The sequence below is a fragment of the Enterobacter sp. HK169 genome (genome assembly GCF_001719105.1).
GTDB classification, from domain to species: domain Bacteria; phylum Pseudomonadota; class Gammaproteobacteria; order Enterobacterales; family Enterobacteriaceae; genus Enterobacter; species Enterobacter asburiae_B.
This window is the reverse complement of record NZ_CP017087.1, coordinates 1,597,604-1,653,815: the sequence shown is the minus strand read 5'-3', so window position 1 is coordinate 1,653,815 and position 56,212 is coordinate 1,597,604. Positions and strand designations below refer to the sequence as shown.

General features: G+C 54.3%; 52 protein-coding genes, 7 tRNA genes and 3 pseudogenes (2 of these 62 cut by a window edge). 36 read left to right on the top strand and 26 right to left on the bottom strand.

Annotated elements, in window-relative coordinates; translation table 11 throughout:
* On the top strand, nt 1–389 hold the 3' portion of the coding sequence (gene pdxK / locus EnteroDNA1_RS07865) for a pyridoxine/pyridoxal/pyridoxamine kinase (protein WP_023332955.1). The gene continues 448 nt to the left of window position 1, outside the view; 389 of the gene's 837 nt are visible here — the last part of the coding sequence; the start codon falls outside the window, past its left edge; it ends in the stop codon at nt 387–389.
* A gap of 44 nt (nt 390–433) precedes the next feature.
* On the opposite strand, the gene crr is transcribed toward pdxK, so the two are convergent.
* From crr to cysZ, 5 genes are all read right to left on the bottom strand, one after another.
* Complete coding sequence (gene crr / locus EnteroDNA1_RS07860; RefSeq protein ID WP_003861316.1) at nt 434–943, bottom strand: PTS glucose transporter subunit IIA; 510 nt, start codon at nt 941–943, stop codon at nt 434–436.
* A gap of 40 nt (nt 944–983) precedes the next feature.
* Complete coding sequence (gene ptsI / locus EnteroDNA1_RS07855) at nt 984–2,711, bottom strand: phosphoenolpyruvate-protein phosphotransferase PtsI (RefSeq protein WP_023332954.1); 1,728 nt, start codon at nt 2,709–2,711, stop codon at nt 984–986.
* A gap of 44 nt (nt 2,712–2,755) precedes the next feature.
* Complete coding sequence (gene ptsH / locus EnteroDNA1_RS07850) at nt 2,756–3,013, bottom strand: phosphocarrier protein Hpr (RefSeq protein ID WP_000487600.1); 258 nt, start codon at nt 3,011–3,013, stop codon at nt 2,756–2,758.
* A gap of 317 nt (nt 3,014–3,330) precedes the next feature.
* Complete coding sequence (gene cysK / locus EnteroDNA1_RS07845; RefSeq protein ID WP_014884739.1) at nt 3,331–4,302, bottom strand: cysteine synthase A; 972 nt, start codon at nt 4,300–4,302, stop codon at nt 3,331–3,333.
* A gap of 163 nt (nt 4,303–4,465) precedes the next feature.
* The gene (gene cysZ, locus EnteroDNA1_RS07840; protein ID WP_039263698.1) at nt 4,466–5,227 is read right to left on the bottom strand and encodes a sulfate transporter CysZ; all 762 of its coding nucleotides are present in this window, start codon (nt 5,225–5,227) and stop codon (nt 4,466–4,468) included.
* Between the two features lie 230 nt (nt 5,228–5,457).
* Here cysZ and zipA point away from each other — a divergent pair, with 230 nt between their 5' ends.
* The 3 genes and pseudogenes from zipA to EnteroDNA1_RS07825 all read left to right on the top strand — a co-directional run bounded on the left by zipA (nt 5,458) and on the right by EnteroDNA1_RS07825 (nt 8,743).
* Entirely contained in the window at nt 5,458–6,441 is a 984-nt protein-coding gene (gene zipA / locus EnteroDNA1_RS07835; protein ID WP_064673719.1) for a cell division protein ZipA, read from the top strand.
* 69 nt (nt 6,442–6,510) lie between these two features.
* Entirely contained in the window at nt 6,511–8,526 is a 2,016-nt protein-coding gene (gene ligA, locus EnteroDNA1_RS07830) for an NAD-dependent DNA ligase LigA (protein ID WP_064673718.1), read from the top strand.
* Between the two features lies 1 nt (nt 8,527).
* Nucleotides 8,528–8,743 (top strand): annotated as a pseudogene (locus tag EnteroDNA1_RS07825) (DUF3820 family protein).
* On the opposite strand, the gene EnteroDNA1_RS07820 reads toward EnteroDNA1_RS07825, so the two are convergent.
* The gene (locus tag EnteroDNA1_RS07820) at nt 8,740–9,735 is read right to left on the bottom strand and encodes a bile acid:sodium symporter family protein (RefSeq protein ID WP_033146147.1); all 996 of its coding nucleotides are present in this window, start codon (nt 9,733–9,735) and stop codon (nt 8,740–8,742) included. The pseudogene EnteroDNA1_RS07825 and the gene EnteroDNA1_RS07820 sit on opposite strands and share 4 nt — an antisense overlap.
* 89 nt (nt 9,736–9,824) lie before the next feature.
* On the opposite strand from EnteroDNA1_RS07820, the gene EnteroDNA1_RS07815 reads away from it, so the two are divergent.
* On the top strand, nt 9,825–10,760 hold the full coding sequence (locus EnteroDNA1_RS07815; RefSeq protein WP_064673779.1) for a LysR family transcriptional regulator: 936 nt from the start codon (nt 9,825–9,827) through the stop codon (nt 10,758–10,760).
* On the opposite strand, the gene EnteroDNA1_RS07810 is transcribed toward EnteroDNA1_RS07815, so the two are convergent.
* From EnteroDNA1_RS07810 to EnteroDNA1_RS07790, 5 genes are all read right to left on the bottom strand, one after another.
* Nucleotides 10,757–11,095, bottom strand: a complete 339-nt coding sequence (locus tag EnteroDNA1_RS07810; RefSeq protein WP_064673717.1) for a FlxA-like family protein — start codon at nt 11,093–11,095, stop codon at nt 10,757–10,759. The genes EnteroDNA1_RS07815 and EnteroDNA1_RS07810 overlap by 4 nt on opposite strands.
* Before the next feature lie 188 nt (nt 11,096–11,283).
* A tRNA-Lys gene (locus EnteroDNA1_RS07805) sits at nt 11,284–11,359 on the bottom strand.
* A 4-nt stretch (nt 11,360–11,363) separates the two neighbouring features.
* Nucleotides 11,364–11,439, bottom strand: a tRNA-Val gene (locus EnteroDNA1_RS07800).
* A 29-nt stretch (nt 11,440–11,468) separates the two neighbouring features.
* Nucleotides 11,469–11,544 (bottom strand) — tRNA-Val (locus EnteroDNA1_RS07795).
* A 41-nt stretch (nt 11,545–11,585) separates the two neighbouring features.
* Nucleotides 11,586–11,661 (bottom strand) — tRNA-Val (locus tag EnteroDNA1_RS07790).
* A gap of 258 nt (nt 11,662–11,919) precedes the next feature.
* On the opposite strand from EnteroDNA1_RS07790, the gene gltX reads away from it, so the two are divergent.
* Entirely contained in the window at nt 11,920–13,335 is a 1,416-nt protein-coding gene (gltX, locus tag EnteroDNA1_RS07785) for a glutamate--tRNA ligase (protein WP_033146145.1), read from the top strand.
* Nucleotides 13,336–13,387: 52 nt separating this feature from the next.
* Here the strand turns inward: gltX and EnteroDNA1_RS07780 are convergent, their stop codons facing one another.
* Complete coding sequence (locus EnteroDNA1_RS07780; protein ID WP_033146144.1) at nt 13,388–13,771, bottom strand: YfeC-like transcriptional regulator; 384 nt, start codon at nt 13,769–13,771, stop codon at nt 13,388–13,390.
* A gap of 1 nt (nt 13,772) precedes the next feature.
* Nucleotides 13,773–14,135: a YfeC-like transcriptional regulator gene (locus EnteroDNA1_RS07775; protein WP_033146143.1), complete on the bottom strand. Its 363-nt coding sequence runs from the start codon at nt 14,133–14,135 to the stop codon at nt 13,773–13,775.
* Nucleotides 14,136–14,352: 217 nt separating this feature from the next.
* Here EnteroDNA1_RS07775 and EnteroDNA1_RS07770 point away from each other — a divergent pair.
* From EnteroDNA1_RS07770 to EnteroDNA1_RS07760, 3 genes are all read left to right on the top strand, one after another.
* Nucleotides 14,353–14,428: transfer RNA gene (locus EnteroDNA1_RS07770), tRNA-Ala, on the top strand.
* A gap of 41 nt (nt 14,429–14,469) precedes the next feature.
* Nucleotides 14,470–14,545: transfer RNA gene (locus EnteroDNA1_RS07765), tRNA-Ala, on the top strand.
* A gap of 213 nt (nt 14,546–14,758) precedes the next feature.
* Nucleotides 14,759–16,951, top strand: a complete 2,193-nt coding sequence (locus EnteroDNA1_RS07760) for a sensor domain-containing phosphodiesterase (protein WP_064672928.1) — start codon at nt 14,759–14,761, stop codon at nt 16,949–16,951.
* 44 nt (nt 16,952–16,995) lie between these two features.
* On the opposite strand, the gene EnteroDNA1_RS07755 is transcribed toward EnteroDNA1_RS07760, so the two are convergent.
* On the bottom strand, nt 16,996–18,183 hold the full coding sequence (locus tag EnteroDNA1_RS07755) for a NupC/NupG family nucleoside CNT transporter (protein WP_008501591.1): 1,188 nt from the start codon (nt 18,181–18,183) through the stop codon (nt 16,996–16,998).
* Between the two features lie 348 nt (nt 18,184–18,531).
* Here EnteroDNA1_RS07755 and EnteroDNA1_RS07750 point away from each other — a divergent pair, with 348 nt between their 5' ends.
* On the top strand, nt 18,532–19,770 hold the full coding sequence (locus EnteroDNA1_RS07750; protein WP_033146141.1) for an Nramp family divalent metal transporter: 1,239 nt from the start codon (nt 18,532–18,534) through the stop codon (nt 19,768–19,770).
* A gap of 32 nt (nt 19,771–19,802) precedes the next feature.
* On the opposite strand, the gene EnteroDNA1_RS07745 is transcribed toward EnteroDNA1_RS07750, so the two are convergent.
* Entirely contained in the window at nt 19,803–20,156 is a 354-nt protein-coding gene (locus EnteroDNA1_RS07745; protein ID WP_023308717.1) for a DUF2502 domain-containing protein, read from the bottom strand.
* Between the two features lie 127 nt (nt 20,157–20,283).
* A complete protein-coding gene (gene mgrA, locus EnteroDNA1_RS07740) occupies nt 20,284–21,282 on the bottom strand; it encodes an L-glyceraldehyde 3-phosphate reductase (protein ID WP_069303144.1) in 999 nt (332 codons plus the stop codon).
* Nucleotides 21,283–21,466: 184 nt separating this feature from the next.
* Between mgrA and ipdC the strand changes: the two genes are divergently transcribed.
* Nucleotides 21,467–23,125, top strand: coding sequence for an indolepyruvate decarboxylase (ipdC, locus tag EnteroDNA1_RS07735; protein WP_069303143.1), 1,659 nt, complete (start codon nt 21,467–21,469; stop codon nt 23,123–23,125).
* On the opposite strand, the gene EnteroDNA1_RS07730 is transcribed toward ipdC, so the two are convergent.
* Nucleotides 23,126–24,361, bottom strand: coding sequence for an ion channel protein (locus tag EnteroDNA1_RS07730; protein WP_069303142.1), 1,236 nt, complete (start codon nt 24,359–24,361; stop codon nt 23,126–23,128).
* A gap of 205 nt (nt 24,362–24,566) precedes the next feature.
* Here EnteroDNA1_RS07730 and glk point away from each other — a divergent pair, with 205 nt between their 5' ends.
* On the top strand, nt 24,567–25,532 hold the full coding sequence (gene glk, locus EnteroDNA1_RS07725; RefSeq protein ID WP_069303141.1) for a glucokinase: 966 nt from the start codon (nt 24,567–24,569) through the stop codon (nt 25,530–25,532).
* A gap of 35 nt (nt 25,533–25,567) precedes the next feature.
* Here glk and EnteroDNA1_RS07720 read toward each other — a convergent pair whose 3' ends face one another.
* Together EnteroDNA1_RS07720 and EnteroDNA1_RS07715 are read right to left on the bottom strand one after the other, a co-directional pair.
* Nucleotides 25,568–26,299, bottom strand: a complete 732-nt coding sequence (locus tag EnteroDNA1_RS07720) for a LytR/AlgR family response regulator transcription factor (protein ID WP_033146137.1) — start codon at nt 26,297–26,299, stop codon at nt 25,568–25,570.
* Between the two features lie 3 nt (nt 26,300–26,302).
* Nucleotides 26,303–28,009, bottom strand: coding sequence for a sensor histidine kinase (locus tag EnteroDNA1_RS07715; protein WP_069303140.1), 1,707 nt, complete (start codon nt 28,007–28,009; stop codon nt 26,303–26,305).
* Nucleotides 28,010–28,125: 116 nt separating this feature from the next.
* Here EnteroDNA1_RS07715 and EnteroDNA1_RS22320 point away from each other — a divergent pair, with 116 nt between their 5' ends.
* On the top strand, nt 28,126–28,377 hold the full coding sequence (locus EnteroDNA1_RS22320; protein WP_134211253.1) for a hypothetical protein: 252 nt from the start codon (nt 28,126–28,128) through the stop codon (nt 28,375–28,377).
* Nucleotides 28,378–28,395: 18 nt separating this feature from the next.
* Nucleotides 28,396–29,634, top strand: a complete 1,239-nt coding sequence (gene alaC, locus EnteroDNA1_RS07710; protein ID WP_023308710.1) for an alanine transaminase — start codon at nt 28,396–28,398, stop codon at nt 29,632–29,634.
* A gap of 52 nt (nt 29,635–29,686) precedes the next feature.
* Here alaC and ypdK read toward each other — a convergent pair whose 3' ends face one another.
* Both ypdK and lpxP read right to left on the bottom strand, forming a co-directional pair.
* The gene (gene ypdK, locus EnteroDNA1_RS22315) at nt 29,687–29,758 is read right to left on the bottom strand and encodes a membrane protein YpdK (RefSeq protein ID WP_099458937.1); all 72 of its coding nucleotides are present in this window, start codon (nt 29,756–29,758) and stop codon (nt 29,687–29,689) included.
* Nucleotides 29,759–30,115: 357 nt separating this feature from the next.
* Nucleotides 30,116–31,036, bottom strand: coding sequence for a kdo(2)-lipid IV(A) palmitoleoyltransferase (gene lpxP, locus EnteroDNA1_RS07705; protein WP_024907634.1), 921 nt, complete (start codon nt 31,034–31,036; stop codon nt 30,116–30,118).
* Nucleotides 31,037–31,048: 12 nt separating this feature from the next.
* On the opposite strand from lpxP, the gene EnteroDNA1_RS22465 reads away from it, so the two are divergent.
* The 9 genes and pseudogenes from EnteroDNA1_RS22465 (at nt 31,049) to EnteroDNA1_RS07665 (ending at nt 38,247) form a co-directional block, all read left to right on the top strand.
* The gene (locus EnteroDNA1_RS22465; protein ID WP_162531704.1) at nt 31,049–31,189 is read left to right on the top strand and encodes a hypothetical protein; all 141 of its coding nucleotides are present in this window, start codon (nt 31,049–31,051) and stop codon (nt 31,187–31,189) included.
* A 632-nt stretch (nt 31,190–31,821) separates the two neighbouring features.
* Nucleotides 31,822–32,319, top strand: a complete 498-nt coding sequence (gene tssB / locus EnteroDNA1_RS07700; protein ID WP_033146135.1) for a type VI secretion system contractile sheath small subunit — start codon at nt 31,822–31,824, stop codon at nt 32,317–32,319.
* A 32-nt stretch (nt 32,320–32,351) separates the two neighbouring features.
* A pseudogene (tssC, locus tag EnteroDNA1_RS07695) lies at nt 32,352–33,815 on the top strand (type VI secretion system contractile sheath large subunit); the annotation flags it as partial.
* Nucleotides 33,797–34,300: pseudogene (locus EnteroDNA1_RS07690) on the top strand (type VI secretion system baseplate subunit TssF); the annotation flags it as partial. The pseudogenes tssC and EnteroDNA1_RS07690, both read left to right, overlap by 19 nt.
* Nucleotides 34,264–35,349 carry a type VI secretion system baseplate subunit TssG gene (gene tssG, locus EnteroDNA1_RS07685; protein ID WP_069303138.1) on the top strand — a complete coding sequence of 362 codons (1,086 nt, stop codon included), beginning with the start codon at nt 34,264–34,266 and terminating at the stop codon, nt 35,347–35,349. The pseudogene EnteroDNA1_RS07690 and the gene tssG, both read left to right, overlap by 37 nt.
* Nucleotides 35,327–35,872, top strand: coding sequence for a type VI secretion system lipoprotein TssJ (gene tssJ, locus EnteroDNA1_RS07680; protein ID WP_073001586.1), 546 nt, complete (start codon nt 35,327–35,329; stop codon nt 35,870–35,872). The genes tssG and tssJ overlap by 23 nt, the downstream gene beginning before the upstream one ends.
* A complete protein-coding gene (gene tssE / locus EnteroDNA1_RS07675; RefSeq protein WP_069303137.1) occupies nt 35,872–36,327 on the top strand; it encodes a type VI secretion system baseplate subunit TssE in 456 nt (151 codons plus the stop codon). The genes tssJ and tssE overlap by 1 nt, the downstream gene beginning before the upstream one ends.
* Nucleotides 36,328–36,341: 14 nt before the next feature.
* Complete coding sequence (locus tag EnteroDNA1_RS07670; protein ID WP_069303136.1) at nt 36,342–36,812, top strand: hypothetical protein; 471 nt, start codon at nt 36,342–36,344, stop codon at nt 36,810–36,812.
* A gap of 103 nt (nt 36,813–36,915) precedes the next feature.
* The gene (locus EnteroDNA1_RS07665; RefSeq protein WP_069303135.1) at nt 36,916–38,247 is read left to right on the top strand and encodes a VasL domain-containing protein; all 1,332 of its coding nucleotides are present in this window, start codon (nt 36,916–36,918) and stop codon (nt 38,245–38,247) included.
* A 49-nt stretch (nt 38,248–38,296) separates the two neighbouring features.
* On the opposite strand, the gene EnteroDNA1_RS07660 is transcribed toward EnteroDNA1_RS07665, so the two are convergent.
* Together EnteroDNA1_RS07660 and EnteroDNA1_RS07655 are read right to left on the bottom strand one after the other, a co-directional pair.
* Nucleotides 38,297–38,368 (bottom strand) — tRNA-Arg (locus EnteroDNA1_RS07660).
* A gap of 75 nt (nt 38,369–38,443) precedes the next feature.
* Nucleotides 38,444–39,373, bottom strand: a complete 930-nt coding sequence (locus EnteroDNA1_RS07655; protein ID WP_069303134.1) for a formate/nitrite transporter family protein — start codon at nt 39,371–39,373, stop codon at nt 38,444–38,446.
* Between the two features lie 315 nt (nt 39,374–39,688).
* Here EnteroDNA1_RS07655 and mlaA point away from each other — a divergent pair, with 315 nt between their 5' ends.
* Nucleotides 39,689–40,441, top strand: coding sequence for a phospholipid-binding lipoprotein MlaA (gene mlaA, locus EnteroDNA1_RS07650; protein ID WP_069303133.1), 753 nt, complete (start codon nt 39,689–39,691; stop codon nt 40,439–40,441).
* A 44-nt stretch (nt 40,442–40,485) separates the two neighbouring features.
* Here mlaA and fadL read toward each other — a convergent pair whose 3' ends face one another.
* Nucleotides 40,486–41,808, bottom strand: a complete 1,323-nt coding sequence (gene fadL, locus EnteroDNA1_RS07645) for a long-chain fatty acid transporter FadL (protein ID WP_039263248.1) — start codon at nt 41,806–41,808, stop codon at nt 40,486–40,488.
* A 372-nt stretch (nt 41,809–42,180) separates the two neighbouring features.
* Here fadL and EnteroDNA1_RS07640 point away from each other — a divergent pair, with 372 nt between their 5' ends.
* The 4 genes from EnteroDNA1_RS07640 (at nt 42,181) to sixA (ending at nt 46,895) form a co-directional block, all read left to right on the top strand.
* Nucleotides 42,181–42,465: a YfcZ/YiiS family protein gene (locus EnteroDNA1_RS07640; protein WP_045888684.1), complete on the top strand. Its 285-nt coding sequence runs from the start codon at nt 42,181–42,183 to the stop codon at nt 42,463–42,465.
* Between the two features lie 277 nt (nt 42,466–42,742).
* Nucleotides 42,743–44,053, top strand: a complete 1,311-nt coding sequence (fadI, locus tag EnteroDNA1_RS07635; protein ID WP_069303132.1) for an acetyl-CoA C-acyltransferase FadI — start codon at nt 42,743–42,745, stop codon at nt 44,051–44,053.
* On the top strand, nt 44,053–46,200 hold the full coding sequence (gene fadJ, locus EnteroDNA1_RS07630; protein WP_069303131.1) for a fatty acid oxidation complex subunit alpha FadJ: 2,148 nt from the start codon (nt 44,053–44,055) through the stop codon (nt 46,198–46,200). The genes fadI and fadJ overlap by 1 nt, the downstream gene beginning before the upstream one ends.
* A 209-nt stretch (nt 46,201–46,409) precedes the next feature.
* Nucleotides 46,410–46,895, top strand: coding sequence for a phosphohistidine phosphatase SixA (gene sixA / locus EnteroDNA1_RS07625; RefSeq protein WP_032659231.1), 486 nt, complete (start codon nt 46,410–46,412; stop codon nt 46,893–46,895).
* A 46-nt stretch (nt 46,896–46,941) separates the two neighbouring features.
* Here sixA and smrB read toward each other — a convergent pair whose 3' ends face one another.
* Nucleotides 46,942–47,493 carry an endonuclease SmrB gene (smrB, locus tag EnteroDNA1_RS07620; protein WP_069303130.1) on the bottom strand — a complete coding sequence of 184 codons (552 nt, stop codon included), beginning with the start codon at nt 47,491–47,493 and terminating at the stop codon, nt 46,942–46,944.
* A 145-nt stretch (nt 47,494–47,638) separates the two neighbouring features.
* Here smrB and prmB point away from each other — a divergent pair, with 145 nt between their 5' ends.
* Genes prmB through EnteroDNA1_RS07590 form a run of 6 tightly spaced genes read left to right on the top strand, consistent with a single transcriptional unit; the run spans nt 47,639 to nt 52,190 of the window.
* Nucleotides 47,639–48,571: a 50S ribosomal protein L3 N(5)-glutamine methyltransferase gene (gene prmB, locus EnteroDNA1_RS07615; protein ID WP_039023972.1), complete on the top strand. Its 933-nt coding sequence runs from the start codon at nt 47,639–47,641 to the stop codon at nt 48,569–48,571.
* Nucleotides 48,572–48,631: 60 nt separating this feature from the next.
* Complete coding sequence (gene aroC, locus EnteroDNA1_RS07610) at nt 48,632–49,717, top strand: chorismate synthase (RefSeq protein WP_069303129.1); 1,086 nt, start codon at nt 48,632–48,634, stop codon at nt 49,715–49,717.
* A 2-nt stretch (nt 49,718–49,719) separates the two neighbouring features.
* Nucleotides 49,720–50,544: a penicillin-insensitive murein endopeptidase gene (gene mepA / locus EnteroDNA1_RS07605; RefSeq protein WP_024908935.1), complete on the top strand. Its 825-nt coding sequence runs from the start codon at nt 49,720–49,722 to the stop codon at nt 50,542–50,544.
* Nucleotides 50,544–51,353, top strand: a complete 810-nt coding sequence (locus EnteroDNA1_RS07600; protein WP_045354340.1) for a sulfite exporter TauE/SafE family protein — start codon at nt 50,544–50,546, stop codon at nt 51,351–51,353. The genes mepA and EnteroDNA1_RS07600 overlap by 1 nt, the downstream gene beginning before the upstream one ends.
* The gene (locus tag EnteroDNA1_RS07595; protein WP_033146101.1) at nt 51,353–51,898 is read left to right on the top strand and encodes an elongation factor P hydroxylase; all 546 of its coding nucleotides are present in this window, start codon (nt 51,353–51,355) and stop codon (nt 51,896–51,898) included. Before EnteroDNA1_RS07600 ends, EnteroDNA1_RS07595 begins: the two co-directional genes overlap by 1 nt.
* Before the next feature lie 13 nt (nt 51,899–51,911).
* The gene (locus EnteroDNA1_RS07590; RefSeq protein ID WP_069303128.1) at nt 51,912–52,190 is read left to right on the top strand and encodes a YfcL family protein; all 279 of its coding nucleotides are present in this window, start codon (nt 51,912–51,914) and stop codon (nt 52,188–52,190) included.
* A 58-nt stretch (nt 52,191–52,248) separates the two neighbouring features.
* On the opposite strand, the gene mnmC is transcribed toward EnteroDNA1_RS07590, so the two are convergent.
* Entirely contained in the window at nt 52,249–54,246 is a 1,998-nt protein-coding gene (mnmC, locus tag EnteroDNA1_RS07585) for a bifunctional tRNA (5-methylaminomethyl-2-thiouridine)(34)-methyltransferase MnmD/FAD-dependent 5-carboxymethylaminomethyl-2-thiouridine(34) oxidoreductase MnmC (RefSeq protein WP_069303127.1), read from the bottom strand.
* Nucleotides 54,247–54,404: 158 nt separating this feature from the next.
* On the opposite strand from mnmC, the gene fabB reads away from it, so the two are divergent.
* Together fabB and EnteroDNA1_RS07575 are read left to right on the top strand one after the other, a co-directional pair.
* On the top strand, nt 54,405–55,622 hold the full coding sequence (fabB, locus tag EnteroDNA1_RS07580; protein WP_023312571.1) for a beta-ketoacyl-ACP synthase I: 1,218 nt from the start codon (nt 54,405–54,407) through the stop codon (nt 55,620–55,622).
* Between the two features lie 208 nt (nt 55,623–55,830).
* A protein-coding gene (locus tag EnteroDNA1_RS07575; protein ID WP_069303126.1) for an MFS transporter crosses the window boundary here: on the top strand, nt 55,831–56,212 show its 5' portion. Its footprint extends 797 nt past the window's final position; only the first 382 of its 1,179 coding nucleotides appear in the window; it begins with the start codon at nt 55,831–55,833; its stop codon lies off the right edge, out of view.

Here is a 56,212-nt window from a genome sequence, read left to right as displayed (position 1 = left end):
CGCTGGCGCAGGGGATCACACCAAACGTCTATGAGCTGGAGGTGTTAAGCGGCAAACCGTGCCGTACGCCCGAAAGCGCCATCGCGGCTGCGCAGGGACTGCTCTCCGATAGCCTGAAATGGGTGGCTATCACCAGCGCGCCGGTGGCCGATGACCCGGAAAACATCCACGTGGTGCTGGTGACGAATGAAGGCGTGACCGTCAGCGCGCATCCGCGCGTAGAAACCGATCTGAAAGGGACGGGCGACCTGTTCTGTTCAGAGCTGGTGAGCGGAATTGTTGAGGGGAAAACCGTTGCTGATGCCATTCGCATGGCCGGCGATCGGGTGACTGATGTGATGCTTTATACCCAGTCGAAAGGCTACGACGAACTTATCCTCCCTGCATAAACAAAAATGGCGCCCGAAGGCGCCATTTTTCTGTGCGGCAAGAATTACTTCTTGATGCGGATAACCGGGGTTTCACCCACGGTGACGCTGCCAGACAGTTTGATCAGTTCTTTGATTTCGTCCATGTTGGAGATAACAACCGGCGTCAGGGTAGACTTGGCTTTTTCTTCCAGCAGTGGCAGATCGAATTCAATTACCGGGTCGCCAACTTTAACACGCTGGCCTTCTTCCGCGATACGTTTGAAGCCTTCGCCTTTCAGTTCAACGGTGTCGATACCGAAGTGAACGAACAGTTCGATACCGCTATCAGATTCGATAGAGAACGCATGGTTGGTTTCAAAAATTTTACCGATGGTGCCGTCAACTGGAGCAACCATTTTGTTGCCAGTTGGTTTGATAGCAATGCCATCACCAACGATTTTCTCAGCAAACACTACATCCGGCACGTCTTCGATGTTGACGATCTCGCCGGAGAGCGGAGCAACAATCTCAATAGTTCCGGAGTCTTTCTTATCATCAGAAACCAGAGATTTCAGTTTATCGAACAAACCCATGATCTTCTCCTAAGCAGTAATTTGGGCCGCATCTCGTGGATTAGCAGATTGTTTTTTCTTCAATGAACTTGTTAACCAGCGTCATTAACTCGTCCGTTGTCGGTTGAGCAAGAGCCTGCTCTGCTAACACCTTCGCATCTTCGAAGTTCGTGTTACGGATAATCTTCTTAATGCGCGGGATGGAAATGGCGCTCATAGAGAATTCGTCCAGACCCATACCCAGCAACAGAAGTGTAGCACGTTCGTCGCCTGCAAGCTCACCACACATGCCAGTCCATTTACCTTCTGCATGAGAAGCATCAATAACTTGCTTGATCAAGTTCAGTACGGACGGTGACATTGGCTGGTAGAGATGTGAAATCATATCATTACCACGGTCAACTGCCAGGGTGTACTGCGTTAAATCATTGGTGCCGATACTAAAGAAATCAACTTCTTTGGCTAAATGACGCGCAATGGTCGCCGCCGCAGGTGTTTCCACCATTACGCCGATCTCGATTGACTCGTCAAAGGCTTTACCTTCGTCGCGCAGTTCCTGTTTGTAGATTTCGATCTCTTTCTTCAGTGCACGCACTTCTTCAACAGAGATGATCATCGGGAACATGATGCGCAGTTTACCGAAAGCAGAGGCACGCAGGATCGCGCGAACCTGGTCACGCAGGATCTCTTTACGATCCATCGCGATACGGATTGCACGCCAGCCCAGGAACGGGTTCTCTTCTTTCGGGAAGTTCATGTACGGCAGCTCTTTGTCGCCGCCGATGTCCATGGTACGGACGATAACCGCCTGAGAACCACACGCTTCAGCCACGGCTTTATAGGCAGCAAACTGCTCTTCTTCCGTTGGCAGCGCGTCGCGGTCCATGAACAGGAATTCTGTACGATAGAGACCTACGCCTTCCGCACCGTTGCGCTCAGCGCCATCAACGTCGCGGACGGTACCGATGTTTGCGCACACTTCTACCTGATGGCCGTCCAGGGTGATGGCTGGCAGGTCTTTCAGCTTAGCGAGTTCCGCTTTTTCAGTCGCAACCTGCTCCTGAACCGCGCGCAGTTTATCGATCTCTTCATTGGTTGGGTTGACGTAAACCAGATTGTTTACGGCATCCAGAATCAGATAGTCGCCGTTTTTCACCTGAGAGGTGACGCTACCGGTACCCACGATGGCAGGCAGTTCCAGAGAGCGCGCCATGATAGAGGTGTGGGAGGTACGGCCACCCGCGTCAGTGATGAAACCGAGGACCTTTTTCAGGTTCAGCTGTGCGGTTTCAGACGGGGTGAGGTCAGCGGCAACCAGGATAACTTCATCCTGAATCGCGCTCAGATCGATGATGGCCAGACCCAGGATGTTGCGCAGCAGGCGCTTACCGATGTCACGTACGTCAGCCGCACGTTCTTTCAGGTATTCATCATCCAGTTCTTCCAGGGCAGTTGCCTGACCTTCGATAACTTCATGCGCAGCCGCGTCGGCCGTCATGCCTTTATCTTTAATCAGGGCTATGATTTCCTGCTCCAGCTCCTCATCTTCGAGCAGCATGATGTGCCCTTCGAAGATGGCTTCTTTTTCTTCACCGAAAGTTTCGCCAGCTTTAGTTTTGATTGCTTCCAGTTGCGCAGATGCCTTGGCACGACCGCTCAGAAAACGTTCAACTTCCTGATCAACCTTGTCGGCAGAAATTTTTTTCCGGTCGATGACGATCTCGTCTTCTTTCAGCAGCAGTGCTTTGCCGAAAGCGATACCCGGGGATGCTAAAATGCCTGAAATCATAACCCTACCTTACTTGTGACTGATATTTAAAAGAACCCGGAAACTTACTCGAGCTCAGCCATCAGTTTTACCAGATGCTCAACTGCTTTCTGCTCGTCTTCACCTTCTGCAGAGATGGTGACAACGGTGCCCTGAGTCAGGCCCAGAGTCTGCAGTTTGAACAGGCTTTTTGCGCTCGCGCTTTTGCCGTTGGAAGTCACAGTGATTTCAGAAGTGAAGCCTTTTGCTTCTTTAACAAACTGAGCAGCAGGGCGGGTGTGCAGACCGTTCGGAGCGGTAATGGTAACTTCTTGCTGGAACATTGTATTTCCCCAACTTATAGGTTTAGTGTTGTGGAACTAAAGTCTAGCCTGGCGACTGAACTTTAGCCTGTATTGTTAGCGCTGACGTTTCGATCGTCATTAAACATTATGCAGCGAAAGCAAGACTTGAACCAAATCATAAAATCGATTCAGCAAGGCTATTTCATTCACCGATTAATTTCACGCATCAAAATAATTGCTGGTTTAAATACCAGACCCAACGGGGTGAAGCAATGCCAGGAGGGGCAAAAGTTTGAAGCAGGCCACAAAAAAGCACCTGAAAAGGTGCTTTTTTACGCGTTATTAACATGCTGGCACTACTGTTGCAGTTCTTTTTCGGTAAACAGATCGGCAAACAGTGCGGTGCTCAGGTAACGCTCGCCCGAAGAAGGAAGGATAACCACAATATTCTTGTTGGTAAAGGCTTCATCTTCCTGAAGCTTGAGCGCTGCCGCAACGGCCGCACCGGAAGAGATACCCGCCAGAATGCCTTCTTCATCCATCAGGCGACGCGCGGTAGAAATGGCTTCTTCGTTAGTGATAGTCACCACTTTATCGATCAGCTTCAGGTCCAGGTTGCCCGGAATGAAGCCTGCGCCAATACCCTGAATTTTATGCGGGCCTGGCTTAAGCTCTTCACCCGCCAGTGCCTGGGTGATAACCGGTGAGTCAGTTGGCTCAACGGCAACGGTGATCAGGTCTTTTTTACCCTTTGTGCCTTTAATATAGCGTGACACGCCGGTCAGCGTACCGCCGGTACCTACGCCGGAGATAAAGACGTCAACCTGGCCGTCGGTATCTTCCCAGATTTCCGGACCGGTGGTCTTCTCGTGAATTTCCGGGTTAGCCGGGTTGCTGAACTGCTGCAGCAGCAGATATTTCGCCGGATCGCTGGCCACAATCTCTTCAGCTTTCTGGATGGCGCCCTTCATGCCCTTCGCGCCTTCGGTCAGCACCAGGTTCGCGCCCAGCGCTTTGAGCAGCTTACGACGCTCAATGCTCATGGTTTCTGGCATGGTCAGCGTCAGCTTGTAGCCACGCGCGGCGGCCACATAGGCCAGAGCGATACCGGTGTTACCGCTGGTCGGTTCCACCAGCTCAACGCCAGGCTTCAGTACGCCACGTTTTTCAGCATCCCAAATCATGTTTGCACCGATACGGCATTTTACGCTGAAGCTCGGGTTACGTGATTCGACCTTCGCCAGAATGCGTCCATTACCGATACGGTTCAGTCGAACCAGGGGCGTATGACCGATAGTCAGCGAGTTGTCTTCATAAATCTTACTCATGGCCTGTCCTTAACTGTATGAAATTGGGATACCGACCCAGCATACCTGTTGAGCAGGTAGGGGGAAGTAAGGAATTCGCATATCTATATACTGCAAGGAAATAATGGGGATCAGTATGGAATAAGGGGCGGCATAAGCCACCCCTGCTTTACACATTTTTGCATTATTTCCATAACGCGTGCTTAGCACGGTAGCAGTCGACCCACATCGCCGTCGCGCCGCAGACGGCGACGGGCATGATGAACAGATTCAGGAAGGGAATCATGGTGAACAGGCTGGTCAGCGCGCCAAACTGCATGTTCGCGACCTTCTGGCTTCGCAGGGCAGTGCGCATCTCTTTAAACGGCACCTTGTGGTTATCGAACGGATAGTCGCAGTACTGGATGGCCAGCATCCAGGCGCTGAACAGGAACCACAGCACCGGCGCCACCGTCTGGCCAATGCCTGGCACAAAATAGAGGATAAGCAGCACGACCGCGCGGGGCAGGTACCAGGCAAACTTCTGCCACTCGCGCTTCATGATGCGTGGCAGGTCTTTCATGATCCCCAGCACGCCCGTGTCCGGCGGCGTCGCACCGGTAAGCCGCGCTTCCAGCTGTTCCGCCAGCAGACCGTTGAACGGTGCGGCTATCCAGTTGGCAATCGTCGAAAAGAAGTATCCAAACACCAGCAGCACGGAGATCACCGCCACCGGCCAGAGCAGGTAGTTAAGCCACTGCAGCCAGTCCGGAACGTAACTCATCAGCGACGGGATCCAGCTCTCCAGCTTTGTGAATAGCCACCAGAACGCGCCGCCCATCAGAATAATGTTGATCAACAGCGGCAGAATCACGAAGCGTCGAATCCCCGGCAGGGAGACCAGTTTCCAGCCCTGAGAAAAATACCAGACGCCGCTGCGCGGGGGAGAAGAAGATGTTGAAACCATAGCCAGGCTGTACTCCTTTTTACACAACCAGTGGAATTGCCCGCCTATATTATCCACTTACGGAGCAATGACCAGTTCGGAAATGTTCGAAAAACCAGCAAAAAGCACGATTTCCTTCATCTTTATGCTGTGAATGCTCTGCACACACTTGCACTTGACGTAAACGGCAAATACTCTTAGTGAGTAAATGTTTGCCGTGGTGGCAAGGTGTTAGAACAACAGAGAATATAATGATGCAGGATTTGCGTCTGATATTAATCATTGTTGGCGCGATCGCCATAATCGCTTTACTGGTACATGGTTTCTGGACCAGCCGTAAAGAGCGTTCCTCGATGTTTCGCGATCGCCCACTGAAGCGCATGAAGTCCAGTCGTGACGACGATGACAGTGAAGATGACATCGACGGCAGCGATGACGACGGCGTGGGTGAAGTTCGTGTTCATCGGGTCAATACTGCGCCCGGCGCAGGCCATGGGGAGCATGAAGCGCCTCGTCCTTCGCAGCACCAGTATCAACCGCCGTATGCTTCTGCACAGCCGCGCCAGCCAGCGCCGCAGCCTGTGGAAGAACCGGTGCGCCAGCCGCCGCAACAGCCTGTCTATCAGCAGCCTGCTGCGCCACAGCCGGTTCAACAGCAACCGGTGCAGCAGCCCGTGCAGCAACATCCTGCTCAGCCGGTACAACAACCGCAGCAGCCTGTTCACGTACAGCCTGCGCCTCAGCCTGCTCCGGCTCCGCACGTTGAGCCTGAGCCCGTTGTAGAACCAGAGCCGGTTGTTGAAAAACCGCAGCGTAAAGAAGCGGTGATCATCATGAACGTGGCCGCGCATCACGGCAGCCATCTTAACGGTGACGTGCTGCTCAACAGTATTCAACAGGCAGGATTCAAGTTTGGCGATATGAACATTTTCCATCGTCACCTGAGCCCTGACGGTAGCGGTCCGGCGCTGTTCAGCCTGGCCAACATGGTTAACCCTGGCACCTTTGATCCGGAAATGACCGGTGATTTCGTGACCCCGGGCGTCACTATCTTTATGCAGGTGCCTTCTTACGGCGATGAACTGCAAAACTTTAAGCTGATGCTGCAGTCCGCTCAGCACATCGCTGACGAAGTCGGCGGCGTGGTGCTCGACGATCAGCGTCGAATGATGACCCCGCAGAAGCTGCGCGAGTATCAGGACCGCATCCGCGAAGTTAAGGAAGCTAACGCGTAATCGTCGCGTTTACTTCAACTCCTCCTCAACCCCCGCCTGTCGGGGGTTTTTTCTCATTGATGGTGCGATATGGACTCAATCGAACAACAACTCACTGAACTGCGAACCACGCTTCGCCATCATGAATACCTCTATCATGTTATGGACGCGCCGGAAGTCCCGGATGCCGAATATGACCGCCTGATGCGCGAGCTGCGCGAATTAGAGGCGCAGCATCCGGAGCTTATCACGCCGGATTCCCCCACCCAGCGCGTCGGCGCTGAGCCGCTTGGCGCTTTCAGCCAGGTGCGCCATGAGGTGCCGATGCTGTCGCTGGATAACGTATTTGATGAAGAGAGCTTCCTCGCGTTTAACAAGCGCGTGCAGGATCGTCTGAAAAGCAGCGACTCCCTCACCTGGTGCTGCGAGCTCAAGCTGGATGGCCTGGCGGTCAGTCTTCTCTATGAAAACGGTGTGCTGGTGCGTGCCGCAACGCGTGGCGACGGTACGACGGGCGAAGACATCACCACCAACGTGCGTACCATCCGCGCGATCCCGCTGAAGCTGCAGGGTGAAAACATTCCCGCGCGTCTGGAAGTGCGCGGCGAGGTGTTCCTGCCCCAGGCGGGCTTCGAGAAAATTAACGACGAGGCGCGTCGCACCGGCGGGAAGGTGTTTGCTAACCCGCGTAATGCGGCGGCAGGCTCTCTGCGCCAGCTTGACCCGCGTATTACCGCGAAGCGACCGCTTACTTTCTTCTGCTACGGCGTCGGTATTCTGGAGGGCGGCGAGCTGCCGGATACGCACCTCGGACGCCTGCTGCAGTTTAAAGCGTGGGGCCTGCCGGTGAGCAACCGCGTTCAGCTCTGCGACTCGCCGGAAGCGGTGCTGGCGTTCTACCACAAGGTGGAAGAGGACCGTCCGACGCTCGGTTTTGATATTGATGGCGTCGTCATCAAGGTGAATTCTCTGGCGCTGCAGGAGCAGCTAGGCTTTGTGGCGCGCGCGCCGCGCTGGGCGGTGGCGTTTAAGTTCCCTGCTCAGGAGCAGATGACCGTCGTTCGCGATGTGGAGTTCCAGGTTGGCCGTACGGGGGCGATTACCCCGGTCGCCCGTCTGGAGCCCGTGCAGGTTGCGGGCGTGCTGGTGAGTAATGCCACGTTGCATAACGCCGATGAAATCGAACGCCTCGGCCTGCGCATTGGTGACAAAGTGGTGATTCGCCGCGCGGGCGACGTTATCCCGCAGGTGGTTAACGTCGTGGAGTCGGAACGTCCTGCCGATACGCGCGAGATCGTCTTCCCGACCCACTGCCCGGTGTGCGGCTCCGACGTTGAGCGTGTGGAAGGTGAAGCGGTGGCGCGCTGTACTGGGGGCTTAATCTGTGGTGCGCAGCGTAAAGAATCGCTGAAGCACTTCGTCTCCCGTCGGGCGATGGATGTCGACGGCATGGGCGACAAGATTATCGATCAGCTGGTTGAGAAAGAGTATGTCCATACGCCAGCGGATCTCTTCAGGCTGACGGCAGGTAAACTGACCGGTCTGGATCGCATGGGGCCAAAGTCAGCCCAGAATGTGGTTAACGCGCTGGAAGCCGCCAAAGAGACGACCTTTGCCCGCTTCCTGTACGCGCTGGGCATTCGTGAAGTGGGTGAGGCGACGGCAGCGGGCCTGGCGGCGTACTTTGGTACGCTGGAGGCGCTGGAAAAGGCAAGCATCGACGAGCTGCAGAAAGTCCCTGACGTTGGCATTGTGGTCGCCACGCACGTATTTAACTTCTTCGCCGAAGAGAGCAACCGTGAAGTTATCGGCAAGCTGCTGGAAGAGGGCATCAGGTGGCCCGCGCCAGTGGTGGTTAACGCCGAAGAGATCGACAGTCCGTTCGCCGGTAAAACGGTCGTCCTGACCGGCAGCCTGAGCCAGCTTTCACGCGACGATGCGAAAGCGCGCCTGGTGGCGCTGGGGGCCAAAGTGGCGGGCAGCGTGTCGAAGAAAACCGACCTGGTGATCGCCGGGGAAGCGGCGGGTTCGAAGCTGGCAAAAGCCCAGGAGCTCGGCATTGCGGTTATCGATGAAGCGGAAATGATGCGTCTGTTAGGAGAGTAACGTGGAGAAAGAACAGCTCGTTGAAATAGCCAATACGGAGATGCCGTTCGGTAAATAAAAGGGCCGCAGGCTGATTGATTTGCCGGAGGAGTATCTGCTGTGGTTTGCCCGTAAGGATGAATTCCCGGCAGGGCGACTGGGCGAGCTGATGGCTATCACGTTACTGATCAAAACCGAGGGGCTGACCCAGCTGGTTCAGCCCCTAAAACGTCCTTAAGCCTTCGCGGCGCGGGTCTCTTCCTGCGCCAGCTTTTCGGTCTGGCGCTTGTAGCGACGCGCCAGCACCGCGCAGACCATCAGCTGGATCTGGTGGAAAATCATCAGCGGCAGCACCATCATCCCAATCACCGAGGTCGGGAATAGAATATTGGCCATCGGGATACCGTTAGCCAGGCTCTTTTTCGAACCGCAGAACACAATGGTGATTTCATCCGCTTTGCTGAAGCCGCACCTGCGTGCCACAAAGACGTTTACCGCAATCACAATCGCCAGCAGGACGATGCTGACCACCACGATAAACAGCAGCGAACCTGCGCCCACCTTATGCCAGATCCCGTTCACAACCGCTTCACTGAAGGCGGAATAGACCACCAGCAGAATCGACGACTGGTCGGTTTTTGAGATCCATTTCTTGTGCTTAGCCACGAACGCCCCGGTCCATGGACGGGATAGATGCCCCAGGACAAACGGCAGCAGCAGCTGCAGGCAAATTTTTCCAACCTGCTCGAGATTGCCTTCCGCGCCGTGCATGTTCATCAGCAGGCCCACCAGCAGCGGGGAAACGAAAATCCCTAACAGGCTGGATGCTGATGCCGAGCAGACCGCGGCCGCAACGTTCCCTCCGGCGAGAGAGGTAAAGGCAATGGCGGACTGTACGGTAGCCGGCAGAATACAGAGATACAGGAAACCGGTGTAGAGCGCCGGGTCGACGTTAACCGGCGCCCACCAGGCAAACAGCACTCCGAGGATTGGGAACAGAATGAACGTGCTGCACATCACCCAGAGATGCAGCCGCCAGTGGCTACCGCCGGCAATAATCGCTTCGCGCGAGAGCTTTGCGCCGTGCATAAAGAACAGCAGTGCGATGGCGGCCGTCGTCAGCCCTTCAAAAAACGGGACGAAGCCCCCGCGGGCGGGGAAGAACGAGGCCAGTAAAACGGTAACCACCAGGGTGAGCGTAAACGGATCAACAATACGAAATAGTTTCATAATGACTCCTGAAAACAGATGTCGCTATTGTGCTTTTTTCCATTTGAGAAATAAAATTGATTTATTGCATCCATTCATGAATGAAACAGATGAATTACTCCTTACGCCAGCTTCGTATTTTCGTCACCGTCGCTCACGCCCGCAGCTTTAGCCGGGCAGGGGAGATGATTGGCCTGAGCCAGTCGGCGGTCAGCCACAGCGTGAAAGAGCTTGAGAATCAGACCGGGGTGAAGTTGCTTGACCGCACAACCCGTGAAGTGGTGCTGACCGAAGCAGGGCAGCAGCTCGCCCTGCGTCTTGAACGATTGCTGGATGAGCTGAACAGCACGCTCAGAGACGTGGGGAGGCTGGGGCAGCAGCTTTCGGGGACCGTGCGCGTCGCGGCCAGCCAGACAATCTCTGCGCACCTTATCCCTCAGTGTATTGCCGAGGGAAGTCATCGCTACCCGGACATTGATTTTGTCCTGCATGACAGGCCGCAGCAGTGGGTGCTGGAGAGCATCCGCCAGGGAGATGTGGATTTTGGTATTGTTATCGATCCCGGCCAGGCGAGCGATCTGGCGTGTGAAAGCGTACTTTCCGAGCCATTCTTGCTGCTCTGCCGTGACGACGACCCGCTGGCCACGTTGCCGGAAATCAGCTGGCAGTCTCTGACGGGCGCGAACCTGGTTTTACAGGATTATGCCTCGGGCAGTCGTCCGCTGATTGATTCCGCGCTGGTGAATCAGGGCGTAAAGGCAACGATCGTGCAGGAGATTGGTCACCCGGCGACGCTTTTTCCGATGGTGGAAGCCGGTATTGGCATCAGCGTGTTGCCCGCCCTGGCGCTTCCCCTGCCGCAGGGAAGCCGGCTGGCCGTCAGGCGATTAACGCCCGTTGTTGAGCGAAAGCTGATGCTGGTGCGGCGAAAAAATCGCTCACTCTCGGGGGCGGCGCAGGCTATCTGGGAAGTGGTGCGTATCCAGGCACAACGATTAACCGAAGCCCGCATACGCGACCCACTGTTTAACGCATCAGAAGATTAGATGTAGATATCAATATGATTATTGTCTGAAGGGGTATTCACCCCTTCCACTTTGCCCAGCTTTTGATCCTGCTTCTTCTGGGCCTCTTCGGCCTGCTGGCGCTGCAGCGCGGCGAGCTGTGCCTGCAGCACTTTGAGCTGGGTCTGAATAAGTTCCTGCTGCTTTTTCTTCTCATCGGTGCTGATGGGGCTGTTCGCCAGCTCTTTTAACTGCTGAGTCAGCTTTTTGATCTTGTCGAGAATGCGGGTGATTTGCGTAGCGATATCGTTACTGCTCGAAGTTCCACTCGCGCCGCTGGTTTGAATCTGTTGGGTTGAAGCCTGAATGGTCGTCATACTTTTTCCTCGCGTTATAAAACAGAGGTATCGGCACCAACGGGATTAGCTTGAGCAAAACTGCCATATCTGGCAGGGAGTTACATTGATACACAATCAGTATTGATGATGCGGTGAAAGTGTACTGGAAGGCGGAAGTAGACAAACTGCAGATAGCAAAAAGGCGCCTTTAGGGCGCCTTTCTACATTGGTGGGTCGTGCAGGATTCGAACCTGCGACCAATTGATTAAAAGTCAACTGCTCTACCAACTGAGCTAACGACCCGAAATGGTGGGCGATGACGGGCTCGAACCGCCGACCCCCTCCGTGTAAAGGAGATGCTCTACCAACTGAGCTAATCGCCCATTTCGGAACTGCTGCGATAAGGTGAGAATGGTGGGCGATGACGGGCTCGAACCGCCGACCCCCTCCGTGTAAAGGAGATGCTCTACCAACTGAGCTAATCGCCCAATCTCAATTCTTATCTACACTGCGGGCCTACCGAAGTAGATGGTGGGTGATGACGGGCTCGAACCGCCGACCCCCTCCGTGTAAAGGAGATGCTCTACCAACTGAGCTAATCACCCCCGCTGTGTGGAGTCGCATTATAGGGAGAGTTGAAAATGAGTCAACGCATTTTCTAAAGTTTTTATTCGTTCGTCGTAAAATTAAACAAAACGATCGCGAAACGGGCAATGACGCATGATTTCTAAACAAAAATCGCAAACTCGGTCACGATAAAGGGATCAACATTGAGGAATCCCCCCACAGTGATAGAATATTGCCCATCGTTTTTTCCCCAGGATTTGCCGATTGCCGGCATCTTTATAACGTAAGGCCATTTCATGAAAATCAAAACTCGCTTCGCGCCGAGCCCGACAGGCTATCTGCACGTCGGTGGTGCACGTACCGCTCTCTATTCCTGGCTTTTCGCACGCCACAACAAAGGTGAGTTCGTGCTGCGTATTGAAGACACCGATCTTGAGCGCTCCACGCCAGAAGCAATTGAAGCCATTATGGATGGGATGAACTGGCTGAATCTGGAATGGGATGAAGGTCCTTACTTCCAGACCAAACGCTTTGACCGCTATAACGCCGTCATTGATGAGATGCTGGTCGCGGGCACGGCGTATAAGTGCTACTGCTCTAAAGAGCGTCTGGATGAACTGCGTGAAGCGCAGATGGCGAACGGTGAAAAGCCGCGTTATGACGGCCGCTGCCGCCACGACCATAGCGAGCATGCTGCAGATGAGCCTTGCGTGGTGCGTTTTGCTAACCCGCAAGAGGGCTCGGTGATCTTTGACGACCAGATCCGTGGCCCAATTGAATTCAGCAACCAGGAGCTGGACGATCTGATCATCCGTCGTACCGACGGTTCTCCAACCTACAACTTCTGCGTTGTGGTTGACGACTGGGATATGGAAATTACTCACGTTGTCCGTGGTGAAGACCATATCAACAATACGCCACGTCAGATCAACATCCTGAAGGCGCTGAACGCCCCTGTGCCAGTTTATGCGCACGTCTCCATGATCAACGGCGATGACGGGAAAAAACTGTCTAAACGTCACGGTGCGGTAAGCGTTATGCAGTATCGCGACGACGGTTATCTGCCGGAAGCACTGCTGAACTATCTGGTGCGTCTGGGCTGGGCCCACGGTGACCAGGAGATCTTCAGTCGCGAAGAGATGATCGAGCTGTTCTCTCTGAGCTCTGTAAGCAAATCAGCGAGCGCCTTTAATACCGACAAGCTCCTGTGGCTGAACCATCACTACATCAACACCATGCAGCCAGAATATGTGGCGACGTATCTGCAGTGGCATATTGAGCAGGCAAATATTGATACCCGCACTGGCCCTGAGCTGGCGGACCTGGTGAAACTCCTCGGCGAGCGCTGCAAAACGCTGAAAGAGATTGCCGAAAGCTGCCGCTACTTCTATGAAGAGTTTGAAGAGTTCGACGCGGACGCCGCGAAGAAACACCTCCGTCCGGTTGCGCGTCAGCCGCTGGAAGTGGTGCGCGACAAGCTGGCGGCCCTTACCGAGTGGACCGCTGAGAATGTGCATCACGCCATTCAGGCGACGGCAGACGAGCTGGAAGTCGGTATGGGTAAAGTCGGCATGCCACTGCGCGTTGCGGTAACCGGGGCGGGTCAGTCTCCGGCACTGGATGTGACGGTTCACGCCATCGGCAAGTCACGCAGCGTAGCGCGCATTAACAAGGCGCTGGACTTTATTGCTGAACGCGAAAATCAGCAGTAATTAGGCCTCAGATAAAAAAACGGCAGGTTAACCTGCCGTTTTTTTATGCCTCTTATTCCGTGAGACCGAGCCGCGTCAGAAAGCCGTGTATGCCTTCGCGTTTCAATAAGGCGTCCAGACGCCTCTGCTCTGGCTGAGTCATACTCTCCAGCGTCTCAATAATGCCCGGAGACAGGTTTGAAGAGGGTTCACTGTATGAAGCGGTGACCTCAGCGAGATGGTAAACCGCCTGACGGTTACGGATCGCCGGGAGGCTCATAATATGTTCCTTCACGCGCGCATCAATATGAATGAGCCGCGCGCGACCACCCTTCACGCCGTTGAGGCCTTCGGTTTTCCATCCCTGCTGGCGTATCCAGCGATTAACCGTTTGTCTGGCAACGCCCAAACTCTCCGCCAGCTCTTCCGTGGTCATTTTGCTGCGTAATTTTTTCATATCAGTTCTGATCGCGAATCCCTAAACGTTGCAACAATCCGGTAATCCCTTCCCGCATTAACAGCGATGTCATCTGCTTCTGCTCTTCCGGCGTCATTTCATTGGCCAGCGTCAGGAGCAGCGTGTGAAGCGAACTATCATGACTGACGCCTTCTGGCAGTTCGGACGTTTCAGTTGCCCGACGTGCGCTGCGGATAAAGTCACGGACTTTTTCGTTCACATGTACCAGGCGAGCTTTCCCGCCCTGGACACCTGGTTTTGGTGATGTAATCCAACCCTCTTTGCGTACCCATTTATTGATGGTCTGGCGGCTATAGCCAGTGAGGAGGGCTAACTCTTCTGGCGTCATTCGTTCCTTGATCATGCAATTTCCTGAATATCAGTGGGGTTAATTAACGGCTCATTTTATAGCACCGTTTTACGTGAAAACGTGACAGGCTTAACTCCTGACTGCGAGCAGGCTCGCAAAGTGATTCATTTGCATGATTTTTCGGCGATTGAATGGCTGGGATTGATTTTGCCGTTGACACTCCGCGGTGGAATTCATATTATGCCGCCCGTCAACATGACAGCTTTACGATGGGGCTATAGCTCAGCTGGGAGAGCGCTTGCATGGCATGCAAGAGGTCAGCGGTTCGATCCCGCTTAGCTCCACCAAACTCTGAACCCAACAGAGTGCGGTCAGTAAAGTCACATGTGGGGCTATAGCTCAGCTGGGAGAGCGCTTGCATGGCATGCAAGAGGTCAGCGGTTCGATCCCGCTTAGCTCCACCAAAATTGTAAACCCTCGTCAAAAGACGAGGGTTTTTTTTATGTGTTTGTAACACCCGCCACCGTATTTTGTTATCAAAAAGAAGGTATTCCCGTACCTCACCTCAATCGACATCAATAAACCAGTCTAAAAATAGACTTGAACTTGATTCGCGCAATTAATAAACCTATTATCCATCCGGTCAATAATTCTCTCGGAAAATAACGCCCAGGTTAATGAATAGAAAAACTTACAATAATGTAAAGATATTTATGATTGCTCTGGCTTTATGCCTGATTGCGGTACCTGTCTCCCGTTATCTCTCTCCCCGCGCAATTGTTAATGGTCACGACGTTTATTTAGCATGGTTACCTTTAAGCGTAATGCTGGCGGTAATTCTGCTATTTGGGCGCAGGGCTATTCTTCCCATTTTGTTAGGTTTTACTGTCACTAATTTATTCTATGTAAATTTAGCACCGCTACAATATTCAGTATTACTGTTCTGTCAGACCTTTGCGTTGTTCGCGGCGTGCGGCCTTCTGCGCATCATGCTGGGTAAGCGTTGGCGCTACTCCATCCCTAACAAGCACATCGGATTGCGGATATTCTGGCTCGGTTTTATGGTGCCAATAGGGATTAAGCTGTCGATGTATTTGGCGGGCTATTTGTTTGATTTTCCGGTGACAATTTCGACCTTTTTCGGCGAAGGGACGGTAATTTATAACGTTGTGGATATACAAAGCCTGATATGCGCGGCATTGATTTTTACCATGATGTTCTATTACCCGTTAAGAATGATAATTAATCCCCGTTATGCAATAAGTTTCTGGCGACGAAGCGTGAAGCCCGTGTTTTTTCACAAGAATTCATTATATATTTTTGCCTGGCTGGTGCTATTAAGTTTCATTCTCGTCATTTTATGTGGTCCTTTTGAATCTCCCGTCATTGCGGGCTATTTGATGCCGCTGATTTTTATTCTTTTTACCTTAGCGATAAGCCGACTGACCTATGCGTTGATTTCTCTGCTGTGGGCTGTATCTGCGCTCCTGCTGTTGACCTACAACTACAATTTCCTTAACGGGGTGGAATCGGGCCATTCGCTCTCTTTTATTCTGTCCGTGCTTATCTCATTCGCGATCTGTCTGCTTTACATGTCGCGCATTTACCAGCGCAGCGAGTGGCTTAAGCGGGGCTGGCAGGGGAGGGCGCTCACCGATCCGCTGACCGGATTGCCCAATATTCGTGCGCTGGAGGATTATCTTGAGATTCACCCGGATGCAAAAGTGAGTATTCTGCGTATGGATAACCTGGAATTTTTGAGCCGCCATTATGGGATCCTGATGCGGGTCCATTGCAAACGTACGATCGCCACGTCGCTGCAGCCTCTCCTGCAAAAAGATGAGACGCTCTTCCAGCTTCCCGGAAGCGAGCTTGTGCTGGTATTACTGGGCCCGGGAACCGCTGAGCGCCTCCAGCATATGGTTGATCGACTGAACAGCCGTAAGATTTTTTGGAACAACACCGGGCTGGATATTGAATTCGGTGCGTCCTGGGGAATGGTCGAAAACGGCGAAAAACTGCACCACACGCTGGGGCAGCTGAGCTGGCTGGCCGAGCAATCCTGCGGAGCAGCAAACAACGTGCTTGCGCTCACGAATAGCCTCGAGGCGGCATCAGGGCAAACGACAGAGCGAGTCCTGATGCTGGCGCGGATTAAGCATGCCCTGGAGGCGGGCCAGTTCCATTTATACGCGCAACCGATCCAGAAGGCGGACGGGAGCGGCTACTACGAAATTCTGGCGCGTATGGAGAGCGAGGGCGAGATCTTCACTCCTGACCGCTTTATTCCGTTGATTGCCCAGTTCAACCTTAGCCACCGGTTTGATATGTGCGTCATGGAGAAATTACTGCTGTGGCTGCGCGATCACCCTTCAACGCAGGCTGGCGCTCGTTTCTCCGTTAATCTGATGCCGCTTACGCTGATGCAAAAAGAGGTGGCGTCCGAGATTTGTGCGCTCTTTGAACGCTACGGCGTTGCGCCTCAGTCCGTCGTGATTGAGATTACCGAAGAGCAGGCCTTCTCAAATTCAGGCAGCAGCATCCACAATATTCAGCAACTGCGGGATTACGGTTTCCGGATTGCTATAGATGATTTTGGTACCGGCTACGCCAACTACGAGCGCCTCAGACGCCTGCAGGCAGACATCATTAAAATTGACGGCTGCTTTATTAAAGACATTTGTACCGATGATATGGATGCGATGATCGTGCAGTCGATGTGTAATCTGGCGAAGACGAAATCGCTGTGCGTCGTAGCGGAATACGTCGAAACACCGGCGCAGCGCGAGATGCTGCTTCGCTTCGGCGTGGATTACCTGCAGGGCTACCTGATAGGCAAACCCAAACCGCTGGAAGAATTGCGGGCATAAAAAAACCGGGAGCCAGGCTCCCGGTTTTTGTTTAACGCTAAACGTTAGAGTACCAGTGCCGCGATAGAAGCAGACAGGACGCTCACCAGCGTAGAGCCGTAAACCAGCTTCAGGCCAAAGCGAGAAACCACGTTGCCCTGTTCTTCGTTCAGACCTTTAATCGCGCCCGCGATAATCCCGATGGACGAGAAGTTCGCGAAGGAGACCAGGAACACGGACAGAATGCCTTCCGCGCGCGGAGAAAGCGTGCTGGCAATTTTCTGCAGATCCATCATCGCAACGAATTCGTTAGAAACCAGTTTGGTTGCCATGATGCTGCCCACCTGCAGCGCTTCGTGAGCCGGAACACCCATCACCCAGGCAACCGGGTAGAAGATGTAGCCCAGAATACCCTGGAAGGAGATACCCAGCACCGCGGCGAACAGGGCGTTCAGCGCAGAAATCAGCGCAATGAAGCCGATCAGCATGGCGGCAACGATAATCGCCACTTTGAAGCCCGCCAGAATGTACTCACCCAGCATTTCGAAGAAGCTCTGGCCTTCGTGCAGGTTTGACATCTGAATGTTCTCTTCGCTTGCGTCAACGCGGTACGGGTTGATCAGCGACAGAACGATAAAGGTGCTGAACATGTTCAGAACCAGCGCCGCAACAACATACTTTGGCTCCAGCATGGTCATATACGCGCCCACGATAGACATGGACACGGTAGACATTGCGGTTGCCGCCATGGTGTACATGCGGTTGCGGGACATTTTGCCGAGAATATCTTTATACGCGATGAAGTTCTCAGACTGACCGAGGATCAGGGAACTGACGGCGTTGAAGGATTCCAGCTTGCCCATGCCGTTCACTTTGGATAACAGGAAACCAATTCCACGAATAACGAACGGCAGAACGCGGATGTGCTGCAGGATACCGATCAGCGCGGAGATGAAGACGATAGGGCAGAGAACCTTCAGGAAGAAGAACGCCAGACCTTCGTCGTTCATTTTACCGAAGACAAAGTTGGTCCCTTCATTGGCGAATCCGAGCAGTTTTTCGAACATTTCGGAGAAGCCTTTCACGAAGCCGAGGCCTACGTTGGAGTTCAGGAAGAACCACGCAAGTAAAACTTCAATGACCAGCAGCTGGACAACATAACGGATACGAATTTTTTTGCGGTCTGTGCTGACCAGCAATGCAAGTGCAGTAACGACAACAAGTGCCAGGACAAAATGAAGGACGCGGTCCATATTTGCTCCAAATATGAGGCAGGTTTAATTTTCGTGCACATTCTATGTAACAAGCGAAAAGAAAACGAGATCGAGGACACACTATAGTTACATCCTGTGACGAGTCTCAAAAATAGTGATCCACAATACATTTTTGTTATGTTAGGTAAATGAGTGAAAAGTTAAGTTTGTGTGCTAGTCTTCACAAAAGCGCGCGCGATTTTAGTTTCTGTTAGATCGCCCCACTTACCCGCCCGTCTATCGTTCAAAGCTATCAGAGAAATCACTGTAAACAGCATAAATGATCTTGATAATCATTCTCATTTTGATAGCATTAAACATAGCAAAGGCTATATTTCAGAGGCAGTAATGACAAACAGTCGCGTAGAGGGTAGCAGTGGCAGAGCCGCGCGCAAGTTGCGGTTCGCATTAATGGGACCTGCGTTCATCGCTGCCATTGGCTATATCGATCCAGGTAACTTTGCGACCAATATTCAGGCCGGGGCCAGCTTCGGCTATAAGCTGCTGTGGGTGGTCGTCTGGGCTAACCTGATGGCGATGCTGATTCAGATGCTCTCAGCAAAGCTGGGGATTGCCACGGGTAAAAACCTGGCGGAGCAAATTCGCGACCATTATCCGCGTCCGGCCGTCTGGCTCTATTGGGTCCAGGCGGAAATCATCGCCATGGCCACTGACCTCGCTGAATTTATCGGCGCAGCGATCGGCTTTAAGCTGATTCTGGGCGTGTCGCTGTTGCAGGGGGCGGTACTGACCGGGATTGCCACTTTCCTGATCCTGATGCTGCAGCGTCGGGGTCAAAAGCCGCTGGAGAAGGTTATCGGCGGTCTGCTGCTGTTTGTCGCGGCGGCCTATATCGTCGAGCTGATTTTCTCACAGCCGAATCTGGTGCAGCTCGGCAAAGGTATGGCAATCCCAAGCCTGCCAACCTCGGAAGCGGTGTTCCTGGCCGCCGGGGTATTGGGGGCGACCATCATGCCGCATGTGATTTACCTGCACTCCTCGCTGACCCAGCATCTCCACGGTGGAACGCGCAAAGAGCGTTACTCCGCCACCAAATGGGACGTGGCGATTGCCATGACCATCGCGGGGTTTGTCAATCTGGCGATGATGGCTACCGCAGCCGCCGCTTTCCACTTTAACGGCCACACCGGTATTGCCGATCTCGACCAGGCCTATCTCACGCTGGAGCCCTTACTGAGCCATGCTGCCGCCACGATATTTGGTCTCAGCCTGGTGGCTGCCGGTCTCTCTTCTACGGTAGTGGGCACGCTGGCAGGCCAGGTGGTGATGCAGGGGTTTGTCCGCTTCCATATTCCGCTGTGGGTTCGTCGCTCCGTCACCATGCTCCCGTCATTTATCGTGATTCTGATGGGGCTTGATCCTACGAGAATTCTGGTCATGAGCCAGGTGCTGCTGAGCTTTGGTATCGCGCTGGCGCTGGTGCCGCTGCTGATCTTTACCAGCAACAAAACCCTGATGGGCGAACTGGTTAACTCAACGCTGGTGAAACGGACCGGGTGGGCAATCGTGGTGGTGGTAGTGGCACTGAACCTGTGGCTGCTTATTGGCACCGCATTGGGGCTCTAAAAGAAAAAGGAGCCGGGAGGCTCCTTTTTGTATTAATGGTGACCGTGGCCATGACCGTGGCCGCGTCCTTTCCCGCCGCGATCCCAGCCGCCGCGACGGTCGTCACGATCGTTCCAGCCTTCACGGTAGCCGCGCTCATACGCGTTGTCTTTATACCAGCCGCGGTGTCTGCCGTTATCATGTTTCCACCAGCGGTCTCCGCGCCACTCATAGTGACGGTTCCAGTAGTCACGGTCGCGCCAGTAGCCACCGTCCCAGTATCTGCCGTAATCGTCACGATCGCCAATTTGTAATTTTACTGATGGCAACAGGGTGATTTCGCCCGCATTGGCGATCAGCGGGGCTGAAGCCAATAATACCGCTGCAAGAATCAGTGACCTGAACATACTCTTTCTCCTTCACGATCGGGGCCCTTGTGGGGCCTGTTAACGCAATATTACGAGTTGGTAAAGCCTCGTTTCATCGCCTCAACTCCGAATTCCTGAATGGGAGCACTTTTTGCTAAAAGTGATTCTATTTTGAGCTGTTCAGGATCGTGTCAATACGGACAAGTTCTTCCGCAGAGAAATGGCGCTTTTCCAGCATCCCCACGGCATCATCAATCTGGGCCGTTTTACTTGCCCCAATCAGCACTGACGTCACGTTCTCATGGCGTAATACCCAGGCCAGCGCCATCTGGGACAGCTTCTGACCGCGCTCTTCCGCAATGGCGTTCAGCTTTCTTACCTTCTCCAGCTTCTCTTCGGTGATCTGGTCAGGGTTCAGGAACTGACTGCCGCTTGCCGCGCGTGAGTCTGCCGGAATGCCGTTGAGATAGCGGTTGGTCAATTGTCCACCGGCCAGCGGCGAGAAGGGAATGCAGCCGACCCCTTTTTCCTGCAGCACGTTCAGCAGCCCCTCTTCCGGCGCACGTTCAAAAAGAGAGTATTTCGGCTGGTGGATCAGGCAGGGCGTACCGAGATCGTCCAGGATATCAATCGCCTTGCGGGCCAGTTCTGCAGGGTAGTTGGATAACCCGACGTACAGGGCTTTTCCCTGGCGCACCGCATGGTCAAGCGCTTTCATGGTTTCCAGCAGCGGCGTTTGTGGGTCAGGACGGTGATGATAGAAGATATCCACATACTCCAGCCCCATGCGCTTCAGGCTCTGATCGAGGCTTGCCAGCAGATATTTGCGTGACCCCCAGTCGCCGTAAGGGCCATCCCACATGGTATAACCTGCTTTGGTAGAGACGATCAGCTCGTCGCGCCAGGGCAGGAAATCCTCCTGCAAAATACGGCCGAAATTACGTTCGGCCGATCCCGGCGGCGGGCCATAGTTGTTGGCAAGGTCGAAATGCGTAATGCCCAGATCGAACGCGCGCTGTAAAAGTTGACGGCTGTTTTCGATAAGCGTGGTGTCGCCAAAGTTATGCCACAGCCCAAGCGAGATGGCGGGCAACCTGAGTCCGCTTTGCCCGCAGGGACGATACTCCATTGTCCGATAACGATTTTTGTCCGGCTGATAACCCATTCTCATCACCTCTGGCGCTGAAGAAAAAATCAGTGTATGCGTTTACATTAACGCGAAAAAAAGCAGCATAGCGCAGCCTTTTTTGTAAAGCATTCTTTCCATGATCTTCTTATCGCCAATTCTGGACAGTCATCACGCTTATTTAATACTCAAGGTGAGGTCAACATTAGAAGGATACCTGTTCATGCGTACCCCATACTGCGTCGCCGATTACCTGCTGGACCGTCTTACGGATTGTGGAGCCGATCATCTGTTTGGCGTGCCGGGCGACTATAACCTGCAGTTTCTCGACCATGTGATAGACAGCCCGGATATCTGTTGGGTGGGCTGTGCCAACGAGTTAAACGCCTCCTATGCCGCGGACGGATACGCCCGATGTAAGGGCTTTGCCGCGCTGCTGACGACATTTGGTGTAGGAGAATTAAGCGCCATGAACGGCATTGCGGGCAGTTATGCTGAGCACGTTCCGGTACTGCATATTGTGGGCGCGCCGGGTACGGCGTCACAGCAAAGAGGAGAGCTGCTGCACCATACGCTGGGCGACGGTGAGTTTCGTCATTTTTACCATATGAGCGAACCGATCACCGTTGCACAGGCGATCCTGACCGAACAAAACGCCTGTTACGAGATTGACCGGGTATTAACTACCATGCTCCGGGAGCGTCGTCCCGGCTATCTGATGCTGCCTGCGGATGTGGCAAAAAAAGCCGCCACGCCTCCTGTAAACGCTCTCACTCTCAAACACGCGCATGCCGATAGCGCCTGCCTGAAAGCGTTCCGGGATGCCGCTGAGAACAGGCTGGCCATGAGCAAGCGTACTGCGCTGCTGGCCGATTTCCTTGTCCTTCGCCACGGCCTGAAGCATGCCCTACAGAAGTGGGTCAAGGACGTGCCGATGGCACACGCCACCATGCTGATGGGTAAAGGCATATTTGACGAGCGTCACGCCGGTTTTTACGGCACCTACAGCGGTTCGGCGAGCGCCGGTGCGGTAAAAGAGGCGATTGAAGGGGCAGACACGGTGCTGTGCATCGGGACGCGATTTACCGATACCCTGACCGCCGGCTTCACGCATCAGCTAACCCCGTCACAAACAATTGAAGTTCAGCCTCATGCCTCACGCGTCGGTGACGTCTGGTTTACCGGCATCCCCATGCTTCAGGCAATCGAAACGCTGGTAGAGCTGTGTAAACAGCACGTGCACGATGCGCCGGCACCGTCGTCTCAAAGCACGATTGAATATCCGCAGCCGGATGGCTCGCTGACGCAGGAGAATTTCTGGAAAACGTTGCAGACGTTTATCCGCCCTGGAGACATCATCCTTGCGGATCAAGGCACCTCGGCCTTCGGCGCGATCGACCTTCGTCTTCCGGCTGATGTGAATTTTATCGTCCAGCCGCTGTGGGGATCGATCGGCTACACCCTGGCCGCAGCGTTTGGCGCGCAAACCGCCTGCCCGAACCGGCGCGTGATTGTGCTGACGGGGGATGGCGCAGCGCAGCTCACCATCCAGGAGCTTGGCTCGATGCTGCGGGATAAACAACACCCGATTATTCTGGTCCTTAACAACGAAGGGTACACGGTGGAAAGAGCGATCCACGGGCCGGAACAGCGATATAACGACATTGCGCTATGGAACTGGACGCAAATCCCGCAGGCCCTGAGCCTTGATCCTCAGGCCCAGTGCTGGCGGGTCAGTGAAGCGGAGCAGCTGGCGGATGTCCTTGAGAAAGTGGCGCACCACGAGCGGCTCTCGCTAATTGAGGTGATGCTGCCGAAAGCCGATATCCCGCCGCTGTTGGGGGCGATTACTAAAGCGCTGGAAGCGCGCAATAGCGCCTGATTACTTGTCGTTTCGCCAGGCCATCATCATCGGTTTGCCCGCCAGCAGGAGCCAGGCGGGCAACATCACGATACAGAGCAGGGGGAAAAGCGTCGAATCGGGTACCACTACCGCCGCCATAAACAGGCTGAGCCAGGCGTCACGCGTGACCACCAGAACCAGCCCCAGAATAGAGCAGGAGACGGTAATGGCCGCAGGCACCGCATCGACGTGTTCGTGCAACATCAGCCCCAGCGCTACACCGACAAAGACCACCGGGAAGATGCGTCCACCGCGAAAACCGCAGGCTGCAGCCACCACCAGCGCGGCCAGCTTAATCACGGCAAACAGCAGATAGTCGGAGACGCTAAACACCTGGCTGAAGGCCAGCTGCTGCATCTCGTCCAGACCTTTGAACAACGTCACCGTCCCGCCGATTGCCCCTAAAATACCGAGGATCAAACCTCCTGCCCCCAGAACTAACACCGGGTGTTTGAGTTCATGCATCAGCCGGTGCAGGCGAGGAAGACACCATACCGCCACCATTCCCAGCGCGATGGCGAACGCGACGACGATGGCGCCGCTGAAAATATCGGCTATCTGCATTTGCCCATAGTGGGGGAGGGTGAGTGAGAAGTGGGGATGGAAAAACAGGCTGGTCGTCAGCGCGCCAGCGGCTGCTGCCATCAGCGGAGCAAAGAGTTTATCCCACAGCGGGACGTCGTTATTGCTGCTGAGCGTCTGAGAAAAGATCAGTGCGGCAGCGACAGGCGTGCCGAAAAGTGCCCCGATGGTGCCTGCGGAGGCGAGGATGGTCCAGTCCAGCGCGCCGACGCGGGGCAAAATGCGTGAACCGAGGAAAACCGCCAGGCCAATATTCACCGCCATAATCGGATGCTCCGGCCCCAGGCTGACGCCGCCGGCCAGACCGATAATCAACGCAATGAGCAGTCCGGGCAGTGCCGAAGGGGGAACCGGGGCGCCAATCAGTGGTTCCTGCGCCGGATCGGGGCCGGCATGGCCGGGACTGAAACGGATCACCAGGCCTACCGCAATACCGGTTAACGTCAGCATCACAACGATCCAGGCAGGAGAATCAGCATTGACGCCCAGTTTTGTCGGAAGCGCTGTCCATAACATGGCTTGCAGCACCGACGCGACTTTCATCACGACAATGAGCACCAGACTTGAGGCCACGCCAATAATTAGCGCCGGAATTGCCAGCAACAGCATGGTTCTGGCTCGCGGGTGGAGCATGATGATTTCCTTGTACAAAACGGCATTACGTTACTTTGCACATTAAGCTTTATGGCAATAGTGCAAAAGGTGCTGAAACGGTAAAGTTATTCTGTGACGAAGATCGATAATCCATGGGCATTCACCTTATGGCCGTTGTTGTTATCACGCCTTGAATTTACAGTGTCCCAAAGATTTATTCTGACTTTAGCGGAGCAGTAGAAGAATGACAAAGTATGCTTTGGTAGGTGATGTGGGCGGCACGAACGCGCGCCTCGCATTGTGCGATGTTAGTAGCGGTGAGATTTCCCGGGCGAAAACCTATTCCGGGCTGGATTATCCAAGCCTTGAGGCCGTTGTCCGCGTCTATCTGGAAGAGCATCAGGTGAGCGTTGAAGACGGCTGCATCGCGATTGCCTGCCCGATAACCGGCGACTGGGTCGCAATGACCAACCATACCTGGGCATTCTCTATCGCCGAGATGAAAAAAAACCTCGGTTTTTCCCATCTTGAAATCATCAATGACTTTACCGCGGTGTCCATGGCGATCCCAGTGCTGAAGCCAGAGCATCTGATCCAGTTTGGCGGCGCTGAACCGGTCGAAGGCAAGCCGATTGCGGTTTACGGGGCCGGTACCGGCCTCGGCGTCTCGCATCTGGTGCATGTTGCTCAGCGCTGGGTGAGCCTGCCGGGTGAAGGTGGCCACGTAGATTTTGCGCCTAATAGCGAAGAAGAGGGGATTATCCTCGAAGAGTTACGCGCTGAGATCGGCCACGTCTCCGCCGAGCGCGTCCTTTCAGGTCCGGGGCTGGTGAATCTGTACCGCGCGATTGTGAAATCAGACGGTCGTCTGCCGGAAAACCTGCAGCCGAAAGACGTCACCGAACGCGCGCTGGCGGACAGCTGCATTGACTGCCGTCGTGCCCTGTCGCTGTTCTGCGTGATCATGGGACGTTTCGGCGGCAACCTGGCGCTGACGCTGGGCACCTTCGGTGGGGTCTATATCGCGGGCGGGATCGTACCGCGCTTCCTCGACTTCTTTAAAGCCTCGGGCTTCCGCGGCGGGTTTGAAGATAAAGGGCGTTTCAGAAGCTACGTGCAGGACATTCCGGTTTATCTGATCGTGCATGATAACCCGGGACTGCTGGGTTCCGGGGCCCATCTGCGTCAGGTTCTCGGTCAAATCCTCTGATGCAGAGCCCTCTCCCGCGGGAGAGGGCGTTTTCTTTACAGGTGCATCAGCTGACGAAACTCTTTCACCTTGCTGCGGCTTACCGGCACCTGAAAATCCAGATCCTTCAGACGCAAAATGTAGGTGTTGTTAAACCACGGTTCGATCTCGCGGATCTTATTTAAATTCACGCAAAACGACCGGTGGCAGCGGAAAAAGTGGGCAGCCGGGAGCTTGCTGCAGAATTCGGTAATGTTCATCGCCATCACGTACGATTCCCGCCGCGTATAGACAAATGTCATCTTTTCGTGCGCTTCGGCGTAGTAGATATCGTTGACCGGCGTCACGATGATGCGCTCGTCTTTGACCAGATTAATGGTGTCGTTTTCGCGTACCGTTGGGGTGGCGCTAGCGGGAGCGGTCTGCTGCTGCCATGCGGCCTCCAGCTTTTGCAGCATGCTGACAATCCGCGACTCCTGATAAGGCTTAAGAATATAGTCAAACGCCTCCAGCTCGAAGGCCTCTACGGCGTGCTCTTTCCAGGCGGTAACGAAAACGATAAACGGCTTATGGGCAAACTGATTGATGTTTTGCGCCAGCAATACGCCATCCAGCGACGGGATATTGATATCCAGGAAAATCGCATCGACCCGGTTATGCTGCAAAAATTTCAGTACGTCCAGACCATCATCAAACGTGCCCACAATCTCCATCTGGCTGTGGGTTTTGATAAGCCAGGTGAGCTCCTGCTGAGCCAGGAATTCATCTTCTACAATGATAACTTTCATGGGTTACTCCACCTGGGGCAACAGTGATGTCGTCGTATGCGCGCGCGAGCGCTCATTCGGGACGTAAAAAGCAATTTCGGTACCCGGCTCAAGACGTTGAATATGCAGCCCGTCGCCGTAAAGCAGCTTGACCCGGTGGTGCACGTTCAGCAGACCGATTTTATTCCCCGGCATCTCGTTAGACTCCACGCGCTCAATGACTTTTGGATCAATCCCGTGGCCGGTATCGCGCACGGCAATCCGCACCCGGTTGCCGCTTTCGGTGACGCTGATGGTGACGACGCCTTTGCCTTTACAGGGCTGAATACCGTGAACAATCGCGTTTTCAACCAGCGGCTGGATAAGCAGGCTCGGGATCTCGCAGTTGACCTCTTCATCAATATCGTAAATGACCGTGAGCTTATCGCCAAAGCGCGCCTGCTCAATCGCGATGTAGTCCTTGATCTGATAAAGCTCTTTTTTGATGTCGATATGCTCGTCATCTTTCAGCTCGATGTTGTAGCGCAGATAGCGCGACAGGTTAAAAATCAGCTGGCGCGCGGTGTCCGGATTAAGGCGAATGGACGAGGAGATAGCGTTCAGCGCGTTAAACAGGAAATGGGGATTGATTTTACTCTGCAGCGCGCGCAGTTCTGCCTTATTTGCCATCTCGCGCAGCTGTTCCGCCCGCGAAACCTCAAGCTGGGTGGAGATTATCTGCGACAGGCCGATGGCCATCTCCTGCAGCGTGGAGGTGATCTGATGCGCGTGGCAGTAATAAATTTTCAGCGTGCCCGTCACGACGCCTTTCTCCCACAGCGGGATGACCAGCATCGAGTGAATTTCCGGCGTTCGGTGGGCTTCATCATTGTTTTTAATAATGATTTTACCGTAGTTAATCGCCTGTCTGGTGGTCGGGCTTATGGTGTCATCGTTGTCGCGATAGTTGTGCTCCCCGACGCCAACGTAGGCCAGCACGTGGTCAATATTGGTGATGGCGACGGCGTCAGCGTGGATGTCATGGCGAATGATCTCGCAGACCTGACGCAACGATTCCGCGTTAACGTGGCGGAAGAGAGGCAGCGTTTTGTTGGCGATATCCAGCGCCAGCTTGGCCTGACGGGCGGCGCTGGCCTCTTTTTCCCCTTCAACGCTTTGCACCAGCAGCACGATAAAACCGATGCACACGCTGCCCAGGATCATCGGAATACCGATTTTCGAGACGATATCCAGCCCCAGCTCGGTGGTGGGAGCCCAGACGACGACCAGGATCATGGTCAGCGTTTCGCACACCATGCCTGCGACGATCCCGGCGCGCCAGCGCTGTTTTTTCGGGATTTTGCGGCTGATCCAGCCGGAAAGCACCCCGGCGATAATGCTGGTGATAAAGCACGGCACCGCCGTTACGCCACCGATATCAATCAGATAGCGGTGCGTCCCGGCAATCAGGCCGGTGATAACGCCCACCCACGGACCAAACAAAATTCCGCCGGACATGACGGCGATAATGCGCACGTTAACCAGCGAACCCTCTACCGGCACGCCGGACCAGGTGCTGAACAGGGCGAACAGCGAAAAGATGGCGGTAACGGCCAGCAGCTCTTTTGGCGAGTGGGCTGATTTGTGCAACAGCTCGCGAAACAGGCGAATGCGAATGAGGAAGAACAGGCAAATCAGCATTAATGCCGCACGGTCAAAAACCGCCAGCAGCATATTGAATATTTCGTGCACGAGTAGACCTGGGAAAACGGGAAAGAACCATGATAAAAAACCTGGCGCGTATTGACCAGCTATCCGTCAGGTTTATCAAATGAGGAAAAACCATATTTTTGAAAGGGGATTATCTGGTGATGACCGAGGCGTCCTGTTTTTTTCTGAACGGCGAATCATCAGGTAACTGGTTTGATATCATCCTGTTAAATAACAGCTATCAGACAGCCGATCCCGAAACAGGGGCTTCCGCTTTTAGGCGCAGCGGGGTTCCGGTTTTTAGTCGAGCGCTTTTTTTTCATTTCCCTCTCGACAGCATGATTTTTTTCAGGTTATTTTCTAAACATGCCACATCAGTGGCAGCGTCGCTCGGACGGTCCGGGCGCTAACGTTAATCTGAGGAATCTATGGCTGAATTCAGTCCTGAACGCCGTTTTACGCGTATCGATCGTCTCCCCCCTTATGTTTTCAATATCACTGCTGAACTGAAAATGGCTGCGCGTCGGCGTGGCGAAGATATTATCGATTTCAGCATGGGTAACCCTGACGGCCCAACGCCACCGCATATTGTTGAAAAGCTCTGCACGGTTGCCCAGCGCCCGGATACGCACGGCTACTCGACCTCTCGCGGTATTCCCAGGTTACGTCGCGCGATCTCGCGCTGGTATCAGGATCGCTATCAGGTTGATATCGATCCGGAAAGTGAAGCGATTGTCACCATCGGCTCGAAAGAGGGGCTGGCACACCTGATGCTGGCCACGCTGGATCATGGCGACACGGTGCTGGTGCCTAATCCAAGCTATCCGATCCATATCTACGGCGCGGTAATTGCCGGGGCGCAGGTCCGTTCTGTGCCGCTGGTGGAAGGTGTCGATTTCTTTAACGAACTGGAACGTGCGATTCGCGAAAGCTATCCGAAACCTAAGATGATGATCCTCGGTTTCCCGTCGAACCCAACGGCGCAGTGCGTGGAGCTTGATTTCTTCGAGAAAGTGGTTGCGCTGGCCAAGCGTTATGACGTGCTGGTGGTTCACGATTTAGCCTATGCAGATATCGTCTATGACGGCTGGAAAGCCCCGTCGATTATGCAGGTCCCGGGCGCGCGTGATGTGGCGGTAGAGTTCTTTACCCTGTCGAAAAGCTACAACATGGCGGGCTGGCGTATTGGCTTTATGGTGGGTAACAAAACGCTGGTGAGTGCCCTGGCGCGCATTAAGAGTTACCACGACTACGGTACCTTCACGCCGCTGCAGGTCGCCGCTATCGCTGCCCTGGAAGGCGACCAGCAGTGCGTTCACGAGATTGCCGCCCAGTATAAGCGCCGCCGCGACGTGCTGGTAAAGGGGTTGCATGAAGCGGGCTGGATGGTGGAAATGCCGAAGGCGTCTATGTACGTCTGGGCGAAAATTCCGGAGCCGTATGCGGCGATGGGATCGCTGGAGTTTGCCAAAAAACTGCTGCAGGATGCGAAGGTGTGTGTGTCACCGGGCATTGGCTTTGGTGATTATGGCGACACCCATGTGCGATTTGCCCTGATTGAAAACAGCGACCGTATTCGTCAGGCGGTGAGGGGCATCAAGAGTATGTTCCGGGCCGACGGTCTTCTGACCTCAAAGAGCGTCGCTGAACATCCCGCGTCGTCATGACATAAAAAAACAGGAGCCGATGGCTCCTGTTTTTTTGACTGCATATTCTTCACTAGATCATCAGGGCAAAGGTTCCGGCCCAGACTAAAACAATCACCGAAATGCCCATAAAGAAATATTTCACGTTTCATCGCTCCGCGTATCTTGTGGTACGCATTTAAAAACAGAGTCCACCTGATTATAGAGAACTGAAATCCGGTCAAAACGGAAATGAGAATTTTCCCGTTATGCCGTTAACTCCAGCTCAGAATTCTGTGCTTTCCTGTTGCCAGACGGCGCTAATGTACGCTTAAAAATGAGGGGTGACAAGAGGGATTTTTTTAAATAATTTCCGTCACTTACGAGTGTCGTGGAACGGCGACAGTTTGATTTCACTTCGCAATAAATTCACTTTGGGCGACGCATTGAAAGACAGTTACTCAGCGGGAAGACAGGTGATTGAAAAGGTTAGTTTCTTAGCGAAACTAACCTTCATGAAGGGCTAAATATAGAGCGAGGCTTCGCCAAGAGGGCGGGTTTTGAAACGACGATGCATCCACAGATACTGCTCTGGCGCGCGCATGATTTCAGTTTCGATGACTTTATTGATAAACGCTGCCGCTTCGCACTCGTTTTCCGGATAGTTAGCCATTTCAGGGGAGATGTGCAGGCGGTAGCCTGACTTATCTGCTTTTCTCACCATCGTCACGGTCAGCATAGAGGCACCAGACAGACGCGAAATGACAAAGGTGCCGTTAGTCGTCGCAACGTCTTTCACCGCAAAGAAAGGCGCAAAGCTGCTGCCTTTACGTCCATAATCCTGATCGGGTGCAAACCAGACGGCTTCTCCTTTCTTGAGAGCACCGACCATACCGCGCAGGTTATTACGGCTGATCATCGCTTTATTGGAACGCATACGGCCTCGTGTCTGCACCCATTCCATAAGCGCACTGTTGTGCGGTCTGTAGGTTGCCATCATTGGCTGGCAAAGCCCCATCACGCGGCCGCCCAGCTCCAGCGACATAAAGTGAACGCCGACGACCATCACACCGCGTTTTTGCATCTGCGCGCGTTTAAGGTTATCCAGGCCTTCCACGTCAAACCATTTGCGGACACGTTCATCTGGCCAGAACCATGCCATGCCGGTTTCAAGCAGCGCCATGCCGATAGACTTGAAGTTTTCAGCGATGAGTTTCTCACGCTCCTCTGCATTGTACTGCGGAAAACAAAGCTCAATATTTTTACGCGCGATAGATTCGCGACGTTTCAGGAAAACGCGGGAAGCGCTGCCCAGTTTTGACCCCAGCAAGCGCAGGACAGGGTACGGAAGTTGAACCAGCAACCAGAGTACGCCAAGGCCAAACCATGTAAACCAGTAACGCGGGTGTAAAAACGCACGTTGAAATTTGGATTGAGACAAAATAGTAGAACCTATGTGAAGCCTGTAAAGGTAGCGCAGAGTTTGCGATACGACGTGCCGATAAGACCGTTCTTCAAGGTGATGGTTGCAGGCTTTACCGAACTTTACGGCGGCGTTGCCTGGCCACTGCTGATTTGGGCGGGCGGCGTAATGTAGCATCGTTATACGATATGTGCTATTACTCGTTTTTGATTAAAAAAGCGGCGATCCGGGAGGTGTTTGATTTTACACTGTATAAACTCCAGAAGGGAGAGCAGTTCTCATGCCTGAGAGGAGAACTGAAGTCTTTGCGCAAGGAGGAGTGGGCCGACAAAAGAGCAGCAGTGTTTATTTTCGGACCCGCATCTACATTTTATTTTCCTTCGAATAATAAATAAGAATTTTCTTTGTGAAAATTCTTATTTATTATTCATGTCATCAATCAATTCGTCACTCTTCTTCATTCATTAACCTCTGTCATTTATCTGCTTGCAATAACCTGTTGCCGTTCATTCATCTTTTTTTAATATCATGTTGTGATGCAAATCAAAACAAGATGGTTTTATTAGCATCTCTCTGGCTGCGATCCTTCTTACGGTACAAATATTCGCTTTGCGTGAAAAAAGCAGTGTCTTTCCCTGAGCTGAACGGATAATCCGTAATAATATCTTAGTGGAAAATTCTTAAGAAATTTCTCATTGCGGATAAATGATCTGTGTATTTGATTTTGCATCGATCATTATTCTAATATTGCGCATCAAGAACGATACCGTGAAGTTGGCGTAGCAAAAACAAAGAGGGATGATGAGATGGCTGACAGTTTTCAGAATGAGGTGCCTAAGGCACGTATTAACCTGAAGCTTGACCTGCATACAGGCGGGGCAAGCAAGAAAATGGAATTACCGCTGAAATTACTGGTTGCGGGTGATTTCAGTAATGGGCAAGAGTCTGCTCAAATATCTGAGCGTGAGAAAGTTAACATCACGAAAAATAATTTCGACAGTGTTCTTTCTGAATACTCCCCAAAACTTAATCTAACCGTTAAAAATACGCTCTCTGATGATGGTGGTGAGGAAAATGTTCAGCTGACTTTCCAGAGCATGAAAGATTTCACGCCAGAGCAGGTGGCTGCTCAGATACCGCAGCTGAAGGCGATGTTGGCGATGCGCAACTTGCTTCGCGATCTGAAGGCCAATTTGCTGGATAACCAGACTTTCCGAAAAGAGCTGGAAAAAATCCTCCTGGACCAGTCCCTTAGTGCTGAACTGCGAAACGAACTATCCGCACTGGCATCAAGAAAATCGTAACCATCACGCTGTTTTAACGGATTAAACAAGGAATGCTCATGTCTGTACAAAATAATATTGCCGGTAGTGAAAGCGTGGTGCTGGAACGTCCTGCTGCGGGTGGGGTTTACGCCTCCCTGTTTGAGAAAATCAATCTCAATCCTGTCTCCGAGTTGAGCGCGTTAGACCTCTGGCAAGATGCGCAGGCGATGTCAGATGCAACCGCTGATGAGCGTCTGACTGCAGGTATGCAGGTTTTTCTGGAATGTCTGACCAAAGCAGGCGCGAAGGTCGAAAAACTGGATAAAAGCCTTATCGATCATCACATCGCTGAGCTCGATTACCAGATCAGCCGCCAGCTGGACGCGGTTATGCACCATGACGAGTTTCAGGCGGTCGAAAGCCTGTGGCGTGGGGTGAAATCACTGATTGATAAAACAGATTTTCGCCAGAACGTGAAAATTGAGCTTCTGAGTATGTCCAAAGAAGACCTGCGGCAGGACTTTGAAGATACCCCGGAAATCATCCAGAGTGGTCTGTATAAACACACCTACATTGATGAATATGATACTCCAGGCGGCGAGCCGATTGCGGCACTGATTTCCGCTTACGAGTTTGATGCTTCAGCGCAGGATATCGCTCTGCTTCGCAACATCTCTAAGGTATCCGCTGCTGCACATATGCCGTTTATCGGCTCAGCAGGCCCGAAATTCTTCCTTAAAGAGTCCATGGAAGACGTCGCGGCGATTAAAGATATTGGTAATTATTTTGACCGCGCAGAGTACATCAAGTGGAAATCGTTCCGCGATACTGATGACGCTCGCTACATCGGCCTGGTCATGCCGCGCGTATTGGGACGTTTACCGTATGGCCCGGACACCGTTCCGGTTCGCAGCTTCAACTATGTCGAAGAAGTCAAAGGTCCCGATCACGACAAATACCTGTGGACCAATGCATCGTTTGCCTTCGCGTCCAATATGGTGCGCAGCTTTATCAATAATGGCTGGTGTGTACAAATCCGTGGCCCGCAGGCTGGTGGTGCGGTTCAGGACCTGCCTATCCATCTGTACGATCTCGGTACCGGCAACCAGGTAAAAATCCCGAGCGAAGTGATGATTCCCGAAACCCGCGAATTCGAATTCGCGAATCTGGGCTTCATTCCTTTGTCCTACTACAAAAACCGCGACTACGCGTGCTTCTTCTCAGCCAACTCCACTCAGAAACCGGCGCTGTATGACACCGCTGATGCGACGGCGAACAGCCGCATCAACGCCCGTCTTCCGTACATCTTCCTGCTGTCACGTATCGCCCACTACCTGAAGCTGATTCAGCGCGAGAACATTGGTACCACGAAGGACCGCCGACTGCTTGAACTGGAGCTGAACACGTGGGTCCGCAGCCTGGTGACCGAAATGACCGATCCGGGCGACGAGTTGCAGGCTTCTCACCCGCTGCGCGACGCGAAGGTGGTAGTGGAAGACATCGAAGACAACCCGGGCGACGGGCGTTGCAAAGTACCGTGCTCGATACGGTGATGAAAACTACGTCGGCCAGCATCGTCGTGCGTAACCTGTGTGCGCCGACACTGCCCTGTTATCCACCTGCGCAAGACCGTTTCCACTGGCGCGTGCTGAGTCACCTCGGCAGCGGGTTCCTGTCGATGATGGATAACGCCGATGTGCTGCGCGGTACCCTCGCGCTGTACGAGTGGACCGACAGCGAGATGAACCGCCGTCGTCTGGAAGCCATCATCGACGTGAAGCACAGTGAAACTGAGCGATTTGAGCAGGGATACCTGGTACGCGGCGTGCAGATTGAAGTGACGCTAGACAGCTACGGCTTTGCCGGGCGCGGCGACATCTGCCTGTTCGGCGAGATGCTAAGCCGCTTCTTCGCGCTCTACACCGACATCTATCTGTTTAACCGCCTGATTATTATCCTGCAACCAACCGGAGAGCGCCTGGAATGGGAAGAGAAGCACAACCGCCGCATTCCCGGCTGACACCGCGGCTGGAAGCCGACCTTCACCGCATTAACTTCTATCGATTATGTCAGCTGCTGGAGAAAAACAATCCTGGCAGGCCGCTGATGGGATCGACCAGCCACCCCGCAGATGACCCGGTACGCTTTGCACCGCACCCTGGAATGGGGTTTCCGGTCAGTGAACTGAAGGCTGTCGAATATGATGAAGACGATGACAGCAAGCCGCCGGTTATCCGTACGACCTTTATGGGGATGTACGGGGTCGATTCCCCATTACCAACGGCGTATCTCGATGACATCACCCAGCGCCGGGAAGGGCATGAGGCGCTGCAGGGCTTTCTGGATATTTTCAGTCATCGCATCCTGACGCAGTTTTACCGCGTCTGGCGTAAATACTCCTATCCGGCCACGTTTGAGCCCGGCGGAACCGACAGCATTTCGCAGTCGTTATTGGGTCTGGTGGGGCTTGGAATACCGGGCACGGCAAATCACATTGCCACGCCAGTGTCGCGCTTTCTGGCCCTGTTGGGAGTTCTGCAACAACCGGGCAAAACTCAGGAAGGGATGCAGGCACTGGTGAGCCTGCTGGCCCCCGATACGACGGTGCAGGTGAGTCCGTATTGTCTGCGGCCTGTAGAGATCGACAGGCCGCTGGGTTTTTACGGTGACGAAGATTTTCTGCTTGATGGCAATACGCCGCTGGGTGACGAAGCGATGGATGCCGGCAGCCAGCTGCTGATTGCGCTTGCGACGGACAACGAACATGAGGCGCAAGGCTGGAAACCGGATGGCCAGTTGTACATGGATTTCCTGGTGATGCTGCGGGTGTATCTGGGCTGGCGGTTTAAGGCCAGAATAACCCTGACGACGTCTGTTCGACTGCTGGCCGTACCCCCGCTGGGTGAGAACCCTTTCTGGCTGGGAATGAACGGCGTGCTGGGAGCAGAAGATGATAGCCATCCTGATGACATTCCTGAAACCTTTACGACAGAACTGGGCTATTACAGCGGGCTGGAGCCCGCGAAACCACAACAAGGAAACCGACGTGTCACGTACAAATTTAACTAAAACCGCGCGCTGGATGATGCCTCTCATGGCGCTTATTCTGACCGGTTGCGGGGTGACGCAGAGCGTTACCGACGGTACCAAATCGGCGTTTAATTCTGTGTTCTATAAAAAAATTAAAATCCTGCATCTGGATTTCACCGCGCGCGAAGCTCTGAACACCGACTCTCGCGAAAATAACTCGCTGTCTGAGCCTGTCGTGGTCAGGGTTTACCAGCTCAAAGACCGCAAAACCTTTGATAAGACGGTTTATCAGCAATTGCTTCAGGATGATGTCAGTATTCTGAAAGACGACATGCTGGCCAGTCGTAATATCGTGGTAAAACCGGGGGGTGATGCAAGCCTTGATATGCCGATGGAAGAAGAGGCGAAGTTTGTCGCGGTGGTAGGGCTGTTCCGCCATCCGGACATGACCAACGACACCTGGAAGCAGGTTATCAAGCGCAGCGATCTGGATCCCGATAAACAGCGCATTCTGGAAGCCGGCGAGAACCATCTGACGCTGCAACCGCTTAAGGACGACTGATGCCCCAGGGACATAACACGCCTTCGCTGTATGAAATGCTAACCGGAAATTTTAGCGGTGGCCTCGACCTTAAACAGGTCAGTGAAGAAAATCAGGTCATCCTTTCGGTTCTGGACAACATGCAGCGCGTTCTCAACTGTCGCGCCGGCACGTTGGCGCACCTGCCTGATTACGGGCTGCCCGATATGACAAAAATCCTGCAGGGCATGCCGGGAACGGCCCATGAGCTCATGGGCACATTGTCTGCCGTCCTGCTCAAGTATGAACCGCGCCTGAAAAAGATAGACGTTGTTCTGCTGGAGCAGAACATTCCCGGCGAGCTGCGCTATGCCATTGACGCTGAACTTAAAGGGATTGGCCTGGTGCGCTATGGGACTGAGTTTATGCCCGAAGGACGGGTCCTGTTGCGGCATCTCAGGCATCAACAGTATCTCGACACAACACCTCGTATATAAGGTCAGTTAACACCATGTCAGTAAAATCACAGTTCCTGAAGAAGTTGCAGGCGCGACAACCTTCACCTGTTCCCGCAGCTAGCAAGAGCCAGGCCGATATTGCAGAGTTTCGCATGCGAATGGCTCAGCTTCAGGAGCAAATGGACGCCTGGCTGTCAGATACCGGACTGAATGCAGAGCCACTGACGGTATACGTTCCTGACCTGCTGGTGGAGGGCGGGGCTTTTGATATTTCCGGTATCGTCCTGCGTTATGGTAACCGGGCGGTTAAGTTTATGCCGATATTTCTGTATGGACAGGGAGTTGCAGGCTGTGTCGAGGTGACTTTTTTTTCCGGGTACAGCGCGATTTCTCAAGGACGCCTGTTTATGCGGGTGGGGAGTGTATATGACTGGATCTTTACTCCCCCGGATACGTCACCTCAGTCAGGAAAACTATTTGATGAAGGTGTTTTTTTCGATCTGATTTTAGCGCTGCTGTCATAGCAATAACATTCATTCCTTTATTAGTCATTGCGTTTCTACACGCAAAACTGCCTTACACATCAACTGACGAAATTAACCGACACGGATATGCAGGCCCTGCAGAATGACCACACATATAACGTTAAAAACCGGCGGCGACCCGCGTACGCTGCCAGATTATGCTGCCCTCCGCGACGAACTCAGTAAGCTAACACATCCTGCTCGCCCTGATGTGAACTGGCAATATGTCCAAAGACTCTGTCTCTCAATGTTTGAACAGAACGGTGTGGAGTTGCAGACAGCAGCCTGGTACACCCTTGCCCGTACTCACCTGTCTGGATTGGCTGGCCTGAATGAAGGGCTGGCGATTCTGGAGGCCCTGATTAGCCACCAGTGGGACACCTTATGGCCGAAGACGCAATACGCTCGTATGGAAATCCTTAGCGGCCTTAGCCAGCGCCTGCAGCAGCGCATGCGTATGCTTCCATTCAACAGCAGCCATCTTAGTGAGCTTTATCGTGTTGAAGCGTTACTTACCAGCCTGAGCGCGGTGCTCCAGCGCCTTGAGCTTAAACACCTTAGCCAGTTCGATACGTTACGAACGTTGATACATTCAAATGCTGAACGGCTGGAAAGCAGTAATGACACGTCCGATTTGAATGTGAACATGAAGCCCGATAGCGAATCGCCTCTGGAGAAAACCGAACCGAGCGAAGAAGTGAAATGGGTATATGTTGTGCATCAGGAAAATCAGCCGAATGGGGAGGATCGTACGACAGCCCCCGTGCCTGTCAGACAGTGGAAGGCCTTTATTGCCGGGATGTGTTCCACGCTGGCGGTTTGCTTCGCTGTGGCGTGGGGATGGGTTTCTTTGTCCAGACCCGCCCCCCTGGCGACTCAGGCTTTTGCCTCTCTGGCTCCGTTACCTGAAGTGCTCACGGCTGTGCAGCAAGACGCGTTAACACTGCGAGGTATTTTACCGTCCACGTTTATCACAGACACGCAGCAGCAGCTTGCCCGCCTGGATAAACTGCCTCCTGACTGGAATCTTTCCTACAGCCTTCAGCTGTTAAAGCAGCTCCAGACATTATGGCCGGAGGAGGCGAAACCGCTCACAATGCAGTGGCAGCAAAAATTTAACGCGGCAGCGTTACCTGTCGACGCAATGAACAGCTGGTATCAGGGAATGATGACGCTTCAGCAACTGAGTCATCGGCTGAGTAGTCTGGATGAGCAAAAAGGAAAATACATCACGGTAAGCGAGCTTAAATCGGTAGTTTTTTCGACTATACAGTCATTTAACCAGACGATACCGGCTGAAGAACAACTCAGGCGCCTGTCACAGCATCCAGCAGGAGATGCGCTTCCTGAAGCAGAAAAGACTCAACTGGAGTTGCGTCTTAAACAGCTGGCAACGCGTTACGCTCAAATAAAACAGGATTCTTCTGCTCAGTGAATTCTGGCGGTAGACAGACGAATGTGCTGGAAAAAGCGGGAGGGTAAAGTGTCCCCTGCAGGAATCGAACCTGCAACTAGCCCTTAGGAGGGGCTCGTTATATCCATTTAACTAAGGGGACGAGGCGGCACGAGTATAGCCTTATTTACACTTTGCGTTAAGCGCATCGCCGCCTGACTGCTCAAAGAGTCACCATTCAGGGCGATTTTTTTGTCGATTTATCATCATTTTCCCGTGCCTTAAGCTCAGCTTTGCGTTTGTTCGACATGTCGTTACGAATTTGGGCATGGCTTAACAGCGCGAAGATAAACGTTCCGCCGCAAATGTTTCCTGCCAGCGTCGGAAGGGCAAACGGCCAGAAGAAATCGCGCCAGTGAAGCGTACCGTTAAAGACCAGATACAGGATTTCAACGGTACCGACCACAATATGCGTGGTGTCCGCCAGCGCAATCAGCCAGGTCATCAATATGATCACCACAATTTTGGCGCTTCCCGCTGAAGGAAACATCCAGACCATCGTGGCGATAATCCAGCCTGAGATGATGGCGTTTGAGAACATCTCGACCGGCGTGTTTTTCATTACGTCCATGCCGATTTTCACAAACGCATCCCGGGTGGGTTCATCAAAGATCGGCATATATTCAAACGCCCATGCCGCGATGCCCGTGCCGATGATATTACCCAGCAGAACCACGCTCCAGAGCCGCATCAATAAACCGAAATTACCGAGCGTGGGGTTTTGCATCACCGGCAGAACGGCGGTCACCGTGTTCTCGGTAAACAGCTGCTGGCGGGCCATGATGACAATAATAAAGCCGAAGGTATAGCCGAGGTTTTCCAGTAAAAATCCACCGGGTACGCCTTCCAGCTGCACATGAAATATCCCTTTCGCAAGCAGAGATGCGCCCATTGAGAGTCCGGCAGCAATGGCTGACCAGAAGAGGGCCATCGCGTCGCGCTCCATCTCTTTTTCACCATCCTGGCGTATATGCTCGTGGATAGCCATTGCGCGGGAGGGGAGGCGATCTTCATCAATTTCTATCTTCTCGCCGCGCGCTTTCTCCTCGCTTTCAATTTCAAGCTCCTCAGTGCTCTCGCCAATTTTTTCTTCGCCTACATCTTTCATATCTGCTCCCGGAGGTTGATCTTTCTGTTAAGCGTAGCGGCTTTTATCGGGATGCCTGTGGGGATGCTCTTAAATTGGCGGCAATGACAACAAAGGTGATACATCTCTTTCAAAGTCATTATAAAATTGCCAGCGAAACGAATTCCAAAAGCCAGGCTATGCTGAGATCAGAGTCACGGTGGTTACTGCCCGTAATTGTGCTCATAGACATCGGTAAACGTGCTGTTACAATCGCTTGCACGTTTACAGACGGAGCGTCAACGGCTCCGTTACGGATGGCAATCAACGATAGCCATACTGAACAGGGAGATATTTATGAAACTTCGGCTGTCGGCGCTTGCGCTTGGCGCGACGATGCTTGTGGGCTGCGCCAGCTCCGGTGAGCAAACGGGACGCTCCGATCCTCTCGAAGGATTTAACCGCTCAATGTATAGCTTCAACTACAACGTACTGGACCCGTATGTGGTTCGTCCTGTGGCAGTAGCATGGCGCGATTATGTTCCACAACCTGCGCGTAACGGGTTAAGTAACTTTACCAGCAACCTCGAAGAGCCTGCGGTAATGGTGAACTACTTCCTGCAGGGCGACCCGTATCAGGGGATGGTCCACTTTACCCGCTTCTTCCTGAACTCCATTCTGGGTATGGGTGGCTTTATTGATGTTGCAGGTATGGCTAACCAGAAACTGCAGCGTGAACAGCCACACCGTTTCGGCAGCACGATGGGACACTATGGCGTCGGGTATGGTCCGTACGTGCATTTACCGTTCTATGGTAGCTTCACCCTCCGTGATGATGGCGGCGATATGGTGGATACGCTGTATCCGGTCCTTTCGTGGCTGACCTGGCCGCTGTCGGTGGGTAAATGGACGGTGGAAGGGATTGAAACCCGCGCGCAACTGCTCGACTCTGATGGTCTGCTGCGCCAGTCTTCTGACCCGTACATTATGGTGCGTGAAGCGTACTTCCAGAATCATGACTTTATTGCCAGCGGCGGCAAGCTGAAGCCGGAAGAGAATCCAAACGCGAAGGCGATCGAAAACGAACTAAAAGATATCGATTCGGAGTAAATAAAAAAGGTGAGCAATGCTCACCTTTTTTGATTCCAGCGCGATTAGAACGCGTAGTTGAAGTTCATGCCGTACAGCCAGGCTTTACCTTCGGAAGAGAACTCATACGGACCTTCCTTGAAGTTAACTTTTTGACCGTGCATATAAGATATGCCCGCATCAATAGAAGCATCCTTGTTGAATGCATAGGTCGCACCAGCGCTCAGCCAGAAGCGGTCCTGATCCGGAATCGAGATAGAGCGTTTGTCTGCTGGTACCGGACTATCATCGAAGGCAATACCGGTGCGGAATGTCCAGTTGTCATCCATATAGTAGGTTGTCCCCAGCGCGATGCGGTAAGCATCACGGAAGCTCTCATCTTTATAGAAGAGCGTGTCGCCTTTGCTATTGGTCGCCTTCAGCTCCTGGAACTGGCTCCAGCTGGTGTAGGTCAGACTATAGTGAACTGCCCACTGTGGCGCCACTTTGTTATAACCTGACAATTCCCACATTTCTGGTAAGTGCAGGCTCAGAGAGCCGCCAGTGGTTTGGCCATTGGTTCCCATTGGCAGACCGAAGTTGCCGAGGATCTGGTTATAAGCAGAAGGGAGGCTGCTTTTGTAATCTCCATCAAAATCGATTTTTACTTCTGAACGGTAGGTAAAGCCGTAACGGTTGTTTTTATCGAGTTCATAAAGGATACCGGCGTTCCAGCCAAAGCCCCACTCATCGCCCTTCAGATAAGCGATCTGAGTATCTGCTGGGATACCAGCCACACGCTGTGCCAGGGCTGGTGGAAGTGCGCCTGAGCCAGCGACGACTTTGCCCAGGTCGCCCGCGTAACGTTCGATCTTCGCTTTAGCATACACAGCGTCAAAGCCAACACCGAAACTCCAGTGATTATCCAGACGGTAAGCACCGCTCAGGTTCAGGTTCAGAGTTTCCAGGTCGGTTTTACCGCCAAACGCCCCAGCTGCATAGTCGTTATTGAACTCGGTTGCTAAACCGTAGTTAGAGGTTACGGATGCGCCCCAGCCGAACTGGTCGTTAATCGGCGCCACGAAGTGCATGTTTGGAACCCATGCCGTTGGGGCAATATTATCCGATTTCAGATCGGCACCTGTCGGAGAACGGCCCGAGATATCAACACCTGGATCGACAAAAATTGCACCGGCAGAGAAAGTCGGACGATCGAACATCATGATCAACGCGGGGTTACGACTCGCGTTACCCGCATCATCAGCGATAGCGCCTTCCCCGGAATACGCACGGCCAAGGCCAGAGGAAGAAAATTCGTTTAACTGAAAGCCCGCTGACCAGGCGGAAGTGGAGACGAGTGCCACTGCGACTGCCAGCGCAGTCTTGTTGAACAGGGTTTTCTGGCTCATGACCATAACCTCATTGAGTTATTTTTATTCAATAATTGTTACATACCGTAACAGGAGCGCGAAGTGTAGGGTCTGAGGTATGACAGACAAATCAGACCAGTGGCCAGAGTATAGGTCTGACCAGCCGGAATGTTGCAACTTTGTTTATTAATATTTTCAAACATGTTTCGTGAAACGAGATCTGGTTGGCAAAATTGTGACCATCGCGACTCACCCAAAAGGGTGGTTTTTGTTTTAGATCATTTTTTAGTGTGATATTGGTCACTTATCCGATTTTGCGCCATTAACGGCTGGAGAGCGCCCGCACCGGGGCGTAAAATATCAGCATCGTGTCTATCTCGCGCGCTGCGCGAATACAGAGGAAATTGAGCTATGAGTAAATGCAGTGCTGATGAAACCCCGGTTTGCTGCTGTATGGATGTTGGGACTATCATGGACAACACCGATTGCACCGCCTCTTACAGCCGTGTATTCACCAACCGTGCCGAAGCGGAAGAGACCCTGACCGCGCTGAGCAAGCGTGCGCGTGACGTTGAATCCGATCCGTGTGAAATCAAGTCTACCTTTACCGAAGTGGAAGGCGGCGTGAAGCTGGACATCGACTTTATCTTCGCCTGCGAAGCAGAAACGCTGATTTTCCAGCTGGGCCTGCGTTAATTTCTGTGGCCTGAAGCCTTCACCCCGACCCTCTCCCACGGGAGAGGGTGCAAACATTAAGAACGGTAACCTGTGGGTTACCGTTTTGCTTTTACCTTGCGCACCCGGCAACAAACCGCACAAATGCCTCTGCCATGCAGGGGCATTTTCTTTTTCTTCTCTGTGTTTTAGCTCGCACTTTTTCGTTTCCCCGATTGGCTGAATGTAAAAAAATGGTTAAGACTATTATCAGGTCAGACCACTTTATGTTTGCGAAAATTTTTTACAGGGGAGTGTTATGAGTCAGGCATTACCGCTTATTACCCGTCAGGGCGATCGCATTGCCATAGTCAGTGGATTGCGCACGCCATTTGCGCGTCAGGCAACGGCGTTTCATGGCATACCGGCCGTCGACCTGGGGAAAATGGTAGTGGGGGAGATGCTGGCTCGCAGCGAAATTCCGCCTGAGGTCATCGAACAGCTGGTATTCGGTCAGGTCGTGCAGATGCCTGAAGCCCCCAATATTGCGCGGGAAATCGTCCTCGGTACCGGGATGAACGTGCATACCGATGCCTACAGCGTCAGCCGAGCCTGCGCAACCAGCTTCCAGGCCGTGGCTAACGTCGCTGAAAGCCTGATGGCGGGCACGATTCGCGCCGGGATTGCGGGTGGGGCGGACTCCTCTTCGGTGCTGCCAATCGGGGTCAGTAAAAAGCTGGCGCGCATCCTGGTGGATGCCAATAAAGCCCGCACGACGGGTCAGAAACTCAAACTCTTCTCGCGTTTACGCCTGCGCGACCTTATGCCTGTACCACCTGCCGTAGCGGAATACTCCACCGGCCTGCGCATGGGCGATACCGCCGAGCAGATGGCAAAAACGTACGGCATTACGCGTGAACAGCAGGATGCCCTGGCGCATCGTTCACATCAGCTTGCGGCAAAAGCCTGGTCGGAAGGCAAGCTGGCCGACGAGGTCATGACCGCCTATATTCCCCCCTACCGTGAACCGCTTGTGGAAGATAACAATATTCGCGGCACCTCAACGCTGGCGGATTACGCCAAACTGCGCCCGGCGTTTGACCGCAAACACGGCTCGGTGACGGCGGCGAACAGTACGCCGCTGACGGATGGCGCCGCCGCCGTGATCCTGATGACCGAATCCCGCGCGAAGGAGCTGGGCATCACTCCCCTGGGCTATCTACGCAGCTATGCCTTCACCGCCATTGATGTCTGGCAGGACATGCTGTTAGGTCCGGCGTGGTCCACGCCGCTGGCGCTGGAGCGCGCGGGGCTGACGCTGGCTGATTTAACCCTGATTGATATGCATGAAGCGTTTGCCGCGCAAACCCTGGCAAACGTACAGCTGCTGGCAAGCGAGCGTTTCGCGCGCGATGTGCTGGGCCGCGCCCATGCCACAGGCGAAGTGGATCAAAGTAAATTCAACGTGCTGGGCGGCTCTATCGCCTACGGTCATCCATTTGCCGCCACAGGGGCGAGGATGATCACGCAAACTTTACATGAACTCCGTCGCCGTGGCGGCGGGTTTGGCCTCGTTACCGCCTGTGCGGCGGGTGGCCTTGGCGCAGCAATGGTTCTGGAGGCTGAATAATGGATATGCCATCTGCATTTAATCTGACGGTTCGCCTCGATAACGTGGCCGTTATCACTATTGATGTGCCTGATGAAAAGATGAATACCCTGAAGGCCGAATTTGGTGTTCAGGTGCGCGCGATGCTAAAGCAGATCCGCGACAACAAAGCCATTCGTGGTCTGGTGTTTATCTCTGCCAAGCCGGATAACTTTATCGCCGGCGCGGATATCAACATGATCGCCCGGGCGCAAAGCGCTCTGGAAGCCGAAGAGCTGGCGCGTCAGGGCCAGCAGGTCATGGCGGAGATCAACGGTCTGCCGATCCCGGTTATTGCCGCGATCCACGGTGCCTGTCTGGGCGGCGGGCTTGAGCTGGCGCTGGCCTGTCACAGCCGGATTTGCACCGACGATGCGAAAACGATTCTGGGTCTGCCGGAAGTGCAGCTGGGCCTGCTGCCTGGCTCCGGCGGAACGCAACGGCTGCCGCGCCTGGTCGGCGTCAGCACGGCGCTGGAGATGATATTAACCGGTAAACAGCTGCGCGCCCGTCAGGCGCTGAAAGCCGGTCTGGTCGATGACGTCGTGCCGCAGTCCATTTTGCTGGAGGCCGCCGTTGAGCTTGCGCTGAAAGGGCGTCAGGCAAAACGTCCTCTGCCGGTACGTGAGCGCGTGCTGGCCGGCCCGCTGGGAAGAACGCTCCTGTTCAACATGGTGGGCAAAAAGACCGAACAAAAAACCAAAGGCAATTACCCGGCGGCAAAGCGGATCCTCGAAGTGATCGAGACCGGGCTGTCGCAGGGAAGCAGCAGCGGCTATGCCGCGGAGGCCAAAGCCTTTGGCGAACTGGCGATGACGCCGCAGTCGCAGGCGCTGCGCAGCATCTTCTTCGCCAGCACGGACGTGAAAAAAGATCCGGGCAGCGAGGCGCAGCCTGCGCCGCTGCGTGCGATTGGCGTACTGGGTGGGGGGCTCATGGGTGGCGGAATCTCTTTTGTTACCGCCAGCAAAGGCAAATTGCCTGTACGAATCAAAGACATTAATCCTAAGGGGATCAACCACGCGCTGCAGTACAGCTGGCAGAACCTTGATCAAAAGGTCAAGCGCCGCCATATCAAGGCAAGCGAGCGCGATAAAACCCTGGCGATGATATCCGGTACGACGGATTACAGCGGTTTTGCGCACCGCGATCTGGTGATTGAAGCCGTGTTTGAAGATCTGGCGCTTAAGCAGCAGATGGTGGCAGACGTTGAGCAACATTGCGCCCCGCATACCATTTTTGCCTCCAATACGTCGTCATTACCGATTGGCGATATCGCTGCGAAAGCCGCCCGCCCGGAGCAGGTGATTGGGCTGCACTTCTTTAGCCCGGTTGAAAAAATGCCGCTGGTGGAAGTTATTCCGCACGCGACTACCAGTCCGCAAACTGTTGCCACCGTGGTGAAGCTGGCGAAAAAACAGGGCAAAACCCCGATTGTGGTAGCGGACAAAGCTGGCTTCTACGTCAACCGCATTCTGGCTCCCTACATTAATGAAGCAATGCGGTTGCTGACGGAAGGGGAGAAGATTGAGCACGTCGACGAGGCGCTGGTAAAGTTTGGTTTCCCCGTTGGCCCAATCCAACTTTTGGATGAGGTGGGAATAGACACCGGCACTAAAATTATACCAGTGCTGGAAGCTGCATATGGCGATCGTTTTAGCCCACCTGCAAACATTGTTTCTGCGATTTTGAAGGACGATCGCAAAGGCAGAAAAAATGAACGCGGTTTCTATCTTTACGGCGCGAAAGGGCGTAAAAGCAGGAAACAGGTCGACCCTTCGGTATATGGACTCATCTCGACCACAGGTCAGGGAAAACTGTCCGCCGTTCAGTGCGCTGAGCGCTGCGTGATGATGATGCTCAATGAAGCGGCGCGCTGCTTTGATGAGCAGGTGATTAAGAGTGCACGCGATGGTGACATCGGCGCGGTATTTGGCATTGGTTTCCCGCCGTTCCTTGGCGGCCCGTTCCGTTACATGGATACGCTCGGCGCGGGTGAAGTGGTTGCTATCTTGCAACGTCTGGCTTCGCAATATGGTCCACGCTTTACACCGTGTGACCAATTATTGCAGATGGCGGAACGCGGCCAGACATTTTGGCCTGCAAGGGAAACTGTCCTCGTAAGCTGAGGTCAAAGAAGGGTAAATCCTGAAGTGAATGGACCTGTTCTGGCGATTTTGTAAACAGAGATTGACTATACTTACGCCATTGAGGTAAAAAACAGCGTTTCATTCACCGAATGGATCAGGCACAATGCCCGGCCATCGGGTTTTCTACCTCTTAGCATTTATCGCGGGTAGTTAACGCCGGTGATTCTGGTTAACAAAAGCGGTGCAATATGCAAGTTTTTATCATGCGTCACGGCGACGCGGCACTCGATGCCGCCAGTGACTCAGTACGTCCTTTGACCGTCTGTGGCTGCGACGAATCTCGTCTGATGGCGACCTGGCTTAACGGTCAAAAAGTGGACATCGAACGCGTTCTGGTGAGTCCGTTCCTGCGTGCAGAACAGACGCTGGATGTGGTAGGGGAGTGTATGAACCTGCCGACCAGTGTGGATGTTCTGCCTGAACTCACCCCGTGTGGCGATGTAGGCCTTGTCAGCGCTTATCTTCAGGCGCTGTGCAATGAAGGTGTCGCTTCCGCGCTGGTCATTTCCCACCTGCCACTGGTTGGCTATCTGGTATCTGAGCTGTGCCCGGGCGAGACCCCGCCGATGTTCACGACATCCGCCATTGCCAATGTTTCTCTCGACGAAACGGGCAAAGGTGTCTTCAACTGGCAAATGAGTCCGTGCAACCTGAAGATGGCAAAAGCTATCTGACGTGACGTGCGATATGGCGGGGCGCAATGTGCTTCCCGCCATTCTGTCAAGGCAACTCTGGCGGCTGCCACTCTTCCACTTCAATCAACACCAGCAATGCGGCATCACCGCCGTACTCTTTCGGTGCCTGATGAAAAGCCATTACGTGTGGGTGCTGAGCCAGCCACAGCGGCGTCTGTTGCTTGAGGATATGTTTACCGTGGCCGTGCATCACGCAGGCGCAAAAAACATGTTCACGGCGACAGGCGGCGATCAACGCCCCCAGCTCCTGTTTCGCCTGCATCTGCGTTAAACCGTGCAGATCGAGAAACAGCTCCGGCGAATAATCTCCGCGGCGTAATTTTTTCAGCTCAAAATGGCTGACGTCTTCGCGTACGTACTTCACAGCCCCCTGCGTATTGAGCAGCGGCTGAAATTCATCTGAAAAATAGTGGCTGTTATCCGCCTGCTCCTGCAGCAGGCGTTTGACCGGTACTTCGCTGATTTTTTTACGCAGCGGGCGGTTGACGATGGTGTCCTGCGTGATTTTACGCGTCCCGGTCATCAGCTGACGGAAGAGCGCCTGATCCTCCTCGCTGAGCGATGTTTTCTTTTTCATTCGTCATTCTCATCTCGTATTTCCGACAGTGTACCCGACTAAACGCATTTTTTAACCTCAAGCGCGACGCGTCATTGCTGATTTATCGCCGTCTTCATGGCAAACTAGCCGCCGAAAATTATGCGAGCATGCCCTGGAGGAAAGAGTGGATAAAATATTTGTCGATGAAGCAGTAAACGAGCTGCATACCATACAGGACATGTTGCGCTGGTCGGTTAGCCGCTTCAGCGCCGCCAATATCTGGTACGGTCACGGTACCGATAACCCGTGGGATGAAGCCGTGCAGCTGGTGCTGCCGTCTCTCTACCTGCCGCTGGATATTCCGGAAGACATGCGCACCGCGCGCCTGACCTCCAGCGAAAAACACCGCATCGTTGAGCGCGTGATCCGCCGCGTGAACGAGCGCATTCCGGTCGCCTACCTGACCAACAAAGCCTGGTTCTGCGGCCACGAGTTCTATGTCGATGAACGCGTGCTGGTGCCGCGCTCGCCGATTGGCGAGCTGATCAACAACCACTTTGACGGTCTGATTGGCCATCAGCCGCAGCACATTCTCGATATGTGTACCGGCAGCGGCTGCATCGCGATTGCCTGCGCGTACGCCTTCCCGGAAGCGGAAGTGGACGCCGTCGATATCTCCACCGACGCGCTGGCCGTGACCGAGCACAACATTGAAGAGCATGGGCTCATCCATCACGTTACGCCAATTCGCTCCGACCTGTTCCGCGATCTGCCGACGCTGCAGTACGATCTGATCGTCACCAACCCGCCGTACGTCGATGCGGAAGACATGTCCGATCTGCCGAACGAATACCGTCACGAGCCGGAGCTGGGTCTGGCGTCAGGCTCTGATGGCCTGAAGCTGACCCGCCGCATTCTGGCCTGCGCGCCGGATTACCTGACCGACGACGGCGTTCTGATTTGTGAAGTGGGCAACAGCATGGTACATCTGATAGAGCAGTACCCGGATGTGCCGTTCACCTGGCTTGAGTTCGACAACGGCGGTGACGGCGTCTTTATGCTGACCAAAGCGCAGCTGCTCGACGCGCGCGAACACTTCAGCATCTATAAAGATTAATCCAGCGGGCTTCGGCCCGTTTCACAACGCTCAAACACAAACTACAACATCGGAGCCGTGATGGCAGGAAACAGTATTGGACAGTTATTCCGCGTGACCACCTTTGGGGAATCGCACGGGCTGGCGCTGGGCTGTATCGTTGATGGCGTACCGCCAGGCATCGAACTGACCGAAGCCGATTTACAGCACGACCTCGACCGTCGTCGCCCGGGCACCTCTCGCTACACCACGCAGCGTCGCGAGCCGGACCAGGTCAAAATTCTCTCCGGCGTCTTTGAAGGGCGCACTACCGGGACCAGCATTGGCCTGCTGATCGAAAACACCGATCAGCGCTCCCAGGACTACGGCGCCATCAAAGACGTCTTCCGTCCGGGCCACGCCGACTACGCCTACGAACAAAAGTACGGCTTCCGCGACTATCGCGGCGGCGGACGTTCTTCCGCGCGTGAAACCGCGATGCGCGTGGCGGCAGGGGCGATTGCTAAGAAATACCTGCAGCAGAAATTTGGCATCGTTATCCGCGGCTGTCTGACCCAGATGGGCGACATTCCGCTGGCGATCAAAGACTGGGATCAGGTTGAACAAAACCCGTTCTTCTGCGCCGATGCCGACAAGCTTGAGGCGCTGGACGAACTGATGCGTGGCCTGAAAAAAGAGGGCGACTCCATTGGCGCGAAAGTGACCGTGGTGGCCGACGGCGTCCCGGCTGGCTGGGGCGAGCCGGTATTTGACCGTCTCGACGCCGACATTGCCCACGCGCTGATGAGCATCAACGCGGTGAAGGGCGTAGAGATTGGCGACGGCTTTGACGTGGTTCAGCTTCGCGGCAGCCAAAACCGCGATGAGATTACGAAAGCGGGCTTCCAGAGCAACCATGCGGGCGGCATCCTGGGCGGTATCAGCAGCGGGCAGCAGATTGTTGCCAACATCGCGCTGAAGCCAACTTCCAGCATCACCGTGCCGGGCCACACGATTAACCGCGATGGCGAAGAAGTTGAGATGATCACCAAAGGACGTCACGATCCGTGCGTGGGGATCCGCGCGGTGCCGATCGCAGAAGCGATGCTGGCGATCGTGCTGATGGATCACTTCCTGCGCCAGCGCGCGCAGAATGCGGATGTGACGACCACCATTCCACGCTGGTAAACATGAAAAAAACCGCAATTGCTCTGCTGGCGCTGCTTGCCAGTGGAGCCAGTCTGGCCGCGACGCCATGGCAAAAAATCACCCACCCGGTGGCGGGGAGCGCGCAGTCCATTGGCGCCTTTTCCAACGGCTGTATCGTCGGTGCCCAGGAGCTTCCTCTCCAGTCTGATACCTATCAGGTGATGCGCACCGATCAGCGACGTTATTTCGGCCACCCGGATCTGGTGCTGTTCATCCAGCGTCTGGGAAACCAGGTGCATAACCTTGGGCTGGGCACGATGCTGATTGGCGATATGGGGATGCCTGCCGGCGGGCGTTTTAACGGCGGACACGCCAGCCACCAGACCGGACTGGATGTCGATATCTTCCTGCAGCTGCCGAAAACGCGCTGGACCTCCGCCCAACTGCTGAAACCGCAGGCGCTGGATCTGGTGGCGAGCGACGGTAAGCGCGTTGTGCCATCACTCTGGACGCGGGACGTATCCAGCATGATCAAGCTGGCGGCAGAAGATAACGACGTCACGCGGATTTTCGTTAACCCGGCCATCAAGCAGCAGCTCTGCCTGGATGCAGGAACCGATCGCGACTGGCTGCGCAAAGTGCGCCCGTGGTTCCAGCATCGTGCGCACATGCACGTTCGTCTGCGCTGCCCGGCGAATAGCCTGGAATGTGAAGATCAGCCGCTACCACCGCCAGGCGATGGCTGCGGTGCGGAACTGCAAAGCTGGTTTGAGCCGGCAAAACCTGGAACCTCTAAGCCTGAGAAGAAGACACCGCCTCCGTTGCCGCCTTCCTGCCAGGCGCTACTGGATGAGCATGTACTTTAATGGATAATTTCGTCGATCTGTTTATGGTGTCGCCGCTGCTGCTGGTGGTGTTGTTCTTTGTGGCCATGCTGGCCGGTTTTATCGACGCGCTCGCGGGCGGCGGCGGGTTGTTAACCGTGCCCGCGCTGCTGGCGGCGGGCATGAGCCCGGCGCAGGCGCTTGCCACCAACAAGCTGCAGGCCTGCGGCGGTTCGCTCTCGGCGTCGCTCTATTTTATCCGCCGCAAGGTGGTGAGCCTTGCCGATCAGAAGCTCAATATCCTGATGACCTTTATCGGCTCCACGTCGGGCGCGCTGCTGGTTCAGCACGTGCAGTCCGATATTTTGCGCCAGATCCTGCCGATTCTGGTCATCTGCATCGGGCTTTACTTCCTGCTGATGCCAAAGCTCGGTGAAGAAGACCGCCAGCGTCGCCTGTACGGCCTGCCGTTTGCCCTGGTTGCCGGGGGCAGCGTGGGTTTTTACGACGGTTTCTTCGGGCCGGGGGCGGGTTCATTTTATGCGCTGGCGTTCGTGACGCTGGCCGGGTTTAACCTCGCCAAATCCACCGCCCATGCCAAAGTGCTCAACGCGACCTCAAACGTCGGCGGCCTGCTGCTGTTTATCATTGGCGGCAAGGTTATCTGGGCAACCGGATTTGTGATGATGGCAGGGCAGTTCCTGGGCGCGCGCGCGGGCTCGCGTCTGGTGTTAAGCAAAGGACAAAAACTTATTCGCCCGATGATCGTCATCGTCTCTGCCGTAATGAGCGCCAAACTTCTTTATGACAGCCATGGACAGGAGATCCTCACCTGGTTGGGGATGCACTAATGAACAGTACGCATAAATACGAACAGCTGATTGAGATTTTCGACGGCTGTTTTGCTGACGATTTTAATACCCGTCTGATTAAAGGCGACGACGAACCGATCTATCTTCCTGCTGATGCGGAGGTTCCGTATAACCGCATCGTCTTTGCCCACGGCTTTTATGCCAGCGGCTTGCACGAGATTTCGCACTGGTGCATTGCGGGGAAAGCGCGGCGCGAGCTGGTGGACTTCGGTTACTGGTACTGCCCGGACGGACGTGATGCCGCCACTCAGGGCCAGTTTGAAGATGTGGAAGTGAAGCCGCAGGCGCTGGAATGGCTATTCTGCGTCGCGGCGGGTTTCCCGTTCAACGTCAGCTGTGACAACCTCGAAGGCGACTTCGAGCCAGACCGTATCGTCTTCCAGCGCCGCGTTCACGCGCAGGTGATGGAATATCTTGAGAAAGGCATCCCGGAACGTCCGGCACGCCTGATCGAGGCCTTACAGAATTATTACCACACGCCGGTTATCACGGCGGAATGCTTCCCTTGGCCGGAAGATCTTTAACAGAGGAAAGAAGATGATCGCAGAATTTGAATCACGCATTCTGGCGTTAATTGATGACATGGTGGAACACGCCAGTGATGATGAGCTGTTCGCCAGCGGTTATCTGCGTGGTCACCTGACGCTCGCGGTAGCCGAGCTGGAAACGGGTGACGATCACTCTGCCGACGCCGTTCACGCCGAAGTGGCCCGCAGTCTGGAGAAAGCCATTCAGGCCGGAGAGCTCTCGCCGCGCGATCAGTCTCTGGTGTTAGGCATGTGGGACACTTTGTTCCAGCAGGCGAAAGCGAAGTAAGTGTTTCACCTCCCTCTCCCTGTGGGAGAGGGACGGGGTGAGGGCACCAGACCGCACCCTACTTAACCTTCTTCCCCTTCAGCAGTTTCCGTACCCACAATCGATTCGGATTCAGCCCCGCAAGCGTAACCCTGTCCAGCGGAATCGGCTCGCCGCTCATTTGCGCAGCTAAAACTTCTGCCAGCAGCGGCGCGGAACAGAGCCCGCGAGACCCTAATCCACCCAGCATAAACAGCTCCGGATAAACCGGCGCGCTTACCGCGTTATCCCGGTTATCAGCAAGATCCTGATAGGCCTCAAGCGTCGCGTCGTAGTCCGGCACATTTCCCGCCATCGGCAAATGGTCGCGGGTGGCGCAGCGCACGCCGCAGCGCGCGTCACCCTCGCTGACGTCAACCTCTTTCGCCCACGCCGCATCCGGGAAGCAGTCAATCAGGCGCTGGCGGTTCTGGGCCTGATCCGCGTCGCTGTAGCGCATATCCGTTTCGCCACGATGATAGCTGGCCCCGATGCAGTGGTGGCCGTTAGACGGATTTTGCGGCGTCAGATAGCCGTCATAGCACAGCACCTGACGCAGTTTGCTCAGTTCGGGCGCGGAAGGAATATGGCTTACCTGGCCGCCGACCGGATAAACCGGCAATGATTCTGTCTGGATAAACTGGCTGATGTGATGCCCGTTTGCCAGCACAACGCTGGCATGACTCGCCTCTTTGCCATCGGCAAAACGCAGATTCCAGCGTTCTGTCCGGCTCAACGATTCAACCTTGTGAGCATAATGCGCCGTCAGCCCGCGCGACTGCGCCAGCGCAATGACCGCCGCGGTCAGTTCAGCCGGGCACAGCCAGCCGCCGAGTGGATACTGAATGCCCCCACACCCGGTTTCCACGCCAGCGGTCTCTGCCACCTCTTGCGCACTTACCGCACGGGCAATCTCGTCAGGCAGACCCAGCGACAGCATCTGCGTGATTTTTTGCTGGCTCTTTTCATCCCAGCCGAGCTGCGTCACGCCGCACCAGTCATGGTCAAACGCCACCGGCAGGATATCGTACAGGCGACGAGCGAAGGTAAATGCCGCCGGGAAAAACCGGAACAGGGCCGGGTCGTGCGCGCTTAAAAGCGGATAGAGCGCCCCCTGACGGTTGCCGGATGCGCCGCTTGCTGGCGCATCGTCAGCACAGTAGATCGTGACCTGCCAGCCGCGGTGGAGAAGCGCGAGGGACAGCAGGGCGCTGGCGATCCCCCCGCCGACTATCGCCACCTCACGGGATGCGCTGGCGCCGCGTGCAAACCAGGGGGTACTTGCGGGGATGTCCAGCGTCTGCTCCATTCTGCCGACCAGCATGTCGCGCTTGCGGCCAAAACCTTTGGTTTTCTGCATGGTAAAGCCCGCCTCCTGCAGCCCGCGGCGGACAAAGCCTGCCGAGGTGAAGGTGGCAAGCGTTGCGCCCGGGCGCGCCAGCCGCGCCATCGCGCTAAACAGATGCTGGCTCCACATGTCCGGGTTTTTGGCGGGGGCAAAGCCGTCAAGGAACCACGCGTCCACCGTCTGATTCATCGAATCATCGAGCGTATCGGTCAGGTCATTGATGTCGCCAAGCCATAAATCCAGCGTCACGCGTCCGCCGCCCAGAATCAGACGGTGGCAGCCGCCAATGTGGGGTGGCCACTGCGCCTGAAGCTGCTCCGCCCAGGCTGCAAGCTCTGGCCAGCGCTGATGAGCGAGCCGCAGATCGTGCGCGGTGAGCGGGAATTTTTCGAAACTGATGAAATGTAATCTTTGTAGCGTAGCCTCAGGGTGGGCAGCGTGAAACTGGTCAAACGCCTGCCAGAGGGTCAGAAAATTGAGCCCGGTACCGAATCCGCTTTCCGCGACCACAAACAGGCTCCGCGGATGCTCCGGGAAGCGAGTGCTGAGCTGGTTTCCGTCGAGGAAAACATAGCGAGTTTCTTCGAGTCCGTTATCATTAGAAAAATAGACGTCATCAAAATCTCGGGAAACAGGTGTACCCTCAGCGTTGAATTCGAGGTTGGCGGGTTGTATAGCGTTTTGTTTCACGTAAGTTACTCGTCTGACAGGCAGTGGCACGATCTTAACGATGTGAGTCCATCGGTGCAAATTTCCGCAGAAAATGTCTGATCGGACTTGTTCGGCGTACAAGTGTACGCTATTGTGCGACTCGAAACTTACTATAGTGCGACTTACAGAGGTATTGAATGAAACGTGCAGTGATTACTGGCCTGGGCATTGTTTCCAGCATCGGTAATAACCAGCAGGAAGTCCTGGCATCTCTGCGTGAAGGACGCTCCGGGATCACTTTCTCTGAAGAGTTTAAAGATTCAGGTATGCGTAGCCACGTATGGGGTAACGTCAAACTGGACACCACCGGTTTGATTGACCGCAAAGTGGTTCGTTTCATGAACGATGCCTCTATTTATGCTTATCTCTCCATGCAGGAAGCGATCAAAGATTCTGGCCTGAGCGAAGAGGTTTATCAGAACAACCCGCGCGTGGGTCTGATCGCCGGTTCCGGCGGCTCATCAAAAGCGCAGGTATTCGGCGCTGACGCAATGCGTAGCCCGCGTGGTCTGAAAGCTGTAGGTCCGTACGTGGTCACCAAAGCTATGGGTTCTGCGGTTTCCGCGTGCCTGGCGACCCCATTCAAAATCCACGGTGTGAACTACTCCATCAGCTCCGCGTGTGCGACTTCCGCGCACTGCATCGGTAATGCTGTTGAGCAGATCCAGCTGGGTAAACAGGACATCGTATTTGCTGGCGGCGGCGAAGAGCTGGGCTGGGAAATGGCCTGTGAATTCGACGCGATGGGCGCACTGTCCACCAAGTACAATGAAACCCCGGATAAAGCCTCCCGTACCTATGATGCACACCGTGACGGTTTCGTTATCGCGGGCGGCGGCGGTATGGTTGTGGTTGAAGAGCTGGAGCATGCCCTGGCACGTGGCGCGCACATCTACGCTGAAATCGTGGGCTACGGTGCAACGTCTGACGGCGCCGACATGGTTGCGCCATCCGGCGAAGGCGCGGTGCGCTGCATGAAGATGGCGATGCACGGCGTTGACACCCCAATCGACTACCTGAACTCCCACGGTACCTCTACTCCGGTAGGCGACGTGAAAGAGCTGGGTGCGATCCGTGAAGTCTTCGGCGACAACAGCCCGGCAATCTCTGCGACCAAAGCCATGACCGGTCACTCTCTGGGTGCGGCTGGCGTGCAGGAAGCGATCTACTCTCTGCTGATGCTGGAAAACGGCTTTATCGCGCCAAGCATCAACATCGATGAGATGGACGAGCAGGCTGCTGGCCTGAACATCGTGACCAAACCAATGGACGCGACGCTGACCACCGTCATGTCAAACAGCTTCGGCTTCGGTGGCACCAACGCCACGCTGGTTATGCGTAAGCTGAAAGCATAAGTTTTACGTTTGATTCCGGAAGGGAGCCATAAGGCTCCCTTTTTTTATGCATTGACAAGCGGCTGATCTCACAGGCAAACTTCACCCCTCAACATTATCCTCACGATAATGCGTAAGCGTTTAACGTCAACCAACGCACCTTAATCCTGATCATCAGGTAGAGGGGGCGTGGCATTTCCCCGCCTTACTCTTCATTTCGGAGTAAAGCATGACTGCAGTAACTCAAACAGAAACAACCCCTTCAGCGAACGTCTCGCTGTTCCGTATCGCTTTTGCGGTATTTCTGACCTATATGACCGTCGGCCTGCCGCTGCCGGTGATCCCGCTGTTCGTTCATCAGGAGCTGGGCTATGGCAACACCATGGTCGGCATTGCCGTGGGCATTCAGTTTTTAGCCACGGTATTGACCCGCGGTTACGCCGGACGGCTGGCGGATCAACACGGTGCAAAACGCTCGGCGCTACAGGGGATGTTTGCCTGTGGGCTGGCGGGCGGCGCATGGCTGCTGGCTGCTCTGCTGCCGGTAGACGCCGCGTATAAATTCGCGCTGCTGGTGCTGGGCCGTTTAATCCTTGGATTCGGTGAAAGCC

Excerpts from the sequence above, each read along its gene's own strand:
- aroC (WP_069303129.1), top strand. The coding sequence starts at position 48,632 with ATGGCAGGAAACAGTATTGGACAGTTATTCCGCGTGACCACCTTTGGG.
- EnteroDNA1_RS07820 (WP_033146147.1), bottom strand. The coding sequence starts at position 9,735 with ATGAAACTATTTCGTATTGTTGATCCGTTTACGCTCACCCTGGTGGTT.
- gltX (WP_033146145.1), top strand. The coding sequence starts at position 11,920 with ATGAAAATCAAAACTCGCTTCGCGCCGAGCCCGACAGGCTATCTGCAC.
- tssE (WP_069303137.1), top strand. The coding sequence starts at position 35,872 with ATGCCCCAGGGACATAACACGCCTTCGCTGTATGAAATGCTAACCGGA.
- EnteroDNA1_RS07775 (WP_033146143.1), bottom strand. The coding sequence starts at position 14,135 with ATGATCAAGGAACGAATGACGCCAGAAGAGTTAGCCCTCCTCACTGGC.
- EnteroDNA1_RS07750 (WP_033146141.1), top strand. The coding sequence starts at position 18,532 with ATGACAAACAGTCGCGTAGAGGGTAGCAGTGGCAGAGCCGCGCGCAAG.
- EnteroDNA1_RS07815 (WP_064673779.1), top strand. The coding sequence starts at position 9,825 with ATGAATTACTCCTTACGCCAGCTTCGTATTTTCGTCACCGTCGCTCAC.
- alaC (WP_023308710.1), top strand. The coding sequence starts at position 28,396 with ATGGCTGAATTCAGTCCTGAACGCCGTTTTACGCGTATCGATCGTCTC.
- ligA (WP_064673718.1), top strand. The coding sequence starts at position 6,511 with ATGGACTCAATCGAACAACAACTCACTGAACTGCGAACCACGCTTCGC.
- tssG (WP_069303138.1), top strand. The coding sequence starts at position 34,264 with ATGGGAAGAGAAGCACAACCGCCGCATTCCCGGCTGACACCGCGGCTG.
- EnteroDNA1_RS07720 (WP_033146137.1), bottom strand. The coding sequence starts at position 26,299 with ATGAAAGTTATCATTGTAGAAGATGAATTCCTGGCTCAGCAGGAGCTC.
- fadJ (WP_069303131.1), top strand. The coding sequence starts at position 44,053 with ATGGATATGCCATCTGCATTTAATCTGACGGTTCGCCTCGATAACGTG.
- EnteroDNA1_RS07730 (WP_069303142.1), bottom strand. The coding sequence starts at position 24,361 with ATGCTCCACCCGCGAGCCAGAACCATGCTGTTGCTGGCAATTCCGGCG.
- mlaA (WP_069303133.1), top strand. The coding sequence starts at position 39,689 with ATGAAACTTCGGCTGTCGGCGCTTGCGCTTGGCGCGACGATGCTTGTG.
- ptsH (WP_000487600.1), bottom strand. The coding sequence starts at position 3,013 with ATGTTCCAGCAAGAAGTTACCATTACCGCTCCGAACGGTCTGCACACC.
- tssB (WP_033146135.1), top strand. The coding sequence starts at position 31,822 with ATGGCTGACAGTTTTCAGAATGAGGTGCCTAAGGCACGTATTAACCTG.
- EnteroDNA1_RS07745 (WP_023308717.1), bottom strand. The coding sequence starts at position 20,156 with ATGTTCAGGTCACTGATTCTTGCAGCGGTATTATTGGCTTCAGCCCCG.
- cysZ (WP_039263698.1), bottom strand. The coding sequence starts at position 5,227 with ATGGTTTCAACATCTTCTTCTCCCCCGCGCAGCGGCGTCTGGTATTTT.
- cysK (WP_014884739.1), bottom strand. The coding sequence starts at position 4,302 with ATGAGTAAGATTTATGAAGACAACTCGCTGACTATCGGTCATACGCCC.
- EnteroDNA1_RS07655 (WP_069303134.1), bottom strand. The coding sequence starts at position 39,373 with ATGAAAGATGTAGGCGAAGAAAAAATTGGCGAGAGCACTGAGGAGCTT.
- EnteroDNA1_RS07810 (WP_064673717.1), bottom strand. The coding sequence starts at position 11,095 with ATGACGACCATTCAGGCTTCAACCCAACAGATTCAAACCAGCGGCGCG.
- EnteroDNA1_RS07780 (WP_033146144.1), bottom strand. The coding sequence starts at position 13,771 with ATGAAAAAATTACGCAGCAAAATGACCACGGAAGAGCTGGCGGAGAGT.
- ptsI (WP_023332954.1), bottom strand. The coding sequence starts at position 2,711 with ATGATTTCAGGCATTTTAGCATCCCCGGGTATCGCTTTCGGCAAAGCA.
- EnteroDNA1_RS07760 (WP_064672928.1), top strand. The coding sequence starts at position 14,759 with ATGAATAGAAAAACTTACAATAATGTAAAGATATTTATGATTGCTCTG.
- sixA (WP_032659231.1), top strand. The coding sequence starts at position 46,410 with ATGCAAGTTTTTATCATGCGTCACGGCGACGCGGCACTCGATGCCGCC.
- mgrA (WP_069303144.1), bottom strand. The coding sequence starts at position 21,282 with ATGGGTTATCAGCCGGACAAAAATCGTTATCGGACAATGGAGTATCGT.
- fadL (WP_039263248.1), bottom strand. The coding sequence starts at position 41,808 with ATGAGCCAGAAAACCCTGTTCAACAAGACTGCGCTGGCAGTCGCAGTG.
- fabB (WP_023312571.1), top strand. The coding sequence starts at position 54,405 with ATGAAACGTGCAGTGATTACTGGCCTGGGCATTGTTTCCAGCATCGGT.
- smrB (WP_069303130.1), bottom strand. The coding sequence starts at position 47,493 with ATGAAAAAGAAAACATCGCTCAGCGAGGAGGATCAGGCGCTCTTCCGT.
- fadI (WP_069303132.1), top strand. The coding sequence starts at position 42,743 with ATGAGTCAGGCATTACCGCTTATTACCCGTCAGGGCGATCGCATTGCC.
- zipA (WP_064673719.1), top strand. The coding sequence starts at position 5,458 with ATGATGCAGGATTTGCGTCTGATATTAATCATTGTTGGCGCGATCGCC.
- EnteroDNA1_RS07640 (WP_045888684.1), top strand. The coding sequence starts at position 42,181 with ATGAGTAAATGCAGTGCTGATGAAACCCCGGTTTGCTGCTGTATGGAT.
- EnteroDNA1_RS07665 (WP_069303135.1), top strand. The coding sequence starts at position 36,916 with ATGACCACACATATAACGTTAAAAACCGGCGGCGACCCGCGTACGCTG.
- EnteroDNA1_RS07600 (WP_045354340.1), top strand. The coding sequence starts at position 50,544 with ATGGATAATTTCGTCGATCTGTTTATGGTGTCGCCGCTGCTGCTGGTG.
- mepA (WP_024908935.1), top strand. The coding sequence starts at position 49,720 with ATGAAAAAAACCGCAATTGCTCTGCTGGCGCTGCTTGCCAGTGGAGCC.
- EnteroDNA1_RS07595 (WP_033146101.1), top strand. The coding sequence starts at position 51,353 with ATGAACAGTACGCATAAATACGAACAGCTGATTGAGATTTTCGACGGC.
- EnteroDNA1_RS07670 (WP_069303136.1), top strand. The coding sequence starts at position 36,342 with ATGTCAGTAAAATCACAGTTCCTGAAGAAGTTGCAGGCGCGACAACCT.
- crr (WP_003861316.1), bottom strand. The coding sequence starts at position 943 with ATGGGTTTGTTCGATAAACTGAAATCTCTGGTTTCTGATGATAAGAAA.
- glk (WP_069303141.1), top strand. The coding sequence starts at position 24,567 with ATGACAAAGTATGCTTTGGTAGGTGATGTGGGCGGCACGAACGCGCGC.
- EnteroDNA1_RS07755 (WP_008501591.1), bottom strand. The coding sequence starts at position 18,183 with ATGGACCGCGTCCTTCATTTTGTCCTGGCACTTGTTGTCGTTACTGCA.
- EnteroDNA1_RS07590 (WP_069303128.1), top strand. The coding sequence starts at position 51,912 with ATGATCGCAGAATTTGAATCACGCATTCTGGCGTTAATTGATGACATG.
- ipdC (WP_069303143.1), top strand. The coding sequence starts at position 21,467 with ATGCGTACCCCATACTGCGTCGCCGATTACCTGCTGGACCGTCTTACG.